Here is a 56,456-nt window from a genome sequence, read left to right as displayed (position 1 = left end):
AGTTATGTCAATTAACCATTATGAAAATTATCTTTACTTTATCGAACGGCTTGACAGGCATTTTCCAGCGCCCGCCCCTAGCCGGATGGCGCCAAGGCAGGCAAACTGGGTAACTTTCTTATCAGTGAACGAGGAGCATGCACCCCCATGGCAAGGTCTGCCCGCACTAGCGAAACAGCCACCACCCCCGCCACTGCCGCGGACGGTGTGCTTGAAGACTTGCTCGGTTACGCCCTGCGCCGTGCCCAGTTGAAGCTGTTCCAGAACCTCATAGGCCGCCTTGCGGCGCACGACCTGCGGCCGGCACAGTTCTCGGCACTGGCGGTGATCGAGCAAAACCCGGGATTGATGCAAGCAGACCTGGCCCGCTCGCTGGCGATCGAGCCTCCGCAGGTGGTGCCGCTGCTGAACAAGCTGGAGGAACGCGCCCTGGCTGTCCGTGTGCGGTGCAAGCCGGACAAGCGCTCTTATGGGATATTTCTCAGCAAGGCCGGGGAAGCCTTGCTGAAGGAGCTGAAGCAAATTGCCAGCGACAGCGACCGCGAGGCGACAGCGGCGCTGGATGATGAGGAACGCGGGCAGTTGTTGCGGTTGTTGACGAAGATCTATCAGGAGTGAAGTGCCAACCCGCATTGCAACCAAGCCGCCAACACTGAGGAGCCAGCGCATGAGCCTGATCCCCAACCTTGCAGACAAGGCCGATGTATTGATTTGCGGTGCCAGCCAGGGCATTGGCCTGGCGCTGTGCAGCGCACTGCTGGCCCGGCGTGATGTTCGCCAGGTGTGGGCGGTATCACGCCACGCCAGCACCAATGAGGCACTGCTGGCGCTGGCCAGGGCACATGGCGAACGCATGCGATTGACGGACTGCGATGCCCGCGATGAAACAGCGCTCGCAGGCCTGGCGCGTGAGGTGGGCCTTGCCTGCGAGCACCTGCACCTGGTCATCAGCACCTTGGGCATACTGCATCAGGAAGGTGCCAAAGCCGAAAAGTCGTTGGCCCAGCTGGACCTGGCGGGGTTGCAGGCCGGTTTCGCCACCAATACGTTCGCGCCGATCCTGCTGCTCAAGCATTTGCTGCCCCTGTTGCGCAAACAGCCCGCCACATTCGCCGCACTGTCGGCCAGGGTCGGTTCGATCAGCGACAATCGCCTGGGGGGCTGGTACAGCTATCGTGCGAGCAAGGCGGCGCTGAACCAGTTGCTGCACACGGCGAGCATCGAACTGAAACGCCTCAACCCTGACGCTACTGTACTGGCGCTGCATCCGGGCACCACCGACACCGCGCTGTCGCGCCCCTTTCAGGGCAACGTACCGGAGGGGAAACTGTTTGACCCGGCGTTTGCCGCGCAGTGCGTGATAGAACAGGTAGCACGGCTAGGGCCGGCGGAGAGTGGCAGTTTCTGGGGGTGGGATGGCAAGCGGATAACGTGGTGAAGGTCAGAACCCTCGGCCGGGCGCGCTGTTGCCACCCAGCCGAGGCAGTGCGTTCCATCGCGGGGGCAGCTTAGCGCGGGCCGCCGCCCTGGTGGCCGCCAAAGCCACCGCCACCACCACCGTGGCCGCCACCGTGACCACCGCCACCTCCCGGCGGCATGAACATCCAGCAACCCGACAAGGCGGATACCAGCGCCGCAACCAGGGCTGCGCGGAAAAGGTGTTTCGACTTCATTGGAACGCTCCACAAGGCTAGATCTGCTGCCCGCCGTTGACCGGTGCGGCAGCGGGCGGATTCTAGAGGTGCGGGATGATGGCACGGGGAAACTTTGCATATCTTTACAGTCACCGCGGCGACCGGGCGACGGGCCGGGCCCCCGGAGCCACCAGACGGGCGTCCTGATCAGAACACCGGGTGCTAGTAACCGGTCATCTCCAGATACCCGCGCCCACCCGAACTCCCGCTCAAGCGCACCGGCCCCTCCCAATACGGGAACCGTGTCTGCATCCACGCCTGCGGCTCCACGGCCTCGGCCTGCACATCCACCCCATGCCCCGGCACCTGCACCCGCCAGCGCACCGGTACGCGCTTACCGTTGCCCTGCCTTGCCCAGGCCAGCGCCTGCAGCTGGATCTGTGCGCCGTGCAACGCAACCACCTCACCCAGCGGCCCAACCCAGGTCCCGGCGCGATAGGCCTGCCCCTGCGCCTCACGCACCTGAAACAGCATCAGCTTGGCGCCACTGTCCAAGTGCAGCGAGAACCAGTCCCAGCCTGTCTGACCGGCTGCCAACGGTTGGCTGCTCCATTCCCGGTCCAGCCAGGCCTGGCCGCTGACCGCGATACACTGGCTGCCGCGCTGAACATCACCCTGTACCTGATAGAAAGGCTGGCTGTAATAGTACGAAGCCTGCCCCTTGCCAGACTTCTCGCTGTAGCCCTGCGCCCCATGCAGCACCAGCGGCCACTCGCTGTGGAGGTGGAGGCGGTAGCGGAAACCCTCACCATCCGCGGTCATTTGCAGGTTGTCGACAGTGTCCGCGCCCTGCAGCGACCAGCCATTGATCCACGCCCGAAAGGGCTCGGCCTGCACGCCGGCCTGGCCGATACCGCCACGCGCCAGGGTTTCAGCCGATTGATGGCCGCCCGGGCCAGTCAACGCCGCGTGCCCCATCCACAGGTTCGGGCTGTTCCAGTCGCCGGTTTCCGGACCGGGGCGCAAGGCTGAGCGAAACAGCGTCCACTGCGCGCCCCAGTCACGCCCTTGGGCGTCCTTGAGGTTGGCAGTGATGTACCACCACTCGATGCGGAAGCCATCGTGGGCGCCGTGGTCGCGAGGGAATACCAGGCGATGCTCGCGGCTCACCTGGCTGAACCCGCTCGCCTGCTGCCCAAGCCCCGCATAGCTCTGCGGTGCCGGCTGATCACACCCGCACAGTATCCCGCAGAGCAACAGCCAGGCATTAGGTTTCATCGGCAAACGGCCTCAACAGTTCGCGCGGCTGGCGACGCGCCAACTGCCACAGCGGCCAGGCACTGGCCAGCAGGCTGGTGAGCAGGCCCAGCAGGGCCAATTGCAGCAATTGCGAGGGGAACACGTAGAGCGGCAAGCGCCAGCCAAACGCCTGCACGTTCACCACCGCGACCAGGCACCAGGCCAGCAGCAGCCCCAACGGGATCGCCAGCAGCACGGTGAGGCCACTGAGCATGAGTGCCTGGCCCAGGCTCAGCCAGACCAGCCGTGCGCGCCGCACGCCCAATGCCCACAGCGGCGCCAGCTGGCTCAGCCGGGCCTGGCCAAGGGTCAGCAGGTTGATGAACAGCGCCACACCGGCGACGCCCAGGGTCAGGCTGTTGAGCGCGGCAGTGGCGGCAAACGTACGGTTGAACACATCGGTCGACCAGCGTTTCAGCCGTGCCTGCTCGACCACGCGGCTGTCGTCCAGGTTGAAGCGCCGTTGCAACTCGGCCTTGATGGCTTGCCCATCGTCAGTAAGCAGGTCCACGCTCAACCCTGCCAGGGTTGCGTCTGGCCAATGCTCACGCAGCCAGCGGGCATTGACCAGCACATGCCCTTTGGGGTTGCCGTAGTCGGCGTAGATACCCACGACAGTCAGGGCTGGCGAATGCGGTGCTGGCAACGCAAGGCTGTCGCCCAGTCGCAGTTTCAATCGCCTGGCCAGTTGCTCACTGAGCATCACCGCCTGCCCGCTGGCCAGTAGTGCCCAGGCGCGAGGCTGTTGTTCCAGCAACGGCCAGCGGGTTCGATAGACCGGGTTATCGACGATGCCCTGGGCCTGCACCGGCCAGCCTTGCAGCTGTAAATCGCCACGCCAGCCAGGCAGCACCACGCTGACCGCAGGTTGCTGCCCAAGCCACTCGGCCATCTGCAAACCCTGGTCAGTATCGCGTGGGGTCAGGTACAGGTCGGCGGACAGGCGCTGGTCAAGCCAGCCAACAAAGGTTTTGCGAAAACCCTCGGTCATGCTGCCCACGCCAACGCTGGCGGCCAATGCCAGCAACAAGGCCATCAGCGCCAGGCTCAGGGCGGGTAGCTGCTGACGGCTGTCGGCGACGAACCATTGCGCCAATGGCCGACGGCAAAGGCGCGCCAGCCCGGCCAGTACCCGGTCGAGCAACGCTGGCAACAACAGCGCCGCCGCCAACAACAGCGCAGCCAGCATGGCGAAGGCGTTTGGCAGGCTGTCGCCGAGCACGCCACAGCCCAAGGCCAGCAACAGCAACAGGCCCGCAGCTGATGCCTGACGTTTCAGCCATGGCCCCTGCGCCGCTCGCCAGGCCTGAGGCTGTGCCAGCGCCAGTAACGGTAAACGGGCCGCACGCAATACGCTGCCTACCCCTGCCAGCAATGCCCCCGTCACGCTCACCAGCAACCCCGCCAGCCACCACCCCACGGGCAGGCTCAAGGTGCCCGCGACCTGCGCGCCGTACAGGCCGCGCAAGCTGGCGGACACATCGGGCAGCAACCAGGCCGCCAAGCCGTAGCCACTGGCCACCCCGGCCAATCCGCCCAGCACGGCGAACAGCCCAAGCTCCAGCGCCAAGGCACACAGCAGGGTGTTCAAGCTGACACCGCAGGCGCGCAGGTTGCGAATCAGCCCCCGCCGCTGCTCCAGCGCCAGGCCGATCGCGGCATGGGTGATGAACAGGCCGACGACGAACGCCAACAGGCCAAGGGCAGTCAGGTTGAGGTGAAAGCTGTCGGTCAGGCGCTGCAAACCGCCGTCGTCTTGCCGGGGTTGCAGTTCAAGGTAAGGCGCGATATCGACAGGCAACGGCCCAGCGTTGCCTGCCAATAAAAGACGCGACAACTGCCGAGGTGCCTGCAGCAACGCCTGCGCGTGGCCGATATCGACCACGATCACTCCGGGCGCCAGTTCAGGTTGCAGGATCAACGGTGGCAGCGAGTGCCCTTCGCGGTCGCGTGCCACCTGCCCAGCGTTCATGTTCAACTGCCGCAAGGTGTCTGGCCCAACCCAGGCTTGCCCGGGCATGCCGATGAACGCCTGCAGGTCGAATGCCTGTGGCTGCACGCCGGCAACGCTGCTGGCCGGTGGCAGGCTCAACGGCTCGATGCCGATCAATTGCACACTGCGAGTGGGCTCACCAGGCAGGCGCAACCGCCCTTCCAGCACCGGCGTCACCGCCCAGCCCTGACTGCGCAGTTGCACGTACAGCGCCTGGTCAAAGCGCTCGCCATGACGCGGCAGCAATTGCGCCTGCAGCGGCCCTGCCAGCACCGCGCTGGCCTGAGCGTAGTTGCTGCGTGCCTGGCTGTTCAGTGCCTGCACACCGCTCCACAGCGCCGTGGCCAACCACAGGCCGGTAAAAATGCTGAAGCACTGCACACGATGCCGCCGCCAGTGGCTGAGCAGCGCCAACACCGCCAGCGACAACAGCCTCATCAGCCCTTCCCGGCTTGCACACGGCCGGCGCGCAGGTAGCAACGCTGCTGCAAGCGCGCCGCCAGCCGAGGGCTGTGAGTCACCATCAGCACACCGCTGCCGGCTTCGGCGACCAGTTGCAGCAGCAGGCTCAACACTTCATCACTGCTGGCTTCATCGAGGCTGCCGGTGGGTTCGTCGGCCAGTAACCAGGCCGGGCGCCCGGCCAATGCCCGGCCGATGGCGACACGTTGCTGCTGGCCACCTGACAGTTGCTCCGGGTAATGCGCTAGCAGCTGCGCCAGGCCCAGGCGTTGGGCCAGATAAGCGACCCAGGCGGGGTCGTGCCGGTTGGCCAGCCTGGCCTGAAATGCCAGGTTGCTCCCCACGTCCAGGCTGCTGATCAGGTTGTACTGCTGAAACACCAGGCCAATGCCCTGCCGCCGCCACTGTGCCAGCGACGCCTCCGAGCGGCTGTCGAGGGCAACCCCATCGACCATGATGCGGCCGCTGTCGGCACGGTCCAGCCCCGCTATCAGGTGCAGCAGGGTGCTTTTGCCACTGCCCGACTCGCCCATCAGGGCCAGGCTGCTGCCGCGTGGCAAGCACAGGTCGACACCTTGCAACACCGGCAGCGGGCCTAGGGGGGTGGGGAAGGATTTGTGGAGGTTTTCGATGGCCAGCATCAAGGGGCCTTGGTGGGTTGGGGATCCCTTAAGCAATAGCAGGTCAGGGCAAGCACACCTGAACGTTTATCTGATTTTGCTCATGCGCACATGATCGCCCAGGGCGCTGGCGTTCTGCGGACTGTCGTTGCCGGGCACGCAGCGAAGTGGAAGGCACAGCCGAAGCGCTACGGGGTGGATTTCACGACAATGGATCCATGGCGAGTTCGATAATCGCACAAAGCTCACAAAACATGGACAAATGATGTTGACCTTGTCTTTTCACCATGGCTCTAATGGATCCATTAAATAAAAACAAAACCCGGAGAGCCTCCCCATGTACCCCAAAAATACCTGGTACGTCGCCTGCACCCCCGACGAGATCGCCACCAAGCCTCTGGGCCGGCAGATCTGCGGCGAAAAGATCGTGTTCTTCCGCAGCCACGATAATCGCGTAGCGGCCGTGGAGGACTTTTGCCCACACCGTGGCGCGCCGTTGTCGCTGGGCTATGTCGAAGACGGCAACCTGGTCTGTGGCTACCACGGTCTGGTCATGGGTTGCGATGGCAAGACGGTGTCGATGCCGGGCCAGCGGGTACGGGGCTTTCCTTGCAACAAGACCTTCGCTGCGGTCGAGCGCTATGGCTTCATCTGGGTGTGGCCCGGCGACGCGGCGCAGGCCGACCCGGCGTTGATCCCACACCTGGAATGGGCGGTGAATGATGAGTGGGCCTACGGCGGCGGGCTGTTCCACATCGGTTGCGATTATCGCCTGATGATCGACAACCTGATGGACCTGACCCACGAAACCTATGTGCACGCGTCCAGCATTGGCCAGAAGGAAATCGACGAAGCACCGCCAGTCACCACCGTTACCGGCGACGAAGTGGTTACCGCCCGGTACATGGAGAACATCATGGCCCCGCCGTTCTGGCGCATGGCGTTGCGTGGCAACGGTCTGGCCGATGATGTGCCGGTGGACCGCTGGCAGATATGCCGCTTCACCCCACCCAGCCATGTGCTGATCGAAGTGGGCGTGGCGCATGCCGGCAAGGGTGGCTACCACGCCGACGCGCAGCACAAGGCGTCGAGCATCGTGGTCGACTTCATCACCCCGGAAAGCGACACCTCGATCTGGTACTTCTGGGGCATGGCGCGCAATTTTGCAGCACACGACCAGACCCTCACCGACAACATCCGCGAGGGCCAGGGCAAGATTTTCAGCGAAGACCTGGAGATGCTCGAACGCCAGCAACAGAACCTGCTGGCCAACCCCGAGCGCAACCTGCTGAAGCTGAACATCGACGCCGGCGGCGTGCAATCGCGCAAGGTGCTGGAGCGGATCATCGCCAAAGAGCGCGCACCGCAGCCGCAACTGATCGCCACCAGCGCCACCCCTGCCTGAGGAACTGCCAACATGATCGATGCCGTAGTGGTATCCCGAAACGATGAAGCGCAGGGCATCTGCAGTTTCGAGCTGGCGGCAGCGGACGGCAGCCAGCTACCGGCGTTCAGCGCTGGCGCACACATCGACGTGCACCTGCCCGACGGGTTGGTGCGCCAGTATTCGCTGTGCAACCCCCCTGAAGAACGCCACCGCTACCTGATTGGCGTACTCAACGACCCGGCGTCGCGTGGCGGCTCACGCAGCCTGCACGAGCGGGTGCAGGCCGGCGCGCGGCTGCGGATCAGTGCGCCGCGCAACCTGTTCCCGCTGGCCGAGGCCGCGCGGCGCAGCGTGCTGTTTGCCGGGGGCATCGGCATTACCCCGATCCTGTGCATGGCTGAACAGCTGAGCCACGGCGGCCTTGACTTCGAGCTGCATTACTGCGCCCGCTCCAGCGAGCGTGCGGCGTTTGTCGAGCGGATGCGCAGCGCGCCGTTTGCCGATCGGCTGTTCGTGCATTTTGACGAGCAGCCGGAAACCGCGCTGGACATCGCCCAGGTACTGGGCAGCCCGCACGGTGATGTGCACCTGTATGTATGCGGGCCAGCCGGGTTCATGCAGCATGTGCTGGGCAGCGCCAAGGAGCTGGGTTGGCAAGAGGCCAACCTGCACCGCGAGCACTTTGCTGCGGCGCCAGTGGATGCACGCAACGACGGTAGCTTCTCGGTGCAGGTCAGCAGTACCGGGCAGGTATTCGAGGTGGGGGCCGACCAGACCGTGGTTCAGGTGCTGGAACAGAACGGTATCGAGATCGCCATGTCGTGCGAGCAAGGTATATGCGGCACCTGCCTGACCGGCGTGTTGCAGGGTACACCAGACCATCGCGACCTGTTCCTGACCGAGCAGGAGCAGGCCTTGAACGATCAGTTCACGCCCTGCTGCTCCCGGTCGAAGACGCCGTTGCTGGTGCTGGATATCTGAGCCGGCTTACGAAGCCGGCAGGATGACCTTCATGCCCGCGTCTGGCACTGCGCCGCCGAAGGTTTCAGCGTAACGCAGGGTGGCATTGGCGTGCTCGCGCATGATCGCTTCGGCGCGGGCACCCTGGCGGTTGATCAGGGCATCGAACACCGCGTGGTGCTGCATATGGGCGAAGTTGAAGCGCCGGTATTCACGGACCAGGTCATGGCGGTCCACCGCCAGTGCAGTGACCGAAGCGAATGGCAGGTGATCGTTGCGCGCCAGCGCTACGGCGATGGCCGGGTTGTGGCTGGCTTCGATGATCACGTGGTGAAAGCGCATGTTGAGGTCGTGGTAGGCCTGCAGGTCTTCTTCGGTGACGAAGCCCTTGTCGAACAGTTCGTCGCCATCGACCAGGCACTGTTGCAGCGCCGTGCGTGCCTGTGCGGACAAACCACGTTCCGCAGCCTGGCGTGCAGCCAGGCCTTCCAGTACGCCGCGCACTTCGACCGCACCCGCGATGTCATCGGCGCTGACCGAACGCACCTGAAAGCCCCTGCCACCAAAACGCACCAGCAGGCCTTCCTGCTCGAGGGTACGAAACGCCATTCGCACGGGCATGCGCGAGACCCCGAACAGCTCGGCGGTGGGAACTTCCATCAGGCGCTCGCCGGCCGCCAGTTCGCCCGAGGCGATCATCTTGCGCAACGCGACCAACACCATTTGACCGGGCTTGCTCATCCAGGCAGTTTCCAGAAACAGGAGCGGGCATCTTAGCGCAAGCCGGGGCGTTGCTGCTGATCTGTTCGGGTTGGCCAATGGAAGTCGCATGGCTTGTAAGTTGGCGAATGCGAAGACGCCCCTCTCGGCTCAGGCTGGCGACCCATGCACTTTCAGCGCCCGGCCATGAACAAATCTTCATGATCCACCACAGCGCCCTGATCACGGGGTGCACAGCCCATGCCAGGCCACCACCACTGGGCGCTCGGCTTGAGGCTACGGGATGTGTTGCGTAGCATCCCCCGCCCGTTCGCGCGCCCGCACGGTCATCGCGAAACCCGTCGAAAAGAGCCCCTGATGCCGCAACCTATCCCTCTCAAGGACCACGAAAAGGAAAAACACCTGGTCAACCGCCGGCTTCTGGCCTGCGCCGCCCTGGTGTTCAGCCTGTGTGCCGTGCTGGTGGGCCGGCTCTATGTGCTGCAAGTGCTGCAGCACGACCAGCAGACCGCCGTGTCGGAAAACAACCGCGTGCACGTGCTACCCATCGCCCCAGAACGCGGGCTGATCTACGACCGCAACGGCGTGGTGCTGGCCGACAACAAGCCCAGCTTCGACCTGACCATGACCCGCGAGCGGGCCGGCGGCGACTCGGCCAAGGTACTCGACACCCTGACGCAGGTGCTTGGCCTGAGCGAGGACGACCGCAAGCAGTTCGACAAGGACCTGCGCCGTGGTCGCAAGCCGTTCGAGCCGGTGACCCTGATGGTGGGCCTGACTGAAGAGCAAATCGCCTTGGTGGCGGTCAACCAGTTCCGCCTGCCGGGCCTGGAGGTGGAGCCGCAGTTCATCCGCGAGTACCCGATGGCCGAGCATTTCGCCCACTCGGTGGGTTACGTGGGGCGCATCAACGAAAAAGAAGCCAAGGTCCTCGACAGCACCGAATACCGGGGCACGCAGTCAATCGGCAAGACCGGTATCGAACACTTCTACGAAAGCCAGCTGCATGGTCATGTGGGCTACGAAGAAGTCGAAACCAACGCCCAGGGCCGGGTGATGCGCGTGCTCAACCATAAGGACCCGACCCCGGGGCAGGACATTGTCCTGACCCTGGACGCCCACCTGCAGGTGGCTGCAGAGAAGGCCCTGGGCGACCGTCGCGGCTCGGTGGTGGTGCTGGACCCGGCCAATGGCGACGTCCTGGCGATGGTCAGCAACCCCAGCTTCGACCCCAACCTGTTCGTCAAGGGTATCAGCTTCAAGCAGTACGCCGCGCTGCGCGACTCCATCGACCGTCCGCTGTTCAACCGCGTACTGCGCGGCCTGTACGCGCCCGGCTCGACGGTAAAACCGGAAGTGGCCATCGCCGGGCTCGACAGTGGCGTGATCACCCCAGGTAGCCGGGTATTCGACCCGGGCTACTACGAACTGCCCAACTATGCGCACAAATACCGTAACTGGAACCGTAGCGGCGACGGCTGGGTGGACATGTACACGGCCATCATGCGCTCCAACGACACCTACTTCTACGACCTGGCGCACAAGCTGGGCATCGACCGCCTGCATGACTACATGGCCGAGTTCGGCCTGGGCCAGAAGGTGTCACTGGACATGTTCGAGGAGGCTTCCGGGCTGATGCCTTCGGCCGAGTGGAAGCGTGCCACCCGGCGCCAGGCGTGGTTCCCAGGCGAGACGCTGATCCTTGGCATTGGCCAGGGTTACATGCAAGTCACCCCCCTGCAGCTGGCACAGGCCACCAGCCTGCTGGCGAGCAAAGGCGTGTGGCACCGCCCGCACCTGGCCATGACCGTAGGTGGCGATGCGCCGATCGACCCCCACCCGATGCCCGACATCGTGCTGCACGACAAACATGCGTGGGACCAGGTCAGCCAGGGCATGCAGATGGTCATGCACGACCCGCGCGGCATTGCCCGTGCGGCGGCGGCCGGTGCGCAATACCGGATTGCCGGAAAGAGCGGCACCGCGCAGGTGGTGGCGATCAAGCAGGGCGAGCGTTATAACCGCGACAAGACGCTGGAACGCCACCGTGACAACGCCTTGTTCGTCGGCTTTGCCCCAGCGGACCACCCGAGCGTGGTGGTGGCGGTGATGATCGAAAACGGTGAGGCCGGCGGCCGAGTGGCCGGACCGGTGGTGCGTGAGGTGATGGATGCGTACCTGCTGGATGCGCAGGGGCATCTGAAGCCGGAATATGCGGGCGGGGCAGCGCCTCACAGCGTGCCGCACACTTGAAATTGCCAGGGCTGCGCAGCAGCCCCAGGCCCTCTTGTCATGGTGACTGGATCATTCGCCCAGGTAAGCCTTCTTCACCTGATCGTCATGCAGCAGGGCTTTGGCACACCCTTCCAGGCTGATGCGACCACCGTCGATCACATAGGCACGCTGGCAGGTTTGCAACGCTAGCCGGGCATTCTGCTCGACCAGCAGCAGCGTCACCCCACCCTTGACCACCTCGACGATGGTTTCGAAAATCTTCTGCACGATGATCGGTGCCAGGCCCATGGACGGTTCGTCCAGCAGCAGCAGCTTGGGCCGCCCCATCAGCGCACGGGAGATGGCCAGCATCTGCTGCTCGCCGCCCGACATAGTGCCGGCCAGCTGGAAGGCGCGCTCTTTCAGGCGCGGGAAGATGCCGTACATGTGCTCGATGTCAGCGGCAATGGCGTCCTTGCCGTCGCGTCGGCTGAAAGCGCCCATCTCGAGGTTTTCGTGCACCGTCAGCTTGGGGAAGATGCCGCGTCCTTCCGGGACCAGCGCCAACCCTTCACGGATCAGGTCGTGCCCCTTGATCGCCGCGTGCGCCTTGCCGTCGAAGGTGATGCTGCCGGCGCTGGGCTTCAGCAACCCGGCCAGGGTTTTCAAGGTGGTGGTCTTACCCGCGCCATTGGCGCCGATCAGCGCTACCATCTCGCCCTCGCCCACTGTCAGGTCGATGCCCTTGATAGCCTGGATGGCGCCATAGCTGACCTGAAGGTTGCTCACTTGCAGAATGTTCTTCATGCCACTGCCTCCGCGCCGAGATAAGCCTCGATCACTCGTGGGTCCTTGCGCACGTCGGCCGGTAGGCCGTCGGCGATCTTGCGACCAAACTCCAGCACGGTGATGTGGTCGCACAGCCCCATCACCAGCTTCACATCGTGCTCGATCAGCAACACCGTTTTGCCGTCCGCCTGCATCTTGCACATCAACTGGCGCAAGCCTTCGGTTTCCGAAGCGTTCATGCCAGCCGCCGGCTCGTCGAGGGCGATCAGCTTGGGTTCGGTAGCCAGCGCCCGGGCGATTTCCAGGCGGCGCTGGTCGCCATAGGACAGGCTTTTGGCCAGCTCGCCGGCCAGGTGCCCGATACCGACGTAGTTCAGCCAGTAGCGCGCGGCCTGACGGATCTCCCGTTCTTCACGTACACAGGCCGGCGTGCGCAAAATCGCGCCAAACACGCCGCTGCGGGTGCGCACATGGCGACCGATCATCACGTTTTCCAAGGCGGTCATGTTGTGGAACAGGCGGATGTTCTGGAAGGTGCGGGAAATGCCCGCCTCCACCACCTTGTGCGGCTTGCTGATGCGCAGTGGCTTGCCGTCGAACATCACCCGCCCCTGCTCGGCCCGATACAGCCCGGTGAGCACGTTGAACAGGGTGGTCTTGCCGGCGCCGTTGGGGCCCAGCAGACCACGGATCTCACCACGGCGGATGCTCAGGTCGATGCCGTGCAGGGCCTGCAGGCCACCGAAGAACTTACTGACCTGATGCAGTTCGAGAAGGATGTCGCTCATGCCTTGTCCGCCTCTTTTATCGGGAGTTCGAAGGATGCTTCGCTGGCTGGAGCATGCACTGCGGTGGTGAGCGCTGCAGGCGCCGCCTCCAGCTCGGGGTCGCCATCGTGCAACTCGGCACGACGGCGGTCGGACGGCCACAGGCCTTCAGGACGGAAACGCATGACCAGGATCAGCGCCAGGCCGAACACCAGCATGCGCAGCGTCGAAGCGTCCAGCACGTTGCGCAGGATGTCGCGGCTGATGAAAGTGACGTTGTCCATCACCCACGGCTGGACCCAGTTGACCAGGTCGCGGAACAGTTCGGGCATGACCGAGAGGATCAGCGCGCCCAACACCACGCCACGGATCGAGCCCATACCACCGAGTACCACCATGGCCAGGACCATGATCGACTCCATCAGGGTGAACGATTCGGGGCTGACAAAGCCCTGGTAGCTGGAGAACAGCACGCCGGACACGCCACCGAAGGTGGCACCCATGGCAAAGGCCAGCAGCTTGAGGTTGCGCTTGTTCAAGCCCATGGCCTCGGCGGCCACTTCGTCTTCGCGCAGGGCCATCCAGGCGCGACCGATGCGCGAGACCTCCAGACGCTTGGACAAGACGATGCAGAGGATGACGATGAACAGGAAAAACAGGTAGTAGCTGATCACGGGCGACACTTGCAGGCCGAACAGGCTCCAGCCTTGCTGCAACGACACCACTGGCGTTGTACCTGCCCCGGACGCATGCGCCCATGGCCCGAAGTCGACGTGCAGGGGGGCGATGTTGCTGATGCCCTGCGGGCCGTTGGTGAGGTTCACCGGCTGGTCCAGGTTGTTCATGAAGATGCGGATGATCTCGCCGAAGCCCAGGGTGACAATCGCCAGGTAATCACCGCGCAGCTTGAGCACCGGTGCACCGATCAGCACTCCGCAAATGGCCGCGGCGACCGCCGCCAGCGGGATGATGACCCACACCGGCCAGTCCAGCACACCGTCGACCAGGCCGGCCATGTGCAGGTGCGGCGAGGCAAGCAAGGCGTACAGGTAGGCGCCGATGGCGTAGAAGCCGATGTAGCCCATGTCGAGCAGGCCAGCGTAGCCGATGACGATATTCAGGCCCAGCGCCAACAGCACGTAGAGCATGGCAAAGCCCAGGATGCGTACCCAGGTCGGCCCGAGCATGGGGATGGCCTCGACCAGAAACGGCAAGGCGATGAAGCCGAGGATCAGCAGCAAGTACTGGCTCTTTAGGTTTTTCATGGCTGCCTCCTTACGCCCGGTCGGCCTGGCGTTCGCCAAGCAGGCCGTTGGGGCGGAACAACAGCACCAGGATCAGCACCGCAAAGGCAAAGATGTCTTGGTAGTTGGCACCCAGGAAACCGCCTGTTATCTGCCCGGTATAACCCGCGGCCAACGATTCGATCAGCCCCAGCAGCAAGCCACCAGCCATGGCCCCGAACAGGTTGCCGATGCCGCCGAGCACTGCCGCCGAGAAGGCCTTAAGACCCAGCAGCAGGCCCATGTAGGCGTCAGCCTGGCCGTAGTTGACCGCGCGCATTACCCCGGCGATCGCGCCCAGGCTGGCACCGATCAGGAACGTGGCGCTGATCACCCGGTTGATATTGATGCCCATCAGCCCGGCCACTTCCTGGTTCTGCGCGGTGGCACGCATGGCCTTGCCCAGGCGAGTCTTGTCCACCAGCAGCCACAGGCCAAGCATGATTACCACCGCGATCAGCATGATCGACAGCTGCACGTTGGTGATGGTGGCGCCAAAAACCTCCACCGGCTGGGTCTCGACCACTTCGGGGAAGGTCTTGTAGCCACGCCCCCAGATCATCATTGCCAGGTTCTGCAAGGCGATGGAAATGCCGATGGCAAGAATCAGCGGGGTCAGCCGCGGGGCCTTGCGCAAGGGCCGGTAGGCGTACTTTTCCATGCCCTGGGCCAGCAGCATGCACACCACCACAGCAGCCATGATCGCCAGCAGCAAGGTGATGATGCCGGGGGCAAAGCCTGCGCCGGCAAGCATCGTCAGTACCGAAATGGTCACCATGGCGCCAACCATCACCACTTCGCCATGGGCGAAATTGATCAGGCCAATGATGCCGTAGACCATGGTGTAGCCCAGCGCTACCAGGGCATAGATGCTGCCCAGCACCAGGCCGTTGAGCACCTGTTGCAACAAAATATCGAAGTTACCGTCCACGAGCTGAATCCTCGAAGCTGCATTGATGTCGTCGCGCGGCAGCACACCGCCGCGCGACCGACAGGCCTGGCAGGTAGGAAATGTCTTCTTGTTATACGGCGGGCAGGCGCCCGCTTGTTATTGGCGGTACAGCTCAGTCACGCTCGACCGACAGGGTCTTCCAGCCGCCGTCAGCGAACTGGAATACGGTTGCCGCAGGGTTTTTGAGGTTGCCCTTGTCATCGAAGGCGATGGTGCCGGTGACGCCGTCATAGCTCTGGCTCTTGAGCACCGGCAGGTACACCTTGGGGTCGTCGGAGCCGGCTTTGACCATGGCATTGATCGCAGCCCAGGTCGCGTCGTAGGCTGCTGGTGACGACTGCACCACACCCACGCCGAACTTGTCCTTGAGCTTCTGCTCGAAGGCTGCCCCTTTGGGCATCTCCAGCAGCGGCATGCCGTAGTTCCAGGCATAGGTGCCCTCGGCAGCGCTGCCGGCCATCTGCTTGAACGAGTCGTTGGGCAGGTTGCCGATGTTCATGAAGCGCGCCTTCAGGCCCAGGTTCTTCATTTGCCTGGCCATGGGCGCAGCCTGGTAGTCGAGTGCGGCGAAGAACACCGCATCGGCCTTCTGCGCCTTGGCCGTGGTGAGAATGGCGTTGAAGTCGGTGGACTTGTCGTTGGTGTACTCGCGCACGACCACGTTGCCGCCCGCCGCCTTGACCGCTTTGGTTACCTCGTCGGCCAGGCCCTGGCCATAGGCGGTACGGTCATCGAAGATGGCGATGCGCTGGGCCTTGAGCTGACTGACCAGGTAGTTGCCGGCGTAGCGGCCAAGGGTCGCATCGTCGTTCACAGTACGGAACACCGAAGGAATCCCCTGCTGGGTCAAGGTGGGGTTGGTGGCCGACGGCGAGATTTGCGGGATGCCAGCGGCCGCGTAGATCTTCGAGGCGGGGATGCTGGTACCGGAGTTGTAATGCCCGATCACTACAGCCACTTTCGAGTCCACCAAGCGCTGCGCCACCGCAGTGCCGGTGCGCGGGTCGGCAACGTCGTCTTCGGAAACCAGCTTGAAGTTGGCAACCTTGTCACCAAGTTTCAGCTGCTGCTGGTTGGCCTCCTCAATGGCAATCTGAATCCCATGTTCGACGTCCTGTCCCTGGTGCGCCGAAGGGCCTGTCAGGGGGCCGGCGAAGCCGATCCTGACGGTTTCACTGTCTGCTGCGTTTGCCGTCCCCATGGCCATCAGCAATGTTACCGCGGTCGCGAGGGCTGCACGCCCTCCCTTGTTGTTATTCATGCTCAGCTCCCAGTAGTGATTGGACGAACCTCGACATCGCTTACCGCATGCGAATTGGCCGGAACGCCATCGCACTTGTAAGATAACAGTCAGCAGGCAACTGTCAATGGGTGTATGCTGAAGCCGTGGTCAAATATTTTTACCGGCACATGTGCAGGACGGTTCAAGGGGTAAGCCCGCTCCTACAGATCAGATGTTTGATAACATATGCCTACAACATCACCGCTGGTTGGCTACGGATCCCGCCGCAAGGGGCATCAGGGCTGCGCGCAACCTGCCGGAGAACCCACCGTGATGAGCCAACCAGTTTCAGGAGCAACTTTTCTATGAATGCGTCGTTAGGCACGCGCCGCGCCAACCTGGCGGAAACCGTAATCCAGGAACTTTCCAGCCGGATCGACAACGGCACCTACGGCCCGGGCGACAAGCTGCCGTCCGAACAGGAGCTGTGCAAGGAGTTCAACGTCAGCCGCCCGGTCATTCGTGAGGCGGTGGCCTCGCTGCGCCTGGGCGGGCGCCTTATCGCTCGCCAGGGCGTGGGTGTGTTCGTGGTCGAGCAGGATGTGAAACGCATCGGTTTTGCCATCGACAGCGTGGTTGATGACGTGCGCGCCGCCGCACAAATACTTGAACTGCGCCTGGGCATCGAAGCCGAATCGGTGGCCCGTGCCGCCGAGCGCCGCAGCCCGGCCAGCATGGCGGCGATTACCGAAGCATTCGACCGCTTCAACTCACTGGACGGCGCAACGCAGGAGGAAGAAGCCAAGGCCGACTTCGAATTCCACCTGGCGATTGCGCGCGCCACCAACAACCCCCACTTCACGCAACTGCTGGAAGCGCTTGGGCCGGACATCATCCTCGACCTCAACCTCAAGCATGGCCAGGTCACTGGCAAGAACCGCCAGGCACACATCAAGAAGATCGCCCGCGAGCACGGCGCGATCCTGTCGGCGATCAGCATGGGGGATGTCGCCAGTGCGCGCACGGCGCTGCGCAAGCACCTTGAAGAGAGCCTGTCGCGGTATCAGCGGTTGCTCGACAGCAAGGCCTGAGTGATAGACCGGTCTCTTTGCGGGCGAGCCCGCGAAGAGACCGGTGCAGGTCACATCAGGGGTTCAGCAGGGCCTCACAACCCCAGGCACACATACTTGATTTCAAGGTAATCCTCGATCCCGTAGCGCGCCCCTTCCCTGCCCAGCCCTGATGCCTTCACCCCGCCAAACGGGGCCACCTCGGTCGCCACCACGCCGACGTTGACCCCGACCATGCCGTACTCCAGCGCCTCGGATACTCGCCAGATCCGCCCGACATCCCGTGCATACAGGTAGCAGGCCAGCCCGAACTCGGTATCGTTGGCATGGGCAATAACCTCCTCTTCACTGCTGAAGCGGAAGATCGGCGCCACCGGGCCGAAGATTTCCTCGCGTGCCACGCGCATGTCCGGCGTCACATCGGCGAGCAAGGTCGGCTCGAAGAAGGCCTCGCCCAGCGCATGCCTGCGCCCACCGACCACCACCCGCGCGCCCGCCTCCACCGCGTCGCCCACCAGGCGCTCGACGCCACTGGCAGCACGCCCGTCGATCATCGGCCCTACCTGGGTGCCAGGCGCATCGCCCTGCCCCACCACCAGTTCGCGCACGCGCTCGGCAAAGCGCGCGACAAAGCGCTCATAGATACCTTCCTGGATGTAGAAACGGTTGGCGCAGACGCAGGTCTGGCCGCTGTTACGGAACTTGGCGATCAACGCGCCCTCCACGGCCTTTTCCAGGTCGGCATCGTCGAACACGATGAAAGGCGCATTGCCACCGAGCTCCATGGTCACTTTTTTCACCGTCGCCGCTGACTGTTGCAACAGCTGGATACCAATCGGCGTGGAGCCGGTGAACGACAACTTGCGCACCACCGGGCTGGCCGTCAGCTCACCGCCAATCGCCGCCGAATCGCCGGTTACCACGCTGAGCACGCCGGCAGGGATACCGGCGCGCTCAGCCAGCACACAGAGTGCCAACGCGCTGAAGGGGGTTTGCGAAGCAGGCTTGAGTACCAGCGTGCAGCCTGCGGCCAAGGCAGGCGCTGCCTTGCGGGTAATCATCGCCGCAGGGAAATTCCAGGGTGTGATCGCCGCGCACACTCCGATCGGCTCCTTGGTCACGATCAGCCGGCGATCAGCGCTCGGCGAAGGAATGACATCGCCGTAGATACGCTTGCCCTCCTCGGCGTAAAACTCCACATAGGCTGCCGCAAAGGCAATCTCGCCACGGGACTCGGCCAATGGCTTGCCCTGCTCGGCCGTCATGATGCGTGCCAGGTCTTCCTGATGGGTGAGGATTTCGCGGAACCACGCCTGCAGCCGGGCGGCGCGCTCCTTGGCGGTGAGGGCACGCCAGGCCGGCAAGGCGCGTTCGGCAGCGGCGATGGCGCGGCGGGTTTCATCGGCGCCCATGCGGGGTACATGGCCGATGACCTCGCCGCTGGCGGGGTTGGTCACCGCAATGCGCTGGCCACTGTCGGCAGCCAGCCATTTTCCGTCGATATAGCAAACTTCACGCAGCAGATCACGATCGGCAAGGTTCATGTCGATTGGCTCGTTCGAAGAAAGAAAAAGGTGGGGCCGGACCGCGCCCCACCTGAGGCGAATCAGTGCTGGGCCTGCAAGGCCTTGTCGCGGATCTGGCTGAGGGTCATGCGCGGCGTCAGGGCCTCGGGATCGACCTGGATCTCGATCAGCGCCGGCTTGCCCGAGGCCTGGCAGCGCTCGAAGGCGGCGGCGAAGTCTTCGGTGCGGGTAACCGTCTCACCGTGCAGCCCGTAGGCGCGTGCAAGTGCCGCGAAGTCCGGGTTGTGCAGTTCGGTGCCGGAAACCCGCCCTGGGTAGCTGCGCTCCTGGTGCATGCGGATGGTGCCGTACATGCCGTTGTTGACGACGATGGTGATCAGCCGAGCGTCGTAGTGCACCGCTGTGGCCAGCTCCTGGCCGTTCATCAGGAAGCAGCCGTCACCAGCGAAGGCCACCACGGTGCGTTGCGGGCAGGTCAGTTTGGCGGCCACCGCTGCGGGCACTCCATAGCCCATCGAGCCGTTGGTTGGGCCCAGCAGCGTACGGAACACCTGGTGCTGGTAACCACGGTGCACCCAGCCGGTGTAGTTGCCAGCCCCGCAGGTGAGAATGCTGTCGGCTGGCAGGGTTTTGTTCAGCCAAGCAATCACTTCGCTCATCTGCACGTCGCCCGGCGAACGCGGGGTTTCGAAGTTGCCCCGGTAGCCACTGTTGAGGCTGGCGACCCAGTCGGCGAACGCGTCCGGGCGCACCGGCCCGAGGATATTGGCCTGACGCAGGAAGCTGCCCGGGCCTGCATTGATGCCCAGGGTCGGCTGGTAGACCCGGCCGATTTCCTCAGCGCTGGCATGCACGTGCACCAAGGCCTGCTTGGGTGTGGGGATGTCAACCAAGGCGTAGCCGCCGGTCGTCATCTCACCCAGCCGGGCACCGACCACGATCAGCAGGTCGGACTGCTTGACCGCCTCTACCAGCACTGGGCCGGCCGCCAGACCCAGGTCACCGGCGTAGTGCGAGTCGGTGTTGTCGAACAGATCCTGGCAACGGAATGAGGCCGCCAGCGGCAGGTTCTGGGTGTGCACGAACCGTTTCAGGTCGGCCACTGCCTCGGCCGTCCAGCCCCCGCCGCCAACCACCACCAAGGGCCGCTCGGCCTTGGCCAGCAACTGCTGCAGCTCCCCCAAGGCTTCCGGTGCCGGCGCTGCCTCGACGCGCTTGGCCGGGCGAGCATCGGCCACCTGCACCAGGTCAGTCAGCATGTCTTCCGGCAAGGCGATCACCACCGGGCCGGGGCGGCCACTGATGGCACGCTGGAAAGCCTGATTGACCAGTTCGGGGATGCGTGTGGCGTCGTCGATCTGCACCACCCACTTGGCCATCTGGCCGAACATGCGGCGGTAGTCCACCTCCTGGAAAGCCTCGCGCTCGATCTGGTCGCGAGCCACCTGGCCGATGAACAGCAGCATCGGCGTGGAGTCCTGGAACGCTGTGTGCACGCCCACCGAGGCGTTGGTCGCCCCCGGGCCACGGGTGACGAAGCAGATACCCGGCTTGCCGGTCAGCTTGCCATAGGCCTCGGCCATGTAGGCGGCGCCACCTTCCTGGCGGCAGACGATCAGGTCGATTTCATCCTGTACGTCATGCAGCGCATCGAGCACCGCCAGGTAGCTTTCGCCAGGCACGCAGAAGGCGCGCTCGACACCATTCACGCGCAAGGCATCGACCAGCACCTGGCCGCCACTGCGCTTTACTTCGGAGTTGCTCATTGTTGTTCTCCCTCAGGCGCTGCGATCAGATGACCGAATCTTCCAGGAACGGCTTGTTGTCGATTACCCGCTGGTAGCTCAGCGCGCCCAGGTCGAGCGAGCGGTAGGCACCATAGGTGATCAGCTCGGACAGCCCGCGGCCGATGGCCGGTGCCTGCTGCAGGCCGTGGCCGCTGAAGCCGTTGCAGAACAGGAAGTTGCCGACCTCGTTGTGCGGACCGACGATGGCGTTGTGGTCGAGCACGCAGAAGTCGTAGTGCCCGGCCCAGTAGTTGACGACCTTGATGCCTTCGAATGCCGGCACGCGCTCGGCGAGGATCGGCCAGACTTCTTCGTCAAACTCGGCGTGCAGCACCTCGAAGTCCTCGAAGTCCACTTCCGGGTCGTTTTTTGGATAAGTGCCGCCCAGATAGAACTTGCCCTCCGGGCGGAAGAACACCCCGGTCGGGTCGATGGTCAGCGGCACGGTACCTTCCAGCGGCGTACGGCAATCGAACACGAACAGTGAACGACGGCGTGGCTCGACCGGAATGTCCAGGCCGGCCATGCGCGCGACCTGGGTGCCGCGGGTACCGGCACAGTTGACCAACAGGCCGCAGCCAATGCGCTCGCCGCTGGCCAGTTGCACGCCAGTGATGCGATCGCCTTCACGCTGGATACCGACCACTTGGTTCTCGATGTACTCGATACCCATCGAACGCGCCTTGCGACGGAAGCCGTTGAGCATGCCCAGGCTGTCGAACCAGCCTTCGCCGCTCTGGCCGTAGCTGGCGCCTGCGAGGCTGTCGATATTCACCCAGGGGAATTTGCGCTTGAGCTGTTCGGGGTCGAGCAGATGGACATCGGCGCCGTGGGATACCTGGGTATCGTGCAGGCGGCGAAGCACTTCATAACCCTTGTCGTCACCGAGGAACAGGTAGCCGTTTTCGTGAAAGGCCAGGTCCGGGCGATCGCCTTCCACTTCCATCACATCCGGGAAGCTGCGCACGAACTCGGCGCCGAATTTGGAGATTTCGATGTTGATCGGATTGGAGAACTGCTGGCGAATCGAACTGCTCGACAGTGCGGTGGCCGATTTGTTGTAGGTCCAGTCGCGCTCGATGACCAGTACCGAACCTTTGAAGTCCGGGTTGTTGGCCAGGAAGTAGGCGGTAGCGCTGCCGTTGACTGCGCCGCCGACGATCACCACATCATAATTCTGTTGTTTAGCGGTGGAAGCCATGGAGTGAGCTCTCTTCTGATGTTGCGCTGATCACACATGCAGATGGCCCTGTTCCGGCCCTCTCGCCGGCAAGCCAGCGAGAGGGCCGGAACAGGTCATTTCGGATCTTCGAAATGCCCGGCACCGGCGAAGTTGCCGCCGTGGTAGCGTGCGGCTGGCTCGTCAGGCTTGAGCGGCGGATGCTCGGCAAGCACCTTCTCGCGATAGTCATCGGCGCTGTCTTTCGGCACGTAGCCGATGGACGAGGCCAGACGGTTGTCCCACAGGCTTTCGCGGTTGTTCGACATGCCGTACACGATCATGTGGCCAACCCGCGGCGCCAGCAGTGAGCGCTCGGTGAGCTGGGCGAAGTCGTCGAACGACAGCCAGGTGGCGAGCATGCGCCGATCCAGCGGCTCGGGGAACGACGAGCCGATGCGCAGGTTGACCGATTCGATGGCGAACTTGTCCCAGTAATAGCGGCCCAGGTCCTCGGCAAAACATTTGCTGAGGCCATAAAGACTGTCGGGGCGATGCGCGGCGGTAGCGTCAATGGTCTCGGTGCGATCGTAGAAGCCGATGGCGTGGTTGGAACTGGTGTACACCACGCGCTTGACGCCGTTGCGCCGGGCGGCTTCATAGATGTTGTAGGTGCCGACGATGTTGCCGTTGAGGATCTTGTCGAAGGTGTCCTCCACCGGCACGCCACCGGCATGCACGATGGCATCGACACCCTCGGTCAGCGGCAGCACGTCGTCGAAATTGCCCAGGTCGCAGCGCACCAGTTGTTCATGGGGCGCAGCATGGCCCAGGTCGGCGATGTCGGTCAGGCGCAGCTCGTCAGCGAATCGCGCCAGGTGCTTGCGCAGCACGCTACCCAGGCGCCCGGCGGCGCCGGTGATCAGCAGGCGTTTGAATGGCTTGCTCATGGTTTACCTCTGTGTAGATCGATTGATCAGACCAGCGCCGCAAACGCGTCGCGCAGCTGGCCCAGTGCCTGTTCCAGTTCCTGACGGGACGTGGCGAAAGACAGGCGGACATAAGGCTCCACGCCGAACGCCGAGCCTGGTACGGTCGCCACCTTGCCCACACGCAACAGGTACGCCGACAGCTCGGTATCGTTGCTGATCACGTGGCCGTCCGGGGTGCGCTTGCCGATGAAGGCGCTAACCTCGGGGAAGGCATAGAACGCACCCTGCGGCATCTGCAGCTTGAGGCCGGGGATCTGCGCCAGGCCGTCGACCATCAGGGCGCCACGCGCCTGATACTCACGGTTGGCATCACGCACGAACGTCTGCGGGCCGTTCAGTGCCGCCACTGCAGCCAACTGCGAGATGCTCGACGGGCAGGTGGTGGTCTGCGACTGGGTCTTGTTCATGGCCACGATCAGGTCTTTGGAACCTGCCGCATAGCCCAGACGGTAACCGGTCATGGCGTAGGCCTTCGACACACCATTGATCAGCAAGGTGCGCTCACGCAGTTGTGGGCACGCCGTGACGAACGACACGAAAGGCTGGTCGCCGAGCACGATGTGCTCATAGATTTCGTCCGAGATGATCAGCACCTTCGGGTGACGCTCCAGCACCTTGCCCAGTGCGGCAAACTCCTCGCGGGTGAAAATCGCCCCGCTCGGGTTGTTCGGCGAGTTGAGCATCACCCAGCGCGTACGCGGGGTGATCGCAGCCTCCAACTGCTGCGCAGTGACCTTGAAGCCCTGTTCGGCACCGCAAGGGATAACCACCGGGACACCGCCGTTGAGCATCGCCATGTCGGTGTACGAGACCCAGTAGGGTGCCGGGGTGATCACCTCGTCGCCTTCTTCCAGAGTGGCCAGGAAGGCGTTGAACAGCAATTGCTTGGCACCATTGCCCACACAGATTTCGTCCAGGCCATAGACCAGGTCGTTTTCCCGGGCGAACTTGTCGACGATAGCCTGGCGCAGCACTTCCAGGCCGTTGGGCCCGGTGTAGTGGTTGTTGCCGGCGAGCATCGCCTGATAGGCCGCCTCGATCACGTGGGCCGGCACGTTGTAGTCCGGCTCGCCCAGCGCGAGGTTGATGACCGGTTCGCCCTTGGCCAGCATCTGCTTGGCCAGCACCGACACGGCCATGCTCGGCGAGCTTTTAACCGCCTTGACGCGACTGCTTTGCACGTCCATCGCTCAACGCTCCTTGGCGGCTTCGAAGCCGTAGTCGTGACGCGCCTGCTCGGCGCTGATGTAGCCGAAGCGCAAGTCACGCTCGACTTGCTGGCGGTCGCGTAGGCGGGGGTCGCCGTAGCCACCGCCGCCGGGCAGTCGCAATACCAGCCGACGGTCTGCCGGCACGAATTGCTGACCCTTGCCGCGCAGCAGGGTGCCGTCATCCAGGCCGACGAAGCCTTCGGCGCCCTGCTGGCCACCCTCAAGGCCGCGAGCAGCATGCTGGATACGGTCGAACATGGCGCTGAAGCGGAAGCTGTAGCCCTCGGCCGCAGACACTTCGATTTCCTGGCCCAGACCGCCGCGCAGCTGGCCGGCACCGCCGGAGCCTTCACGCAGCTCCTTGCGCCACACCACCACGGGGCCAGCGTGCTCGGTAGCTTCCACCGGCATGGTGTGCACGCCACTGGGGAAGGCGGTGGCGCTGAGGCCATCCATCGCCGAACGGGCGCCCATGCCGCCACTGTTGAACATCAGCATCTCGGCGTTGCGGCCGTGCGGGTTGTTTTCGAGCGGGCGTACGCTCAAGTGCAGGTTCCACAGGGCACTGGCACCTTCGGCCGGCACCTTGCCCGGCAGACACTTGTGCAGCGCACCCAGCACCAGGTCGGGGACGAAGTGGCCGAGCACATGGCGCACCGACACTGGCGCCGGGTGCTTGGCATTGAGGATGCAACCCTCTGGTGCTGTGACTTCGAACGGCTCCAGTGACGCGCTGTTGTTAGGAATTTCAGGTGCGACGATGCACTTCAGGCCATAGCAGGCATAGGCCTTGGCGTAGCCCAGCGGCACGTTGATGCCAAACTGGCTCATGCCCGAGGTGCCGGTGAAGTCGCTTTTGATACCATCGGGACCGACCGTGATGGTGACCGCCAGGGTCACCGGCACGTCGTAGCCGTCAAGGGTCATGCTGTTGCTGTAGGTGCCATGCGGCAGCGACTTGAAGCACTCCAGCGTGGCGCGGCGGCTGTGCTCGAGGATGAAGCCGCCGATGTGCTCCAGGTCATCCAGCCTGAACTCTTCGAGCATGTCGAGCAGGCGCTTGTGGCCAGTCTCGTTGCACGCCGACAATGCGTAGAAGTCACCCACCACGCGATCGTTCTCGCGTACGTTGTTGCGCAGGATGTTGATCAGGTCACGGTTGACCTGGCCGCGCTCGAACAGCTTCATGATCGGGATGAACAGGCCTTCTTCGTACACCTCGCGAGCATCAGGACCAAAGCCGCGGCCGCCGATGTCGACCACATGCGCGGTGCTGGCGAAGTAGCCGATCAGCTTGCCCTTGTAGAAGGACGGGGAAACGATGGTGATGTCGTGCAGGTGACCGGTACCCTTCCACGGGTCGTTGGTCACGTATACATCACCTTCGAAGATGTTGTTTTCACCGATGTCGTTGATGAAGTGCACCACCGCCTCGGCCATGGTGTTGACATGGCCAGGGGTGCCAGTGACGGCCTGGGCGAGCATGTTGCCAGCCCGGTCGAAGACGCCGGCCGACAGGTCGCCGGCCTCGCGCACACTGGTGGAAAACGCCGTGCGGATCAGGGTCAGGGCCTGTTCTTCGACCACCGAGACCAGGCGGTTCCACATCACCTGCATTTGAATGTCGATCAAAGTATCGCTCATGGTTCTGGCTTCCGGATTCAGGCGTTAGCGGCGCACGACCAGCAGGCAGCCGTCTGGCTGGACCGTGGCGGTGAAGTTGGAGGTGACGAACGTCGAGGTCTCGCGCTCGACGATGATCGCCGGGCCTTCGACGCGGGCACCTACCTGCAGCTCTTCGCGCGGGTGGATGCCAGCCTCGACGAACCCACCGGCAGCCACGTCGAATACCTGGCGACGGGCAACTTCGTGAGCGCGATAGGCGGCGCCCACTTCGTCGATCTGCTGTACCGGCGGTAGCGGCGAACTGGCCTTGACCGACCAGCTGACGATTTCGATATCCGGGCCTTCGATGGGGCGGCCAAAGAAGCGGGTGTAGGCCTCTTCGAAGCGAGCCTTGAACTCCACCGTATCGGCGCCACTGAAAGCCTTGAATGGCAAGGCCACCGGAATTTCCCAACCCTGGCCGACATAGCGCATGAACGCCGTGCATTCCATTTCCGGCTCACCGACCGGCATGCCCTGGCGCAGGAAGCCCAGCGACTCGGCCTTCATTTCTTCGATCAGCGCATTGACCACTGCTGCATCGAACTCGGACAAGCGCACGAAGGCGCTGCGCACGGCTTCGTAGCCGAACGGCGCACGCAGGAAGCCAATGGCCGAGCCCACGCCCGCACCAGCCGGCACGATAAAGCGCGCCACGCCCATCTTCTCGCACAGCCGAGCGGCATGCAGCGGACCGCCGCCACCGAAGGTGATCATGGTGTAGTCGGCGATGTCCTTGCCGCTTTCCACCGCATGTACGCGGCCGGCGTTGGCCATGTTCTCGTCGACCACCTCGCACACGCCAAACGCAGCGGTATCGGCCTGCATGCCCAACGGCTGGCCGATGACCCGGGCCATGGCGTTGGCGGCGCTGTCAGCGGACAGGCGCAAGGCGCCACCGGCGAAGTTCTCGGCATCCAGGCGGCCAAGCAGCAGGTTGGCGTCGGTAATGGTGGGCTCCAGGCCGCCACGCCCGTAGCAGGCCGGGCCTGGCTCGGAAGCGGCGCTGTGCGGGCCAACGCGGATCTGGCGCATGCTGTCGATGCTGGCGATGGAGCCGCCGCCGGCGCCGATTTCGACCATTTCCACCACCGGGATGGAAATCGGCATGCCGCTGCCTTTCTTGAAGCGATAGGTGCGCGCTACCTCAAAGGTCTTTGCGGTTTTCGGCACCTGGTCTTCGATCAGGCAGATTTTTGCCGTGGTACCGCCCATGTCGAACGACAGCACGTTTTCCAGCTGGTAACGGCGGGCAATGTCAGCGGCGAATATCGCACCACCGGCCGGGCCGGATTCAACCAGCCGTACCGGGAACTCGGCGGCACTCTGCACGGAGATGATGCCGCCACCGGAATGGATCATGAACACCGGACAGTGGGCGCCCGCTTCCTTGAGGGTGACCACCAGACGGTCCAGGTAGGACTTGATCAGCGGCTTGACATAGGCGTTGGCGCATACGGTGTTGAAGCGTTCGAATTCACGCATCTGCGGCGAGACTTCGCTGGAGATGGAGATCGACAACTGCGGCAGGCGCGCTTGCAGGGCATCGCGCAACTGGCGCTCGTGGGCGCCATTGACATAGCTGTGGATGAAGCCGATGGCCACGCTCTGGTAGTTGCCTTCGGCGATGCGCTCGACCAGCGCCTCAATGTCGGCCTGCACCGGGGCGATCAGCACCTTGCCCTTGACGTCCAGGCGCTCGCGCAGGGTATAGCGGTGTTCGCGATCAATCAGCGGCGGTGCCAGGACGATGTTGATGTCGTACTGCTCAAAGCGGTTTTCAGTGCGCATTTCCAGGGTGTCCCGGAAGCCTTCAGTGGTGATGAAGGCTGTGCGGGCGCCACGGCGCTCGATCAGCGCGTTGGTGGCCAGGGTGGTGCCATGGATCAATTGATCGATGTCCGACAGCGCCAGGCCCGCCTGCTCCACCACCTGGCGTACGCCGGTGAGGATGGCCCGCTCGGGGAGCTCGTAGTCGGTCAGGATCTTGGTCGAATGCAGCACGCCGTTCACATCCAGCGCGATATCGGTGAAGGTGCCGCCTATGTCCACGCCGACCCGGCATGATGTCGCAGTCATCGTCATATCCCCTGCAATGCTCTGTAGTTGTCTCGACCGGTTAAGGCGGTCTTCATGTAAGTTATATGTTGTCTTACAGGTGGTCAAGCACCTATTTGCTGAAATCTGTTGTGTTGGCACCGACCTCTTCGCCGATGGACCCACGCTTACAGGCTCGCCGCAAACCCTGAGGGCAGCGCCCTGAGCTGCGGGGTCGGGCGCACCCGCGTAGAGGCCAGTGCCACCACCCCTCAATCTGCCGTCTTGACCATTCTCCCCCCGCCCACCGCCTGCGCTGTGGGGAACACTTCCATCCGGGACACATCCACTTGCCGCGGCATCTTCAGCGCAGCCAGCAAAAGCTCGGCAATGTCTTCCGGCTGAATCGACTCATACCCGTCATACAGTTCGCTACCTGCCGCCTGCATGCCCATGGCGGTTTTGTACAACTGAGTCTGCACCCGGCCCGGGGCAATCTCGGTCACTCGCACCCCGCTGCCCAGCAGATCACAGCGCAAGGCATCGCAGAACAGGCTCACCCCGGCCTTGGACGCCCCATACACCGCCGCTCCCGGATGCGCTGCGCGGCCGGCACTCGACCCAATGAAGAACAGATGCCCCCTACCCCGCCCGACCATGCCGGGCAACACCTGGCGCGCCAGGTGCAGCGGCGCCTTGAGGTTGATATCGAGCATGTTGTCGATCTCGGCTTCGTCCATGTCCTGGAACGCCGCACGGGTAGACAGAATGCCCGCGTTGTTGACCAGTACATCTAGTGCCTGCCCTTCCAGTGCGGCCGTCAGCGAACGGTAGTCGCGCACATCCGCCTGCAAGGTACTCACCCCGGGCTCGCCGGCAAGCTCTGCCAGCGCCTCAGGGCTGCGGCCCACGGCGATCACCTGCAAACCAGCGTCACGTAGCGCCAGCACGATGGCCCTGCCGATACCGCTGGTGGCCCCGGTTACCAGCGCGCGCTGGTAGCCCTTGGGGAATGCGACTTCAGGCATAGATGTAACCCCCGCTGACAATCACGTTTTCGCCGGTGGCGTAGCTGTTGCGGCTGCTGCCCATCATCACGATCCATTCAGCAATTTCTGCGGGTTCTGCGGCGCGGCCCAGCGGGTTGGCCGCTGCCAGTTCACCAAGGAAGCCCAGCTGCCTAGCGCGCTCGGTGGCGAAACCGGCCGGGGCCACCGAGTTGACCAGGATCTGGTCCTTGGCGCAGGCCTGGGCAAAGGATTTGGTCAGGCTCACCACCGCTGCCTTGGTCGCCGCGTAATGGGCGTTTTGCGGGTGGGCCTTGAAGGCATCGACCGAAGTGACGTTGACGATACGCCCCGTAACCGCCGGGGCCGCCACGTACTGCTGCATGTGGCGCACCGCAGCGACCATCATGTGGTAGGTGCCCTTGATGTTGACGGCGTTTTCCAGGTCCCACTCATCGTCGGTGATCTCGAAGATGTCCTGGCGCGGGTAGATTGCCGCGCTGTTGACCAAACAATGCACCCGCCCCAGGCCCTCGACAATCTGGCCAAAAGCAGCGTGGGCGGTATCCTTGCGGGCAATATCACCCACCGCGATCGCCACCTGTACACCTTGCCCGCGCAGCTCTTCTGCAGCTTGTACCAGCAATTGCTCATTCCGGTCGATCAGGCCGATCTTGTCGGCGCCACGCTTGACCATCAGCCGGGCTGTTTCCAGGCCCAGACCCGCGGCACCACCTACAATCACCACCGTTTGCTTGTCCACGAAACACCTCCACGATTGAGTCTTTACGTAAGATGCCTGTTGTCTTACATTTGGTCAAACATCAATTCGCCGACAGGTGCCGCCATGCCCGCTTACAGCCGCTCGTCCGTACCCGCCCCGCATGCCCGGGACCGCCTGCTGGATGCGGCCAGCGCGCTGTTCGCCAACCACGGCTACCAGGCCATCGGCTTGCGCGACCTGGCCAGCCACCTGGGCTTGCGGGCGGGGTCGCTGTATCACCATATCGAAAGCAAGCAGGGACTGCTGTTCGAGCTGATCGAATCGAGCCTGATCGATCTGCTGTATGAAACCCGACAATGCCTCAGAGGCGCCCGTACCAACAGTGAACGCTTACCGTGCTTCGTCCGGGCATTCGTCGCGTACAGCCAGGCCAACCCTGACAAACTGGTGCTTTTGACCCGCGAGGCAATGAACCTCAGCGAAGAGCAGTTGTTGCAGGTCGAACAGCTGAAGGCGGAGTACAGCGGGCTGCTGAGTGACATCGTTGCTGCCGAATGCGGGCTTTCGGCATCGCGGGCGCGTTCGATTGCCCACGCGGTACTGGGATTGTTGTGCGGCCAGGCGCAATGGGGAACTTTGCTGAACGCCCGGGAGCAGTTGGTGACCTTCGTCCAGGGCATTGTCGGCACCGGCAAGCCCCCACAACTGATTGTGCGTTAAGGCGCTGCTGCAGGTTGTGGGGCCGGGCTTGCCCGCGAACGGGCCGGCACATCGGTACAAGGCAACCAGGCCACCGGCATGCTTCAATACACCGCCCCCCTTCACTCCGGAACCTGAGCCCTCATGAACCGCAACGACCTGCGCCGCGTCGACATGAACCTGCTGGTGCTGTTCGAAGCCCTGATGATCGAACGCAACCTGACCCGCGTCGGCGAAAAGCTGTTCATCACCCAGTCCACCGTCAGCGCCGCCCTCGCCCGCCTGCGCGAGCTGTTCGACGACCCGCTGCTGATCCGTAGCGGCCGGGCCATGGAGCCCACGCCGAGGGCCATGCAGATCTTCGCCGAGCTGGGCCCGGCCATGGATGTGATTTCCGCGGCCATCAGCCGCGCCCGCGAGTTCGACCCGGCCAACAGCTGCAACGTGTTCCGCCTGGGCCTGTCGGACGACGCCGAGTTCGGTCTGTTCCCGGCCCTGCTGCAAGCCCTGCGCGAAGAGGCCCCGGACATCAGCGTGGTGGTCCGGCGGGCCAACTTCCTGCTGATGCCGGGCCTGCTGGCCAGTGGCGAGATCTCGGTGGGCGTGAGCTATACCACCGACCTGCCAGCCACCGCCAAACGCCGCAAGCTGCGGGATATCGGGGTACGGGTGCTGCGCGCCGACGACCGCCCGGGGCCGCTGACCCTCGACGAATACTGCGCGCGCCCGCATGTAATGGTGTCGTTTTCCGGTGACATGAGCGGCAACATCGACCTCGACCTGGCGCGCATCGGCCGTTGCCGCAAGGTAGTACTGGCCGTACCGCAGTTCGGCAGCCTGCGCGCCCTGCTGCGCAACACCGAACTGATCGCCACGGTGCCGGACTACGCCGCCTGCGCGCTGGCCGACGACGGTAGCCTGCGTGCCGACCCGGCGCCGTTCGAGATCACCGAGGCCGAACTGTCGATGGTGTGGAGCGGCGCACAGGACAACGACCCGGCCGAGCGTTGGCTGCGCGAACGCATCCTGCAATTCATGGCCACACAGTGAAGCAGCGACCTCATCGATAGCCGCAATTGACGACTCGTTACTGGCTGCTACTCAGGGGGCAAGCATGGCACTGACTGGGCCGGTGCAGGTTTCTACTTGCCCCGCTGCATCCACGCCGCCCCCAACCCACTGAGGCATATCACCGAGATGCCCACCAGGCTCAGGGTATCCGGGACCTGGCTATACACCACGAGCCCAAGCAACCCGGCGAACACGATCTGGCAATAGCTGAAAGGCGCCAGCAACGCCGGTGCAGCGTGGCGGAAGGCCTGGGTCAGCAGCAGGTGCGCGGTCATGCCAAAGCCGCCCAGCGCCAGCATCAGCAGCGCATGGTCCCAACGCGGTACCTCCCAGAAGAACGGCACCAGCGCACTCATCGCCAATGTGTTGCACAGCCCCGCATAAAAGTTACTGGTGGTCGGACTGTCATGCGCAGCGAGTATGCGCGTCAGCAACTGATAGAAGCAGAAGCCCAATGCTGAACCGAACGGGTACAGGATCGCCGGGGTGAACATTGCCCCGCCCGGGTGCACCACCACCAGGACGCCGATGAAGCCCAGCACCACTGCCACCCACTGCCCCACCGTCACCCGCTCCTTCAACAGCGGCGCCGACAGCGCGGTGACCAGCACCGGGGCAAGGAAGTTGACTGCGGTGGCCTCGGCCAACGGCAGGTATTGCAAGCCGGTGGTGAACAGCAGGCTGGTGCTCAGCAGGCTCAGAGCGCGCAAGGTTTGCAACAGCGGGCGGCGGGTACGCAGTACGTTGAGGCCGGCCTTGGGCAGGAAAATGCCGGCCATCAGCAGGGTATGCACCACATAACGCGCCCACACCACCATGACAATCGGGTACAGGCCGCCAAGGAACTTGGACAAGGCATCGTGGCTGGCGAACAGGAACGTCGCCACCACCACCAGGGCGATGCCGCGCAGGGGTTGGTTGACGCCGGACAGCGGTGTGCTGGAACTCATGGCTCTCTCGATGACGGCGCGGCCCGATGCCGCGCCCAGGAAAGGCCGCACAGGCATACGCCTGGCGGGTGCAACAGCTCGAATTCTAGAAGAGATGCAGCAAGATAAGGAAGTTGATTCACCGTTTGTCCAGCACGGGGGCAATTTGTGTTCGCTGATCGACCACTTTATGCCCCGCAAGCATGGCCCGGGAGCTGCTGATCACCGACCATCGAACATGACCCCTGCCCACCCTACAAGGAATTTACATGCAAAGGCTCACTACCCGTAACGGCCTGGACCTCCCCGCAATCGGCCTGGGCACCTGGCCGATGACTGGCAGCGAGTGCACGGCCGCCGTGCACCAAGCCCTGGACGTGGGTTACCGGCACATCGACACCGCCACCGCCTACAACAACGAGGCGGCTGTCGGCCAGGCGCTGCGCGACAGCGATGTGCCTCGCGAGCACATCCACCTCACCACCAAGGTCTGGTGGGACCGCCTTGAGCCAAAAGCCATGCGCCAGTCGCTGGAAGACAGCCTGCGCGCCCTGGGGACCGAACAGGTCGACCTGTTCCACATCCACTGGCCCGGCAAGGACTGGGACCTGGCCCGCAGTATCGACACGTTGGTGGCCTTGCGTGACGAGGGCAAAGCGCGCCATATCGGCGTGGCCAACTTCCCGCTGGGGCTGCTGCGCCAGGTGATCGAGACCCTGGGCGCGCCGTTGTCGGCTATCCAGGTGGAATACCACGTGCTGCTTGGCCAGCAACCGCTGCTCGACTACGCCCGCAGCCACGACCTGCTGCTGACCGCCTACACCCCACTGGCCCGCGGCCAGGCAGCGGCGCAGCCGGTCATTCAGGAAATCGCCCGCAAGCACGGCGTGCTGCCCAGCCAGGTGGCGCTGAAGTGGCTGCTGGACCAGGACGGCGTGGCAGCGATACCCAAGGCCAGCAGCCGGGAAAACCAGCTGGCCAACCTGGCAGCATTGAACGTGCGGCTGGATGATGAAGACCGCGCAGTCATTGCCGGGCTGCCGAAGGACCAGCGCGTGGTCAGCCCGGCGTTTGCGCCAGACTGGAATAGCTGAGTTGCGCGCAGAACGGCCCTTCAAACCCGGGTAATGATCTGCTTCAAACGCTCGCTGGCCGGCGCCGGCCGCCCGTACAGGTAGCCCTGGAAGTGCGAACAGCCCTCCGCGGCCAGCCGGCGCATCTGCTCCTCCGACTCCACGCCCTCGGCGGTGGTCTTGATCATCAGGCTGTTGGACAAATCGGTGATCGCACGGATGATCGACATCGCCTCGCGGCTGTCGCACATGTCGTGCACGAACGACTTGTCGATCTTGATCCGGTCGAACGGGAACGACCGCAGGTAGCCCAGCGACGAATAGCCGGTGCCAAAGTCGTCCAGCGAAATCGACACACCCAGGTCTTTTAGCGCGCGCAAGGTACGCACATTGTCTTCGCTGTTGCCCAGCAGCACTGATTCGGTAATCTCCAGTTCCAGCCGCTGCGGCGCCAGGCCAGAGTCGGCCAGCGCCAGGGCGACGATGTGCACCAGGTTGCCCTTCTTGAACTGCACCGCCGACAGGTTGACCGAAACGGTCTGCTCACTGTCCCAACTGGCCGCCTCCTGGCAGGCCAGGTTCAGCGCGCGGGTACCGAGTTCGTGGATCAGGCCGGTTTCTTCGGCGATGGGGATGAAGTCCATCGGCATGACCATGCCGCGGGTCGGGTGCTCCCAGCGCAACAGCGCCTCATAACCCGTGACGCTGCTGGTCTGATGGTCGACCACCGGCTGGTAGTGCAGTTGCAACTGGCCCAGGTGCAGCGCCGTGCGCAAGTCGGTTTCCACCAGACGCCGCTGGCGGGCGGCAACGTCCAGTTCGACGTCGAAGCACTCGTAGCGGTTGCGGCCGTTGCGCTTGGCTTCGTACAGCGCCATGTCGGCATAGCTCAGCAGTTGCTCGGCCTGGTCGTTGTCATCCGGGGCGATGGCAATGCCGATACTTACCCCCACGCTGAACTGGTGCCCTTCTATCTGGAACGGCGGGTAAATGGCATTGATCAGTCGCTGTGCGGTATTGCAGGCCGCCTCGCGGCTTTCCAGGCCGGTGAGCACCACGGCGAACTCGTCGCCGCCCAGCCGGGCCAGGGTGTCGTGTTCACGCAGTTCGCGGCGCAGGCGCTTGCCAAGGGCGCGCAGCAGCTTGTCGCCAAAGGCATGGCCCAACGAGTCGTTGATGTTCTTGAAATTGTCCAGGTCCAGGCACAAGGCGGCGCTCAGCTTGTCCTGCTCGCTGCCGCGCACCAAGGCCTGGCGCAGGCGTTCGTTGAACAGCGTGCGGTTGGGCAGCCCGGTGAGCGCATCGTGGTGCGCCATGTGGTGGATCTGCGCGTGGGCGGCCAATTCTTCGGTGGCGTCCTCGGCCACGAACAGCACGTAGTCGGCCTGGCCCTCGCGGTTCTGGCTGAGCAAGGTACGGCTGCGCAGGGTGCGCGGGCCACGGGCGGTATCGACGCAGGTTTCGGCGGCATGGCCCTTGGTGCTGCGGGCACCGCGCACCAGTTGCTGCTGCAGGAAGTCGGCCGCCGCCGGTGCCAGGCAGTCGCTGGGCAGCTGGCCGATCATGCTGTGCTGCGGCCCGCCGAACAGGCGCTCGGCCTGCTGGTTGGCCAACAGGATCCGCTGACTTTCCAGGTCCTGGACGATGACGCTGGCGGGGATGTTGGCAATCACCGAATCAAGAAACTGTGACAACTTGGCCATTTCCTGGCTGTACTGCTCGGCCAGCTCCTTGGCCCGCAGCAGTTCCTGTTCCTGCTGGTAGCGTTCGGAAATGTCGCGGGTGACCTTGGCAAAACCCACCAGGTGCCCGGCATCGTCGTACACGGCGTCGATCACCACATGGGCATGGAAAGCTGAACCGTCCTTGCGCAGCCGTGAGCCGATTTCCTCGAAGCGGCCGGTGTTGCGCGCCTGCTCCAGGTTGAGCGCAGGCAACCCGGCAGCACGTTCGGCATCGCTGTAGAACAGCGAATAGTGCTGGCCGACGATTTCTTCGGCCTTGTAGCCCTTGGCGCGCTGCGCACCAGGGTTCCAGTTGGCAACGATACCTTCGGGCGTGAGCAGGTAGATGGCATAGTCCACCACACTCTGGATCAACAGCCGGTACATGATGTCGGGGCTGGCAACTAGCGACATGAACTTTACCTGAGCCTTTGCAGGGCATGAAAAGAGACCGGCAAGCGAGTGCCGGGCTTGAGTGAGCATTGATGGCATTATGCCGCCCATGACAATTTTGTGAAGTGGCTCACAAAAATGTCGCCATCCCTTCATCAAGGACGAACCAAGGCGAGGAACACCTCAGTGGCGAGCGCCGGTCACCAGGAAATTGAGCAAATCAGGATCATCATCCACGGCGATGGCGTGCGTCGGGCGGGACAGGTTGGCCAGCACGGCCTTGCAGAAGGCTACCGCGGGCGGGTCTTGCGCGTAGCAACGCAGCAGCCAGTCGCCTTCGCCACCCAGCAGCTGTAATGCCACTGCCTGGCCGATGCCCCGGCGGCGGTACTTCTTCAGGATGAACAGGTCGGCCAGTTCCAGCGCATCGATGCCCGGCAGTTCGCTGCGCTCGACCAGCACGAAGCCGGCAATGAAGCCGTCCGCCAACACCAGGCAGGCGCGCCAGCCGTCATCCTGCCAATAGCGCTGCAGGTGCTCGTCGTGGATGTAGAAGCGGCCGTCCACCTCGACATCTTCCTGTTCCCAGTCGGAGGACTCATAGGCATAAAACTGGTACAGGTTGCGGATCAGCGGGGCCTGGTCCGCGGTGGTTGGCAGCAGCGCGATGGGCAGCATGGTGCGGGGCTCGGTTAAATTGCCGATTCTAGATCACCCGCCTGCGGCAGTAAAAAGCCCGGGCCCTCCCCGCACGGAAAGGCCCAGGCAAGAAACACAGCAGATGATGGCTAGAGGTCCGCGGGGCGTGGGCGTTGTGCAGACCTTAGGGTCGCGGCCTTGGGGCAGACCTCAAGCCGAAACTCAGCCCGCCTGCAACGCCCGCGGACGATGACTGCGCGCCTCGGCCTCTGGCGCCTTGGCCGCCTGCAGGTGGAAGTCGAACGCCAGCTCGGCAAAGCGCTCGCCTTGCACGCCGCGGTCATGCGCCGCCGCCGCATCCTCGACAAAGTGCAGGTCGCCGATCAGCCCGTCACGGGTGGCGTAGGCAAAGTCATCCCACAGGTACTGGTCACCGGCGAAGTTGATCTGCGTGGTCAGGTGCCGGTGCCCCGGTGCCGAGATGAAGAAGTGCACATGCGCCGGGCGCTGGCCGTGGCGGCCGAGCAGGTCGAGGCATTCCTGGGTCGGCCCCTGCGGGTCGCAGCCGTAACCCGACGGCACGATCGAACGCGCACGGTAGCGGCCCTCGGAATCGGTGATGATACGGCGGCGCAGGTTGTACTCGGACTGGCTCGAGTCGAAGTACGAATAGGTGCCTTGGGTATTGGCGTGCCACAGGTCGACAGTAGCGCCGGCCAGCGGCTTGCCTTCGGCATCGAATACCTGGCCTTGAAGGAACATCACCACGCCGGGGTCGGTGCCATCGTCCATGCGCGCTTCACCTTGCGCCAGCGGAGCGCCAGCAACATAAAGCGGGCCTTCGATGGTGCGCGGGGTGCCACCGGCCAGGCCGGCTTCGGCGTCCTTGGCGTCCTGCAACAGGTCGAGGAAGTGCTCGATGCCAAGGCCGGCAGCCAGCAAGCCGGCCTCGTTACGGCCGCCCAGGCGGTTGAGGTAGTCAATGGCGTGCCAGAACTCGTCCTCGGTGACTTCCAGGTCTTCGACCAGGCGTGCGGTGTCTTGCAGCACGCGGCGGATGATCTGCTTGAAGCGCGGGTTGCCCTCGGCATGGTCCAGGCCAGCGACCTGGTTGAAGAAGGCTTGAATGTCGGCAGTGTGGGAAATTTTCACGGTCATCGTGCTCACCTCATATTGTTCTTGTCAGGTAGACAGGTGCGGATCAGCGGTCGTCGCTGTGGATCGACGAGGGGTGCCGGCACAGGCCGTCGACCTCGATGTCCATGTACGGGAACAACGGTAACTGCATCAACGTGTCGTGCAGCGCCTCGACGCTGGGCACATCGAACACGCTGTAGTTGGCATAGTGCCCGGCAATGCGCCACAGGTGGCGCCAGGTGCCTTCGCGCTGCAGGCGTTGGGCCAGTTCCTTTTCGTCGGCCTTCAGCTGGGCGGCCTTGGCCGGGTCCATGTCGACCGGCAATTTCACGGTCATCTTCACGTGGAACAACATGGTTGATCTCCTTGCTTGCTATGCAATCAGCGACGGGCGAAGCGCGCCAGGCGCTGTTCGTCCAGGGTCAGGCCCAAGCCTGGTGTACGGGGGATGTGCAACTGGAAGTCGTGGTACTGCGGCGGCTCGTTGACGATTTCTTCGGTCAGCAGCAATGGCCCGAACAGCTCGGTGCCCCAGGTCAGCTGGCGCAGGGTCAGGAAGGCATGGGCCGAAGCCAAGGTACCGATCGAGCCTTCGAGCATGGTGCCGCCGTACAGGGCAATACCCGCGGCCTCGGCGATTTGCGCGGTGCGCAGCACGGCACGTGGGCCACCGTTCTTGGCGATTTTCAGGGCGAAGATGCTGGCGGCGCCGTCGGCGGCCAGGCTGAAGGCGTCTTCAACGCTTTCGATCGACTCATCGGCCATGATCGGTGCCGGGCTGCGCTGGTTAAGGCGCACCTGGCCACCGCGGTTGATGCGCGAAATCGGTTGCTCGATCAGGTCGATGCCGTTGTCGCCGAGCACCTGGCAGGCTCGCAATGCCTGGGACTCATCCCAGTACTGGTTGACGTCGACACGCACGCTGGCGCTGTCGCCCAGCTCGCGCTTGATCGCCACTACGTGCCTTAGGTCCTGCTCCACCGGGTTGGCGCCGATCTTCAGCTTGAACACCCGGTGCCGGCGGATTTCCAGCATGTGCTGGGCTTCGCCGATGTCGCGCGCGGTATCGCCGCTGGCCAGGGTCCAGGCCACTTCCAGGCTGTCACGCACACGGCCACCCAGGAGTTCGCTGACCGGCAGGCCCAGGCGCTTGCCCTGGGCGTCGAGCAAGGCACTTTCGATACCCGACTTGGCAAAGGTGTTGCCCTTGGCCAGCTTGTCCAGTTTGAGCATGGCGGCGTTGATGTTGTCTGCCGGCAGGCCGATCAGCGCCGGGGCCAGGTGCGCGTCGATATTGGCCTTGATGCCCTCGGGGCTTTCGTATCCATAGGCCAGGCCACCAATGGTGGTGGCCTCGCCGATACCTTCCACACCATCGCTGCAGCGGATGCGCAATACCACCAAGGTCTGCTGCTGCATGGTATGCATGGCCAGCTTGTGCGGGCGAATGGTCGGCAGGTCGACGATCACTGCCTCGATACGTTCAATCAGCGCGCTTGTCATTGTTGCCAGGTCTCGTCAGGTCGGGCAGCCAGTTGCAGGCCCGAATGGTGCATTAACTTGATTGTTCAAGGATTGCGCGAGACCCTGACCAGCGTCCAATATCAAATGAATCTCCCACCATACCCTGGAGGTCTGATGGAGCTGCGCCACCTGCGTTACTTCAAGGTTCTGGCCGAAACCCTGAACTTCACCCGCGCCGCCGAGCTGCTGCACATTGCCCAGCCACCGCTGAGCCGGCAGATCAGCCAGCTGGAAGATCAGCTCGGCACCCTGCTGGTGGTGCGCGAACGCCCGCTGCGGCTGACCGAGGCCGGCCGGTTCTTCTACGAGCAGACCTGCACCGTGCTGCAGCAGTTGCAGAACATCAGCGACAACACCCTGCGTATCGGCCAGGGCCAGCGGCAGTGGCTGGGTATCGGTTTTGCGCCGTCCACACTGTACACCGTGCTGCCGGAGCTGATCCGCGAGCTGCGCCAGGACAGTGAGCTGGAACTGGGCCTGAGCGAGATGACCACCCTGCAGCAGGTGGAAGCCTTGAAAAGCGGGCGCATCGATATTGCATTTGGGCGCATCCGCATCGACGACCCGGCCATTCACCAGCAGGTACTGTGCGAGGACCCGCTGGTGGCCGTACTGCCCAAGGGCCACCCGCTGGCAGGCCAGCCGCTGAGCCTGTCGCAGCTCGCCGGGGAAGCGTTCATCCTCTACCCGGCCAACCCCCGGCCCAGTTACGCCGACCATATATTGGCGTTGTTCGCCCACCACGGCATGAGCATCCGGGTCAGCCAATGGGCCAATGAGCTGCAGACAGCGATTGGCCTGGTGGCCGTTGGCGTGGGCATTACTCTGGTGCCGGCATCGGTGCAGCAGCAGCACCGTACCGATATCGAATATGTCGGCCTGCTGGACAGTGACGCTGTCAGCCCGATTATCCTCAGCCGGCGCAAAGGTGATGTAAGCCCGATCGTGCAGCGTTGCCTGGCGTTGATCGAGCAGCAGGCCCGATGAACAGGCTGCCCCATTGCGTTGCCTGTGTGCTCTGCCCCCGGGCAGCCGCGGTCGGGCAGTAGCAAGGCCGCCCTGCTTACGCCACAATCGGCCGCCAGGTTCAAACCGGACACCCCGCATGCTCACCACCCTCGCCATCGGCAATTACCGCTCGATCAACCACCTCGTACTGCCCTTGGGCCAGCTCAACCTGGTGACCGGCGCCAACGGCAGCGGCAAGTCCAACTTGTACAAGGCCCTGCGGCTGCTCGCCGAAACCGCCCAAGGCGGTGTGATCGAAGCCCTTGCCAGGGAAGGCGGGCTGGATTCGACCTGGTGGGCCGGGCCAGAGATGAGTGCGCGCATGAAGCGCGGTGAGGTACCGATTCAAGGGCAGCATCCGAGCGAGGCCAGGCGCCTGCGCCTGGGCTTTGCCACCGAGGACTTCGGCTTTGCCATCTCCCTCGGTTTGCCGATCCCGCTGCCTTATCCCACCGCTTTCATGCTTGACCCCGAAATCAAGACCGAGGTCATCTGGGCTGCCGGGGCCTATCGGCCTTCGTCGTCGCTGGTAGAACGCAAGAATGCCCTGGTACGGGCCCGCGAGGGCAATGCCTGGACGGTGCTCGACCAGCATGCCGACAGCTGCGAGAGCTTCTTCAGTATCGTTGGCCGGCCAAGGCAGGCCCCGGAAATTGGCGAGCTGCGGGCATTCATCAACAGCTGGCGGTTCTACGACCACTTTCGCATCGACCGTGATGCGCCCTGCCGTCAGCCACAACTGGGGACTCGCTCACCGGTGCTGCATCACGACGGGCGCAACTTGGCCTCGGCGTTGCAGACCATCGTCGAGATTGGCGAGGTTGAAGACCTGGAAGAGGCGCTCGAGGACGCGTTCCCCGGTAGCCGTCTGGAAATCAATGCGCCACCGGGTGGGCTGTTCAGTGTGCGGCTGCACCAGCATGGCCTCTTGCGGCCACTTGAAGGTGCTGAATTGTCGGATGGCACGCTGCGCTATCTGTTGCTGATGGCTGCGCTGTTGACGCCGCGGCCACCGTCGTTGATGGTGCTGAACGAACCGGAAACCAGCCTGCACGCCGACCTGCTGCCGGCCCTGGCGCGGCTGATTATCCGGGCGTCTGGCCGTAGCCAGGTCTGGGTGGTATCGCACAGTGCGCCATTGATTGCAGCGCTGTCGGCGTGTGACGGGTGCAATGTGCTGGAGCTGGAAAAGGTACAAGGGCAAACCCAGCTACGCGGGGTGGGGATGCTGGATGAACCGCTGTGGCGGTGGGTTGATTGAGCCCGGCAACAATGATAACCCGGGGTTCGTCTTGGTTATTGCGGAGCCTGTGAGATCGAGCGCCGCCCGCGCGGCGCTCGATCCCCCAGGCGCTGCAATAACCAAGACGAACATCAGGCTGAAATCGCCTGTGCCCCCGGCCAGATGACCGCCTGAGCTACGATCACATTCTTGCCATTGAACGTCAGCGCAGGCCCGCCATGGAGTTGATAGCCCAGCTCCAGGGCATCACTCACCCGATGGCAAAAAGACGCGTCATCGGGGCCGGTCAATACACGGTAAATCGGCAGGCCATCGGGTGGTTGGGTCATGTATTCGGTCCTTGCAGCAGTAGGTGTGTCTTCCAAGAATACCGTTTTCTGCCGGATCACGGCTGGAGGGTTCCATGCGGTGGTTACGACATCTCTTCATATAAAACCTGGCATGTGTAGGCTGATCATCGCCCTAGAGGGCGGTGAGAACTTCCCGAAGGCGCTGAAGGGCTGGCAAGTTACGATTTGACTCACTATAAGCCAATACGATGTTTCGGCTGTAACGGGTATCCTGACTGACGGGCATATAGTGAGCACTGAACGACCCTGTCGTGAGCCACTGAGGTACAAGTGATACTCCCTGACCATAGGAGACCAGCAAATCAATGGCTTCCAGTGAGTCGATATCGCACCCCACCCTCACATCAATGTCACGATCATCAAGGTACCGCTGAGCCAATGATCCGCCCCATGAGTTGACGTCGTAGCGTATGAAGGGCTGAGTTTCCAGGGCGGATAAAACTGCGTCTGCAGTGACCGGCGTACCGCTTAGCAGCCCAAGCGGCTCGGCGCGGAGCACATATAACCTTACAGACTTAGGTGGCTTGAACGGTGGCTCAACGAGAATGGCCGCGTCCAGCTCGCCGCCGACAAGTTTATCGTACAGGAGCTTTGAATCCCCTGGGGTAATCTTCAGCTTCACGTCAGGGGCGCATACCGAAAACTGCTCGATGGCTGACGGTATGATTCCCGTTAATGCGGTAGATATGGCGCCAAGATTAACATCCCCCCGCAAGCCATCCAGTTGCAGATCAAATTTCAATGTATTGGCTTGTAGTATGATGTCACGAATTTTTTGTGTAACGGCAATTAGCCTCTGATTGGGCCTTATGGAATGGGCATCTCGGTTGAAGAGCTCGCACTCCAGTTCTTTCTCGAGGCTTTGAATTCGCAAGCTGATGGCCGTCGATGACACATTCGACTTTTTTGCAGCGCTGGCGATTGACCCATTGTCAATGACAGATATAACGGCCTCCAGCGTTCTGATGTCCATACCGATTCCTTATGCTCAGACCAAGCGTGGGTGGGTGTACATGCGTCGCGCGTTCTGAAAAGCTTTTCTCCCCTGCTGAGGAGAGTCGCCATGTTTAATCCTTTCCATATCGCCTACCATGTTACCAGCCTGGAAGACGCCCGAAAATTCTATAAAGATTACCTGGGATGTATCGAGGGGCGAAGTACTGACACCTGGGTAGACTTTGACTTTTTCGGGCATCAGATTTCCCTGCATCTTGGTGAGCCATTCAAGACTACCCGCACAGGCAAAGTGGGCCAGCATAGGGTGCTGATGCCCCATATTGGCGTGGTACTGCCGCTTGATCGCTGGCTGGAGCTTGCTCAGCGGTTAGAGGCCAAAGACATGGTGTTTGAGATCCCCCCAGTCATTCGTTTCAGGGGGGAGCCCGGGGAGCAATGTACGATGTTCTTCCTTGACCCGAGCGGCAACCCAATCGAAATCAAAGGCTTTAAAAATCTCTCCGCCGTCTTCGCTTCTTGATTCATCCCAATAATAACAAGAGACCCATCACCATGGCTGCGAAAAGAAAGATCAGCTTGATCACCCAGATTGCAATCGGCTTGTTTTCAGGGGTTATTGTCGGGCTACTGCTCAACTACTTTCCCGATCAAAAAGGCTGGTGGGTAGCGCAGGTCCTTCAGCCCGCGGGCGATGCCTTCATCAAGCTGATGAAAATGATCATCGTCCCGCTGGTGTTCTCCTGCATGGTAGTGGGGATTGCCGGATCTGGGGGCCGCTCTCTCGGGCGAGTGGGAACAAAGGCGTTGGTTTACTTCTTCTCGGTTACCGGCGTGGCAATTGTGTTCGGATTATTAGTGGGTAATATTTTCCAGCCTGGCGTTGGCGCCGACTTTTCCAGCACAGCAACTAGCACGGTACAAGCCCCGATGCAGGGCGCATCACAGGGGTTAGGCAATGTGCTGCTGGGAATCATCCCGGATAACATCATCGCGGCGATGGCTGAAGCCAAGCTACTTTCCGTACTGTTTTTTGCAATCATTTTTGGGGTGGCGCTTTCAAAGCTGGACACGCAACACCGACTTCCCTTGGTCGGTGCGTTACAAGCCGTTGCCGATACCATGTTCAAAGTAACCCACATGGTGATGGCGTATTCTCCGATCGGCATTTTTGCCCTGATTGCAGTAACGGTATCCAGCTTTGGCATTCACGCCCTGCTGCCGCTGGCGAAGCTGATCGGCGTGACATACCTGGCGGTACTATTCTTTGCTATCGTGGTGCTGGGCTTCATTGCAAAGCTGGTCGACGAAAACATTTTTGAAATCATCAAGGCTTTCAAGGATGAATTAGTGCTGGCATTCAGTAGTGCCAGCTCCGCGACGGTCATGCCTCAACTGATGGCCAAGAGCGAAGTGAGAGGCGTACCACGCAACATCACCACGCTGGTCATACCGCTGGGATATTCGTTCAACCTTGATGGTGCCTCTTTGTTTGCAGGGTTAGGCACACTCTTTATTGCCCAGGTTTACAATATTGAGCTCGCCCTGGCAGACCAGATCATGCTTGTTTTCATCATGGTACTCACCTCCAAGGGCGCTGCTGGCGTACCGGGGTTCATGTTTGTCATCCTCACTGCCACGCTCACCGCCGCCGGGTTGCCGTTGGAGGGCGTTGCCTTGATTGCTGGGGTGTACAGGCTAATGGATATGCCGGTTACTGCACTGAATGTGCTAGGCAACGCGCTGGCCCCCTTGGTAGTGGCAAAATGGGAAAGTCGATCCCTGAACCGTGATGAACCTGTGAAGGGTGATGCTGAAGCCAGCGCACTCCCTCAAGAACAATGATTCGGTCAGTATCGCTGCGTTTTGCCAAGCTGGAGGAAGCGCAGTAGTCAGTCGATCAGGTTCACAGGACGAAATGGAAGATAGGGTAAACCCCATGCTCTTCCATTTCCTTTTTCTGCACGACCCACCTTTCTAATCCAGGGCAACCATGGAGTCAGCGGCAGGGAGGCCCTGCTCCGCTATTCGGCGCGCCCGCACAACACCCCAGGCCAGCGCGCGGGCCATCGACTCACTTGGCCGGGAAGCGCAGGCCTCCTCGTGCAAAGCCATGCCAGAACGCGCATATACCCCCAGGAACATTTGCGTACTACCGGTGCGCGAAAGCCTTACCTGGACATCGATCCGGATGCCATCGCCCAGCATTTCTTCGTGGCTACGGTGGTGGAGCGTAGGGTCGACCCACGCCCAGTACACGTTACCCCTCATTCGCATACAGCCTCCAGCAACCGAAGTTGGTAGCGTCCAAAGTCGCCGGGCTAACCCCACTTTAGGATTAACCCTATACAACTGGATCGACCACGGGTTGCGAGGATCTGCTCCATTTATTTTTTCAACACTTCATCGCCGTCCCAGCCATGTCGGAGGCACAAGGCGCACACGGGGTCAGTCGAAGGCTCCGTTCAGCACTTCATAAATCAGGCCCGTCGCCACAGCGACCAGGATCAGATCGGCACCGGCCTGCATCCACTCGTAGCCGTCATAGTGCGGCAACTGGCCGAGCAGGCGACCGTCCAGTTTCTTGGCGATACCTGGAGGGAGCGGCTTGCCACGAGCGAGATTCTTTTGGATACCGGGTGGTAGCGAGGGGCCCGGACTCCAGTAGTCACGATGGCCACTCAAGATGCCGAGGACATCACCACGGTCTATAGACGGGCCACCGTGTCGGCCACCATGATCGCCCCCCTTCTTGCCGCCACCTGACTGGCCAGGTCCTTGGGAGTGTGGAGGCTGGCCCTTCCCGTTCCCCTGCCCTTTGCCATTGCCAGGATCAGCCGATGAAACGCAGGGCGCTAATGCCATTACCATCGATGTAATGCATGCAACGAAAATCCGGGGCTTGGCCATGGCTGCTTCCTTTTGCGATGGAGGAATCTATGCAATGTAGACGACGCCAGGGGCACTCGTCCGTGACAGCTATCACGTTGCCTGCCTCCCGCTAGCACAGGCTCCACTCCCATACATCAGGTGCGGGACGTTACTTGATCACGCTCTGATACGTCTCGGCATGGGCATGGCCGTGCAGGATGGCAACTACTCAACGTTAGCGTGCCGGCGGTGATGTTATCGGTCCCAACCTCCACAGGCAGGCAGCCACATACGCGCTGCTTGGCTGAAGACGTTCAGCCTTGGCTCTTCCTGAACGGCCATCCGCTGCCGGCAAGTTCCAGTTAACCAGCGTCGCCACCCCATCACGCCCTTCGCAGGGCAACAGCTTGCTGCCACGAAGCCTGCGATAAAAAAATTGGATATCTCATTAAAGAAATCCCGCAGGCGCTGCCATGGACCATGGCAGTACAGTCCGCCTCACGCCGCAGTCCGGCGGGGTGATTGCTGCTGGGCCGTTACGCGTTCAAAGCCTTAGCGGAACCCAGCGCAATTCACACCAATACAAGAATAAAGGTGACCACGCATGCTTAAGCCTCCTGTCGATGCCCCTATCGATGTCAAAGACTGGATCGATAACCGCCCCATTGCCGCCTACCAGTGGCTGATCCTGTCGCTGTGCTTCCTGATCGTGCTGTTCGATGGCTTCGATGTCGCCGTCATGGGTTTCATCGCGCCTTCGCTGATGCAGGACTGGGGCCTGTCGCGCGCCGCCTTTGGCCCGGTGATGAGTGCCGGCATGGTCGGCCTTGCCATCGGCGCACTGACCGCCGGCCCGTACGCCGACCGATTGGGCCGCAAGAAAGTACTGCTGATCGCGGTCAGTGGTTTCAGCCTGCTGAGCCTGGCCTGCGCCTTCGCCCGCAACCCCTATGAGCTGGCTGTGTTGCGGTTGCTGACCGGCATTGCCCTGGGTGCGGCCATGCCCAACTGCACCACCCTGCTCGCCGAATACCTGCCTACCCGCAACCGCTCGTTGATGATCACCATCATGTTCACCGGCTTCAACATGGGCTCGGGCCTGGGCGGCTTTTTGTCCGCCTGGCTGATCCCTCATCACGGCTGGAAGTCGGTACTGCTGGCCGGCGGCCTGCTGCCATTGGCTTTGCTGCCCCTGCTGTGGTGGCTGCTGCCAGAGTCCGCCCGCTTCCTGGCTGCACGCCAGGCACCGGCCAGCCAGATTGCGGCAGCCTTGGCCAAACTCGGCGGCCGCTTCGCTGCCGGCACGCGCTTTATCGTCAGTGAGCCAACCACGCAGCACAAGGCACCGGCCCGGCAGCTGTTCAGCGAGCGCTACCGGTTGGGCACCCTGGCCCTGTGGCTGACCTATTTCATGGGCCTGCTGGTGATCTACCTGACCATGGGCTGGTTGCCGACCCTGCTGCGTGATGGCGGGCTGTCCATCGAGCGCGCCGCCACCATCACCGGGCTGTTCCAGATTGGCGGCGCAGTGGGCGCAATCGTGGTCGGCTGGATCATGGACCGACGCAACCCCAACCGGGTCATCGCCATCGCCTACGCCCTCGGCGGCCTGTGCATCGTCTCACTGGGCGCCCTGAGCCTGGAGTCGAGCCTGCTGGTGGTGGGCGTGGCGGCTGCCGGGTTCTGCATGAGCGGTGCGCAGACCGGCCTGAACGCCTTCGCCCCTGGCTACTACCCGACCGAGTTCCGCGCCACAGGTGTAAGCTGGATGCTCGGTATCGGGCGCTTTGGGGCCATTTTCGGCTCCCTCATCGGTGGTGCCGTGCTCAGCCTTGGGCTGGGCCTGCCGCTGCTGTTCACCCTCCTCGGCCTGCCGGCATTCGCCGCCGCCCTGGCGATCCTGGCCAACGGCCACGCCCGGCTGCGCGCGAACCCCGCAGTAACCGCGCCGTAACCTGTAACAGAGGACTTTCGCATGGCTCGTATCATTGGTGGCCTGGCCGTCTCCCACACCCCAACCATCGGCTTCGCAGTCGACCACGACAAACAGGAAGAAGCCGCCTGGGCGCCGATCTTCGAAAGCTTCGAGCCGATCCGCACGTGGCTGCAGCAGCGCCAGCCGGACGTACTCTTCTATATCTTCAACGACCACATCACCTCGTTTTTCTTTGACCATTACAGCGCCTTCACCCTGGGCGTAGACGAGCAGTATGGCGTGGCCGATGAAGGGGGTAACCCGCGGGACCTGCCGCCAGTGGGCGGCCACGCAGCGCTGTCGCGGCACATCGGCCAGAGCCTGATGGCCGATGAGTTCGACATGAGCTTTTTCCGCGACAAGCCGCTGGACCACGGCTTCTTCTCGCCCATGTCGGCGCTGCTGCCCTGCGATGAAAGCTGGCCCGTACAGATCGTGCCGCTGCAGGTCGGCGTACTGCAGCTGCCGATCCCCACGGCCCGGCGCTGCTACAAACTGGGCCAGGCATTGCGCCGCGCCATCGAGAGCTACCCCGAAGACCTCAAGGTGGCGATCGTCGCCACCGGCGGGGTGTCACACCAGGTGCACGGCGAGCGTTGCGGCTTCAACAACCCGGAGTGGGACGCGCAGTTCCTTGAACTGCTGGTGAACGACCCACAGCGCCTTACCGAGATGACACTGGCTGAGTACGCCACGCTCGGCGGCATGGAAGGCGCCGAGGTGATCACCTGGCTGATCATGCGTGGCGCGTTGTCTGCCAATGTTGAGCGCAAGCACCAAAGCTACTACCTGCCATCGATGACCGGCATTGCCACCCTGCTGCTGGAAAACCGCGACCAGGCACTGCCGGCGCCGGTCAACGAACGTCACCGCCAGCACATGCAGCATCAGCTGGCAGGGGCTGAGCAGCTTGAAGGCACCTACCCCTACACCCTGGAGCGCAGTGCCAAAGGCTACCGCCTGAACAAGTTCTTGCATCGCATGATCGAGCCGCAGTGGCGCCAGCGTTTCCTGAGCGAACCCGAAGCGCTGTACCGCGAGGCAGGCCTGAGCGAAGAGGAAAGCGACCTGCTGCGCCGCCGCGACTGGCGCGGGCTGATCCACTACGGGGTGATCTTCTTCGTGCTGGAGAAGCTAGGCGCCGTACTGGGTGTGTCCAACCTGGACATTTACGCCGCCATGCGCGGGCAGAGCATCGAAGACTTCATGAAGACCCGTAACCAGCAGGTTCGCTACTCGGTGGCCGGCAAAGCGCCAAACTGACCGATGCAACCCGCTTGATCCTGTGACGGCGCGTCCCGCGCCGCCACCCCCACCGCTCCCTGATTCAACCTGCCCAGCGCCGATGCGCCGCTGGCGGGCAGCGCTTTGCCCATCCCTGGAGAATAAAAATAATGAAATGCCGCACCCTGTACCCGCTCGTCCCTACATTCGCACTGGCAGCCAGCCTGCCACTGCAAGCCCTGGCCGAAGGCTTCGTCGACGATGCCAAGGCAAGCCTGACGTTGCGTAACTTCTACATGAACCGCGACTACACGGGCACGGCAAGCCAAGGCAAAGCCGAGGAATGGACGCAAAGTTTCATCCTTGACTTCAAGTCCGGCTACACCCCCGGCGTGGTCGGTTTCGGCGTTGACGTGCTGGGCCTTTACAGCATCAAACTTGATGGCGGCAAGGGCACCGCCGGCACGCAGTTGCTGCCTGTTCATGACGACGGGCGCCCGGCGGACGACTTTGGCCGCACGGCGCTGGCGGGCAAGATGCGGGTGTCCAAGACGGAACTCAAGGTTGGCGAGTGGTCACCTACCCTGCCCATCCTGCGCGCCGATGACGGCCGCTCGCTGCCACAAACCTTGCAGGGCGCGCAGGTCACCTCCAACGAGCTGGCCGGCCTGAGCCTGTATGGCGGCCAGTTCCGCCAGAACAGCCCGCGCAACGACGCCAGCATGCAGGACATGAGCCTGTTCACGCGCACAGCCTTCACCTCGGACCGCTTCAACTTCGCCGGCGGTGAATACCGCTTCAACCAGGAGCGCACCCTGGTCGGCGCCTGGTATGCCCAGCTGGAAGACATCTACCAGCAGCGCTACTTCCAGGTGCAGCATCAACAGCCGCTGGGTAACTGGGTACTGGGCGCCAACCTGGGCTACTTCTGGGGCAAGGACGACGGTGGCGCCAAGGCAGGCGAACTGGACAACCGCACCGCTTCGGGCCTGTTCTCGGCGAAGCTGGGTGGCAACACGTTCTACGTCGGTTTGCAGCAGGTCATGGGCGATGATGAATGGTTCCGAGTCAACGGCACCAGCGGCGGCACGCTGGCCAACGACGCCTTCGGCTCCAGCTACGAAAGCGCCCGCGAGCGCTCCTGGCAGGTGCGCCACGACTTCAACTTCGTGGTGCTTGGCATACCCGGCCTGACCCTGATGAACCGCTATATCCACGGTGACAACGTGCACAACGCCAGCACCCAGGACGGCACCGAGTGGGGCCGCGAAAGCGAGCTGGCCTATGTGGTCCAGTCCGGGCCGTTCAAGGCCCTGAACCTCAAGTGGCGAAACTCCAGCCAGCGCCGGGACTGGGGCAGTACCAACAGCTTCGATGAAAACAGGCTGATCGTCAGCTACCCCCTGAGCCTGCTTTGAGGCCCCTCCCGAGCTTACGCCTGCTCAGTGATGACCTGGCGGATACAGGTCATCAGCGCGACTGCTGCCGGTGACTGCAGGCAGCCACTGCGCTGCATGAGCCCGATGGCGCGGGCAGTGCCGGGCAGTGCCAGCGGCAGGCGTTGCAGTTCGCCGCTGGCAATCTCGTAAGCCAACTGGTGCGCAGACACCGCCGCCAGCATGTCCGAACGCACCAACAGACCACGGATAACCGCCAGATCAGCGCTTTCCACCACCGGCCACGGCGCTGTCAGGCCCGCGGCGGCGAAGCAGTTGTCGAGCAGCTGGCGGGCCGGCGAGCCCGCCCGCGGCAACACCCAGCGCGCCTGGTGCACGCCCTTGAGCGTCAGGTGTGTGTGCAACAGCGGGTGCCCTCGACGGGCCAGCAACACCATTTCCTCGTTGATGAGCGGCTCGCCCACCAGGTCGCTGGCGTAGTCGTGAGGCCGCAAGGCGCCCAGCACGAAGTCCACATCCCCTACCCGCAGCTCGGTCGCCAACAGGTCGAACGGGCTTTCGTTGGTCACCACCCGAACCTGTGGGTGCTGGGCCGTGAAGCGTAAAATGGCGTCCGGTAGAATGCGCGAGCGGCCCAATGGCAACGCGCCGACATGCACCACCCCGCGCAGGGTGCCTTGCATCGCGCTCAGGTCACTGTCCAGCAGGCGCAACTCGTTCAGCGCCCGGCGGATGGGGAACAGAATGTCCCGGCTGGCCACAGTGGGCTGCAGGCCGCGCGACGTGCGCACGAACAAGGGCTGTCCGCAGCCGCCTTCGAGCACTTTCAAGGCAGCACTGACCGCCGGCTGGCTAAGGCCGAAGTGCCGCGCCACGGTTTGCATGTGCCGTGTTTCACAGAGCTTCACGAACACCTGCAGGCGCCGCGCCTGAAACAGGTAAAGGGGCTCGCCCTGCGCGGTGCCCAGCAAACTCGGCACGCCGTCCAGTTCCGCCAGCACGCGCTGTGCACGCGGCAGCAGGCACTCGCCATAGTCAGTCAGGCGCATGCCATTGGCATGGCGCTCGAACAGGGGCACGGCAAAGCGCGCCTCCAGCTCGGCGATGGCGCGAGTGACCACGGACTGAGCACGGAACAGCACCTCCGTCGCCCGCGAAACGCTGCCCAGCTCGGCTACCCGGATGAACGCGCGGACTTGCATCAGGTTGGGCAGTTCGACATCGATCATAAGGGCTCCCGGCGCTCGGCTCGTGACTGCGGCGACTATGCCTCTACCCCGCTTGCCCGGCAATAAATAAAACGCATAGCCGCTGCAAATGAACGCATTAGTGCCCTGCACAGGCCAGTGACATCCTGCGCCCACCCCCACTGCAGGAGCCAACGAACCATGAATACCCCACAAAAATCCGCCCTGGTGGTCAGCGCACATTCGGCCGACTTTGTCTGGCGTGCCGGTGGCGCCATTGCGCTGCATGCTGAGCAAGGCTATGCCATGCACGTGGTCTGCCTGTCTTTCGGTGAGCGTGGTGAGTCTGCCAAGCTGTGGCGCAAGGGTGAAATGACTGAAGCCAAGGTCAAGGACGCACGCCGTGAAGAGGCCATGGCCGCGGCCGAAATCCTCGGTGCCAGCGTGGAGTTCTTCGACATCGGCGACTACCCGATGCGCGCCGACAAGGACACCCTGTTCCGCCTGGCCGATGTGTATCGCCGGGTACAACCGGAGTTCGTACTCAGCCACTCCCTCAAAGACCCCTACAACTACGACCACCCACTGGCCATGCACCTGGCCCAGGAAGCCCGCATCATCGCGCAGGCTGAAGGCTACAAGCCGGGCGAAAAGATCGTTGGCGCACCGCCGGTGTACGCCTTTGAGCCGCACCAGCCCGAGCAGTGCGAATGGCGCCCGGACACCTTCCTGGACATCACCCCGGTGTGGGACAAAAAGTATGCCGCCATCCAGTGCATGGCCGGCCAGGAACACCTCTGGGAGTACTACACCCGCGTAGCCCTGCAGCGCGGCGTGCAAGCCAAGCGTAACGTGGGCATCACCAGTGCACGCAACATCGTCTACGCCGAAGGCCTGCAGAGCGTGTTCCCACGCGTGACGGAGAACCTGGCATGAGCGGGCTGATCGGCAAGACCGGCATCGTCGTGCGTAATATCCCACGCGTTGAGCCACACATCATCGATGCCCTGGGCCGGCTGGGTGTCGCCACGGTGCATGAGGCCCAAGGTCGCAAGGGGCTGCTCAATACTGCCGTGCGCCCCCTCCAGCAAGGTGTGGCAGTGGCCGGCAGCGCGGTAACCGTGCTGGTGGCCCCAGGCGACAACTGGATGTTCCATGTTGCCGTGGAGCAGTGCCGCCCAGGCGACGTACTGGTGGTGGCGCCCAGCTCGCCGTGCAGCGATGGCTATTTCGGCGACCTGCTGGCGACCTCGCTCCAGGCCCGCGGCGTGCGCGGCCTGGTGATCGATGCGGGCGTGCGCGACAGCCAGACACTGCGCGACATGGGCTTTGCCGTGTGGTCCCGCGCCATCAACGCCCAAGGCACAGTGAAGGAAGTGCTGGGTTCGGTGAACCTGCCGCTGCTGTGTGCCGGGCAGCTCGTCAATGCCGGTGACATCGTGGTGGCCGATGACGACGGTGTAGTGGTGGTGCGCCATGGCGAAGCCCAGGCGGTACTCGAAGCCGCCACCCAGCGCGCCGACCTGGAGGAACGCAAACGCCTGCGCCTGGCCGCCGGCGAGCTTGGCCTGGACATCTACGAGATGCGCCCGCGCCTGGCGGCGAAGGGCCTGCGTTATGTCGACCACCTCACCGACCTGGAAGGCTGAACATGGGCCAGACCCGCATACCCTGCCTGCTGATGCGCGGCGGCACCTCCAAGGGCGCCTATTTTCTGCATGACGACCTGCCCGCCCCTGGCCCGCTGCGCGACCGGGTATTGCTGGCGGTGATGGGCTCGCCCGATGCCCGGCAGATTGACGGCATCGGCGGCGCCGACTCGCTCACCAGCAAAGTCGCCATTATGCGCGCTTCGCAGCGCGATGACGCCGACGTGGACTACCTGTTCGCTCAGGTGGTGGTGGACGAGGCGCGGGTGGACTATGGGCAAAACTGCGGCAACATTCTGGCCGGCGTAGGGCCGTTCGCAATTGAGCGCGGCCTGGTGGCCGCCAGCGGCGCGAGCACACCGGTGCGCATCTTCATGGAAAACACCGGGCAGATCGCCGTCGCCCAGGTGCCGACCGCCGAGGGCCAGGTGGAGTATGCCGGCGATACCCGTATTGATGGGGTGCCGGGCCGTGCGGCGGCGCTGGTGGTAACGTTTGCCGACGTGGCCGGCGCCAGCTGCGGAGCGCTGTTGCCCACCGGCAACAGCCGCGACTGTGTCGATGGCCTGGAAGTCACCTGCATCGACAACGGCATGCCCGTGGTGCTGCTGCGTGCAGAAGACCTTGGCGTGACCGGTTACGAGCCGTGCGAAACGCTGGAGGCCGACAGCGCCCTGAAAACACGCCTGGAAGCCATCCGCCTGCAACTGGGCCCACGCATGAACCTGGGTGATGTCAGCCAGCGCAATGTGCCAAAAATGTGCCTGCTGTCAGCACCGCGCAACGGCGGCACGGTCAATACGCGCTCGTTCATCCCGCACCGCTGCCATGCGTCCATCGGGGTGTTTGGTGCGGTGAGTGTTGCTACGGCCTGTTTGATTGAAGGGTCGGTTGCACAGGGCCTTGCCAGCACGTCCGGCGGTGATCGTCAGCGTTTGGCGGTGGAGCATCCGAGTGGGGAATTTACGGTGGAAATCAGCCTGGAACATGGCGTGATCAAGGGGTGCGGGTTGGTGAGGACGGCGCGTTTGCTGTTTGACGGGGTTGTGTGCATCGGTCGGGATATCTGGGGTGGGCCGCAGAAGTGACTCATCAATGGTTGCTTGGGGTTTCAAAAATGAATGGACACCGCAAGTGCACTGACCAGCAAACAGAGGCTCGCGACAGCCGTTAAATGCACGCGCATCGGCAGATACCACCCAGGCATGGCTTGCGCCAGTTTGCGATCCTGCCAAAGATGGCCGACAAAACCAAAGGTCAACACCAGACACCCCACTGGCACAGGCAGCAACGTGCCAACCCAACCGATCAGGGCCGGTATAACGCTCCACACCAGTCGCTCTTGACGCTGCTTCGCGGGCAACCCCTGCAACGTCATGGCGAACCCCCAGTGCAGGGCACCGACGAAGCTCAATATCACCGCGCCATAGCCAACCAGCATCATCGAGAAAAACGCTCGATATTCAGCCGAAAAGAGGATGAGCGCCGTCAAACCAATAAACGGCAGCAGGCCGCCGTAACCCAGGACAGCGAAGCGGCTTGGAGATAAAGCGGTAGCAACGGAACTCATCTGGGCGCCCCTTCGCAACGGTTCAGGACCGGATGTCAGTTGTGTCGTCCAATGAGGTTAAGGAATTCGTGCCGCGTAGAGGGGTCGTCGCGAAATTCACCTAACATCACGGATGTCATCATCACCGAGTTCTGCTTCTCTACCCCGCGCATCATCATGCACATATGCTTGGCTTCGATCACGACCGCTACTCCTGCAGCATCCGTGACCTCCTGCACGGCATACGCAATTTGCCGCGTGAGGTTTTCCTGTATCTGTAAACGACGGGCGAACATATCCACCACGCGTGCAACCTTGGAAAGCCCTAGCACACGCCCTGTTGGCAGGTACGCGACATGCGCCTTGCCAATAAACGGCAACATGTGGTGTTCGCACAATGAGTAGAGTTCAATGTCACGCACCACAATCATTTCATCGTTTGCACTCTCGAACAAAGCGCCGTTCACGACCTCGTGGAGATTCTGGGCATACCCGTTGCACAGGTACTGCATGGCTTTGGCCGCACGCTGGGGTGTGTCCAGAAGCCCTTCGCGCTGCGGGTTTTCACCAATACCGACCAGGATTTCATGATAGTGCTCGGCTAACGAATGTGACATTTGGACTCCTCACCGCTACAGCGGTGCCCGCCATCGGGATGTGGTAGCCAGGCCAAGTGTGGCCTCAATCGACAGAACAGCCTGTAAAGAACCGAAAACAGGGGACGTATCTCCCGAGCGCACAATGGGCAAGCGCCGTCGAAGCACAGGGTGAAGGGCCATTCGAAATACATGTACAAGACCTCAATCTTGTATAGGTTTTTGTATAAGTTAGCTGAAACCAGGAAATTCGCAATGGGGGCTAGGGGGTGTTCGCAGGTGGATTTGTGGTGGCGGTGAGATCGAGCGCCGCCCGCGCGGCGCATCGCGAGCTACGCTCGCTCCTACGCTTGTTTCGGGCCAGTATCCCTGTGGCAGACGCGCGCGACCGCCTTGTTTGTACGGCGCGATATCGAGTCATGCGCCCAGGCGTTCGCGCGCAAATCCCGCAGAAATAATTGGCCCGAAACGAACGTAGATACTCTGTTGGCGGTCAAGCTTTTTTGAGGTGCTCAGCGCTGAACAGCTTGGCCGTATCAAAGGGCTCATCGCCACGCATGCATGCCCAGGCACCTGTCAGGTATTTACGCATGACGGCGGCGATAGCCTGCATTTTCTTCTTCCCTCTGCTGAGCAACGATTCGTAAAAGCCCTTCGCGTAGGGGTCATAGCGGATCGCCGTCAACGCTGGCATATACATCGCTGCTCGCAGGTAGGCATTTCCACTTTTTCCGAGTCGACCAGGCTTATCAATGCTTGTACCTGACTGCGTCTGTCGAACGTCGAGACCGGCATGGCGGCTTACCTGCGAAGACTTGAGCATTTCAGGTAATGTCGTGAGCTCAGCCAAAATGGCTAATACAGACACCTCTCCCATGCCAGGAGCGGCAATTAGTTGTTGGTACTGCCGACTAAGCATTTGGCATTGAGCAATCAAGTCATGGCCAGCCTTACGAAATCGCTCAATACGCTTGTCCAATGAGGCTATCGCCTCTTCTTCGTCTTCGATCAGCATGGCGATGGTCGTGTTGGTCGCCCGCAACGCATGCAACTCATTTTTCGCCCTTGTTCGGTGGCCAACCAGACGATTGATATGCCGCCCGATAGCCCGGAGCTCAAGCTGGGCAGGGCTTGGAGGGGTCCATAAGCGTGGTGTCATTCGCTCGGCATACTCGGAAAGCAGCTGGGCATCAATCGCATCAGTTTTGCTGTTCACCAGCATTAGCTTGGCGAAATTGTGAAAGCTCTTGGGGTTGATTACCGAGACAGGGAGGTCAGCGGCGTGCAGGTCGATGGCCAAATCCAGGTAATAGATACCGGTCGCTTCCATCACGATGGCTTTGGGCTTGAGCGATTGGAGCTTCTTAACCGCAGCTTTACGTCCGGCTGGTGTCTGGGCGATCTCCCACTGACCAGCAGGGCGCCCATCTTTGCGCACCCCGGCGATTGAAGTGCGCGAACCGATATCCAGGCCAACGAAGACACTCATCCTTCCCACTCCCCAGCAACATAGGTAACAATGGCCTCCGGTTCCCCGACCTCGAACTTCATGCCGCTGCAACCTTGTAATGCGAAGTCCGACTTGTCGGCTTCTCGATACTCTTCGTGGTGGGCAATGAGGCGGGGGACCTCTCTACGTACAAGGTCAGGGCAATCCCTGCCTTCAGGAGCGATCGGTCTCCCCGGAAGTGCTTCTTGAACCTGACGAGAATAACCTCTCTGGCCAGGTCAGACACAACATACAAGGAGCGAGCGCAGCTCGCGATGCGCCGCGCGGGCGGCGC

52 protein-coding genes are annotated in these 56,456 nt (G+C 62.8%); 19 read left to right on the top strand and 33 right to left on the bottom strand.

The genetic code is table 11. From position 1 onward, the window contains the following. The first annotated feature begins 147 nt into the window (after nt 1-147). On the top strand, nt 148-618 hold the full coding sequence (locus E8E68_RS18260; RefSeq protein WP_280343501.1) for a MarR family transcriptional regulator: 471 nt from the start codon (nt 148-150) through the stop codon (nt 616-618). Nucleotides 619-667: 49 nt separating this feature from the next. Further along, nucleotides 668-1,438 (top strand): SDR family NAD(P)-dependent oxidoreductase, encoded by a 771-nt coding sequence (locus E8E68_RS18255; RefSeq protein WP_266030048.1) that lies wholly within the window; start codon nt 668-670, stop codon nt 1,436-1,438. Between the two features lie 70 nt (nt 1,439-1,508). Here the strand turns inward: E8E68_RS18255 and E8E68_RS18250 are convergent, their stop codons facing one another. The 4 genes from E8E68_RS18250 to E8E68_RS18235 all read right to left on the bottom strand — a co-directional run bounded on the left by E8E68_RS18250 (nt 1,509) and on the right by E8E68_RS18235 (nt 6,029). Then, a complete protein-coding gene (locus E8E68_RS18250) occupies nt 1,509-1,673 on the bottom strand; it encodes a hypothetical protein (protein ID WP_266030047.1) in 165 nt (54 codons plus the stop codon). A gap of 183 nt (nt 1,674-1,856) precedes the next feature. Next, the gene (locus E8E68_RS18245; protein ID WP_280343495.1) at nt 1,857-2,912 is read right to left on the bottom strand and encodes a lipocalin-like domain-containing protein; all 1,056 of its coding nucleotides are present in this window, start codon (nt 2,910-2,912) and stop codon (nt 1,857-1,859) included. After that, nucleotides 2,902-5,364, bottom strand: a complete 2,463-nt coding sequence (locus E8E68_RS18240) for an ABC transporter permease (protein WP_280343492.1) — start codon at nt 5,362-5,364, stop codon at nt 2,902-2,904. The genes E8E68_RS18245 and E8E68_RS18240 overlap by 11 nt, the downstream gene beginning before the upstream one ends. Next, on the bottom strand, nt 5,364-6,029 hold the full coding sequence (locus E8E68_RS18235; protein WP_280343489.1) for an ABC transporter ATP-binding protein: 666 nt from the start codon (nt 6,027-6,029) through the stop codon (nt 5,364-5,366). The genes E8E68_RS18240 and E8E68_RS18235 overlap by 1 nt, the downstream gene beginning before the upstream one ends. A 316-nt stretch (nt 6,030-6,345) precedes the next feature. Between E8E68_RS18235 and E8E68_RS18230 the strand changes: the two genes are divergently transcribed. Beyond that, on the top strand, nt 6,346-7,413 hold the full coding sequence (locus E8E68_RS18230; protein WP_266030042.1) for an aromatic ring-hydroxylating dioxygenase subunit alpha: 1,068 nt from the start codon (nt 6,346-6,348) through the stop codon (nt 7,411-7,413). 12 nt (nt 7,414-7,425) lie between these two features. Beyond that, a complete protein-coding gene (locus E8E68_RS18225) occupies nt 7,426-8,376 on the top strand; it encodes a PDR/VanB family oxidoreductase (RefSeq protein WP_266030040.1) in 951 nt (316 codons plus the stop codon). 6 nt (nt 8,377-8,382) lie between these two features. Here the strand turns inward: E8E68_RS18225 and E8E68_RS18220 are convergent, their stop codons facing one another. Next, nucleotides 8,383-9,096, bottom strand: coding sequence for a GntR family transcriptional regulator (locus tag E8E68_RS18220; protein ID WP_110744225.1), 714 nt, complete (start codon nt 9,094-9,096; stop codon nt 8,383-8,385). Between the two features lie 336 nt (nt 9,097-9,432). Between E8E68_RS18220 and mrdA the strand changes: the two genes are divergently transcribed. Next, on the top strand, nt 9,433-11,328 hold the full coding sequence (gene mrdA, locus E8E68_RS18215) for a penicillin-binding protein 2 (RefSeq protein WP_266030038.1): 1,896 nt from the start codon (nt 9,433-9,435) through the stop codon (nt 11,326-11,328). Nucleotides 11,329-11,379: 51 nt separating this feature from the next. Here mrdA and E8E68_RS18210 read toward each other — a convergent pair whose 3' ends face one another. The 5 genes from E8E68_RS18210 to E8E68_RS18190 form a co-directional block, all read right to left on the bottom strand. Beyond that, nucleotides 11,380-12,096: an ABC transporter ATP-binding protein gene (locus E8E68_RS18210; RefSeq protein WP_346648644.1), complete on the bottom strand. Its 717-nt coding sequence runs from the start codon at nt 12,094-12,096 to the stop codon at nt 11,380-11,382. Then, nucleotides 12,093-12,866 (bottom strand): ABC transporter ATP-binding protein, encoded by a 774-nt coding sequence (locus E8E68_RS18205; RefSeq protein ID WP_105948506.1) that lies wholly within the window; start codon nt 12,864-12,866, stop codon nt 12,093-12,095. The genes E8E68_RS18210 and E8E68_RS18205 overlap by 4 nt, the downstream gene beginning before the upstream one ends. After that, on the bottom strand, nt 12,863-14,110 hold the full coding sequence (locus tag E8E68_RS18200; protein ID WP_110744228.1) for an ABC transporter ATP-binding protein: 1,248 nt from the start codon (nt 14,108-14,110) through the stop codon (nt 12,863-12,865). Before E8E68_RS18200 ends, E8E68_RS18205 begins: the two co-directional genes overlap by 4 nt. A gap of 10 nt (nt 14,111-14,120) precedes the next feature. Further along, the gene (locus E8E68_RS18195) at nt 14,121-15,059 is read right to left on the bottom strand and encodes a branched-chain amino acid ABC transporter permease (RefSeq protein ID WP_280343477.1); all 939 of its coding nucleotides are present in this window, start codon (nt 15,057-15,059) and stop codon (nt 14,121-14,123) included. Between the two features lie 133 nt (nt 15,060-15,192). Next, entirely contained in the window at nt 15,193-16,341 is a 1,149-nt protein-coding gene (locus tag E8E68_RS18190) for a branched-chain amino acid ABC transporter substrate-binding protein (protein WP_266030030.1), read from the bottom strand. A gap of 326 nt (nt 16,342-16,667) precedes the next feature. Between E8E68_RS18190 and E8E68_RS18185 the strand changes: the two genes are divergently transcribed. After that, a complete protein-coding gene (locus tag E8E68_RS18185) occupies nt 16,668-17,393 on the top strand; it encodes a FadR/GntR family transcriptional regulator (RefSeq protein ID WP_110744229.1) in 726 nt (241 codons plus the stop codon). A gap of 74 nt (nt 17,394-17,467) precedes the next feature. Here E8E68_RS18185 and E8E68_RS18180 read toward each other — a convergent pair whose 3' ends face one another. From E8E68_RS18180 to E8E68_RS18140, 9 genes are all read right to left on the bottom strand, one after another. Further along, on the bottom strand, nt 17,468-18,916 hold the full coding sequence (locus tag E8E68_RS18180) for an NAD-dependent succinate-semialdehyde dehydrogenase (RefSeq protein ID WP_110744230.1): 1,449 nt from the start codon (nt 18,914-18,916) through the stop codon (nt 17,468-17,470). Nucleotides 18,917-18,978: 62 nt separating this feature from the next. Beyond that, nucleotides 18,979-20,664 carry a thiamine pyrophosphate-binding protein gene (locus tag E8E68_RS18175; protein WP_280343469.1) on the bottom strand — a complete coding sequence of 562 codons (1,686 nt, stop codon included), beginning with the start codon at nt 20,662-20,664 and terminating at the stop codon, nt 18,979-18,981. Between the two features lie 25 nt (nt 20,665-20,689). Then, complete coding sequence (locus E8E68_RS18170; RefSeq protein WP_266030024.1) at nt 20,690-21,886, bottom strand: FAD-dependent oxidoreductase; 1,197 nt, start codon at nt 21,884-21,886, stop codon at nt 20,690-20,692. 95 nt (nt 21,887-21,981) lie between these two features. Further along, on the bottom strand, nt 21,982-22,794 hold the full coding sequence (locus E8E68_RS18165) for an NAD(P)-dependent oxidoreductase (RefSeq protein ID WP_280343464.1): 813 nt from the start codon (nt 22,792-22,794) through the stop codon (nt 21,982-21,984). Between the two features lie 26 nt (nt 22,795-22,820). After that, nucleotides 22,821-24,023 (bottom strand): pyridoxal phosphate-dependent aminotransferase, encoded by a 1,203-nt coding sequence (locus E8E68_RS18160; protein ID WP_280343461.1) that lies wholly within the window; start codon nt 24,021-24,023, stop codon nt 22,821-22,823. A gap of 3 nt (nt 24,024-24,026) precedes the next feature. Beyond that, a complete protein-coding gene (locus tag E8E68_RS18155; protein ID WP_280343458.1) occupies nt 24,027-25,691 on the bottom strand; it encodes a hydantoinase B/oxoprolinase family protein in 1,665 nt (554 codons plus the stop codon). A gap of 24 nt (nt 25,692-25,715) precedes the next feature. Continuing rightward, entirely contained in the window at nt 25,716-27,791 is a 2,076-nt protein-coding gene (locus E8E68_RS18150) for a hydantoinase/oxoprolinase family protein (protein WP_280343455.1), read from the bottom strand. A 230-nt stretch (nt 27,792-28,021) separates the two neighbouring features. Further along, nucleotides 28,022-28,777, bottom strand: a complete 756-nt coding sequence (locus tag E8E68_RS18145; protein WP_266030014.1) for an SDR family oxidoreductase — start codon at nt 28,775-28,777, stop codon at nt 28,022-28,024. Beyond that, on the bottom strand, nt 28,770-29,519 hold the full coding sequence (locus E8E68_RS18140; RefSeq protein ID WP_266030012.1) for an SDR family oxidoreductase: 750 nt from the start codon (nt 29,517-29,519) through the stop codon (nt 28,770-28,772). The genes E8E68_RS18145 and E8E68_RS18140 overlap by 8 nt, the downstream gene beginning before the upstream one ends. Nucleotides 29,520-29,603: 84 nt before the next feature. On the opposite strand from E8E68_RS18140, the gene E8E68_RS18135 reads away from it, so the two are divergent. Continuing rightward, complete coding sequence (locus E8E68_RS18135; RefSeq protein ID WP_266030010.1) at nt 29,604-30,200, top strand: TetR/AcrR family transcriptional regulator; 597 nt, start codon at nt 29,604-29,606, stop codon at nt 30,198-30,200. A 123-nt stretch (nt 30,201-30,323) separates the two neighbouring features. Further along, on the top strand, nt 30,324-31,229 hold the full coding sequence (locus E8E68_RS18130) for a LysR family transcriptional regulator (RefSeq protein WP_266030008.1): 906 nt from the start codon (nt 30,324-30,326) through the stop codon (nt 31,227-31,229). Between the two features lie 92 nt (nt 31,230-31,321). Here E8E68_RS18130 and E8E68_RS18125 read toward each other — a convergent pair whose 3' ends face one another. Next, nucleotides 31,322-32,200: a DMT family transporter gene (locus E8E68_RS18125; RefSeq protein ID WP_266030007.1), complete on the bottom strand. Its 879-nt coding sequence runs from the start codon at nt 32,198-32,200 to the stop codon at nt 31,322-31,324. Between the two features lie 248 nt (nt 32,201-32,448). On the opposite strand from E8E68_RS18125, the gene E8E68_RS18120 reads away from it, so the two are divergent. After that, on the top strand, nt 32,449-33,273 hold the full coding sequence (locus E8E68_RS18120) for an aldo/keto reductase (RefSeq protein WP_280343448.1): 825 nt from the start codon (nt 32,449-32,451) through the stop codon (nt 33,271-33,273). Nucleotides 33,274-33,293: 20 nt separating this feature from the next. Here E8E68_RS18120 and E8E68_RS18115 read toward each other — a convergent pair whose 3' ends face one another. From E8E68_RS18115 to E8E68_RS18095, 5 genes are all read right to left on the bottom strand, one after another. Beyond that, nucleotides 33,294-35,390, bottom strand: a complete 2,097-nt coding sequence (locus tag E8E68_RS18115) for an EAL domain-containing protein (RefSeq protein WP_266030002.1) — start codon at nt 35,388-35,390, stop codon at nt 33,294-33,296. Nucleotides 35,391-35,552: 162 nt separating this feature from the next. Beyond that, the gene (locus E8E68_RS18110) at nt 35,553-36,047 is read right to left on the bottom strand and encodes a GNAT family N-acetyltransferase (protein WP_280343445.1); all 495 of its coding nucleotides are present in this window, start codon (nt 36,045-36,047) and stop codon (nt 35,553-35,555) included. A gap of 183 nt (nt 36,048-36,230) precedes the next feature. Beyond that, on the bottom strand, nt 36,231-37,166 hold the full coding sequence (catA, locus tag E8E68_RS18105; RefSeq protein WP_266030000.1) for a catechol 1,2-dioxygenase: 936 nt from the start codon (nt 37,164-37,166) through the stop codon (nt 36,231-36,233). 43 nt (nt 37,167-37,209) lie between these two features. Continuing rightward, nucleotides 37,210-37,500: a muconolactone Delta-isomerase gene (catC, locus tag E8E68_RS18100; protein ID WP_003256111.1), complete on the bottom strand. Its 291-nt coding sequence runs from the start codon at nt 37,498-37,500 to the stop codon at nt 37,210-37,212. A 26-nt stretch (nt 37,501-37,526) separates the two neighbouring features. Beyond that, on the bottom strand, nt 37,527-38,648 hold the full coding sequence (locus E8E68_RS18095) for a muconate cycloisomerase family protein (RefSeq protein WP_280343437.1): 1,122 nt from the start codon (nt 38,646-38,648) through the stop codon (nt 37,527-37,529). Nucleotides 38,649-38,783: 135 nt separating this feature from the next. Between E8E68_RS18095 and catR the strand changes: the two genes are divergently transcribed. Next, on the top strand, nt 38,784-39,656 hold the full coding sequence (gene catR / locus E8E68_RS18090) for an HTH-type transcriptional regulator CatR (protein WP_280343434.1): 873 nt from the start codon (nt 38,784-38,786) through the stop codon (nt 39,654-39,656). Nucleotides 39,657-39,774: 118 nt separating this feature from the next. Further along, on the top strand, nt 39,775-40,938 hold the full coding sequence (locus E8E68_RS18085) for an AAA family ATPase (RefSeq protein ID WP_110744248.1): 1,164 nt from the start codon (nt 39,775-39,777) through the stop codon (nt 40,936-40,938). Between the two features lie 113 nt (nt 40,939-41,051). On the opposite strand, the gene E8E68_RS18080 is transcribed toward E8E68_RS18085, so the two are convergent. Both E8E68_RS18080 and E8E68_RS18075 read right to left on the bottom strand, forming a co-directional pair. Further along, nucleotides 41,052-41,249 (bottom strand): DUF1737 domain-containing protein, encoded by a 198-nt coding sequence (locus E8E68_RS18080; protein WP_266030236.1) that lies wholly within the window; start codon nt 41,247-41,249, stop codon nt 41,052-41,054. Between the two features lie 133 nt (nt 41,250-41,382). Continuing rightward, nucleotides 41,383-42,243 (bottom strand): LysR family transcriptional regulator, encoded by an 861-nt coding sequence (locus tag E8E68_RS18075; protein ID WP_280343429.1) that lies wholly within the window; start codon nt 42,241-42,243, stop codon nt 41,383-41,385. 90 nt (nt 42,244-42,333) lie between these two features. Between E8E68_RS18075 and E8E68_RS18070 the strand changes: the two genes are divergently transcribed. Then, nucleotides 42,334-42,747 carry a VOC family protein gene (locus E8E68_RS18070; RefSeq protein ID WP_110744251.1) on the top strand — a complete coding sequence of 138 codons (414 nt, stop codon included), beginning with the start codon at nt 42,334-42,336 and terminating at the stop codon, nt 42,745-42,747. A gap of 32 nt (nt 42,748-42,779) precedes the next feature. Next, nucleotides 42,780-44,069, top strand: a complete 1,290-nt coding sequence (locus tag E8E68_RS18065; RefSeq protein ID WP_280343424.1) for a cation:dicarboxylase symporter family transporter — start codon at nt 42,780-42,782, stop codon at nt 44,067-44,069. 132 nt (nt 44,070-44,201) lie between these two features. Here the strand turns inward: E8E68_RS18065 and E8E68_RS18060 are convergent, their stop codons facing one another. Together E8E68_RS18060 and E8E68_RS18055 are read right to left on the bottom strand one after the other, a co-directional pair. Continuing rightward, complete coding sequence (locus E8E68_RS18060; protein ID WP_266029994.1) at nt 44,202-44,501, bottom strand: hypothetical protein; 300 nt, start codon at nt 44,499-44,501, stop codon at nt 44,202-44,204. 171 nt (nt 44,502-44,672) lie between these two features. Further along, nucleotides 44,673-45,134: an anti-virulence regulator CigR family protein gene (locus E8E68_RS18055; protein ID WP_280343420.1), complete on the bottom strand. Its 462-nt coding sequence runs from the start codon at nt 45,132-45,134 to the stop codon at nt 44,673-44,675. 565 nt (nt 45,135-45,699) lie between these two features. Between E8E68_RS18055 and E8E68_RS18050 the strand changes: the two genes are divergently transcribed. From E8E68_RS18050 to E8E68_RS18040, 3 genes are all read left to right on the top strand, one after another. Next, nucleotides 45,700-47,049, top strand: coding sequence for an aromatic acid/H+ symport family MFS transporter (locus E8E68_RS18050; protein ID WP_280343417.1), 1,350 nt, complete (start codon nt 45,700-45,702; stop codon nt 47,047-47,049). A 21-nt stretch (nt 47,050-47,070) separates the two neighbouring features. Then, nucleotides 47,071-48,333, top strand: coding sequence for a gallate dioxygenase (locus tag E8E68_RS18045; protein WP_108079154.1), 1,263 nt, complete (start codon nt 47,071-47,073; stop codon nt 48,331-48,333). Nucleotides 48,334-48,464: 131 nt separating this feature from the next. After that, nucleotides 48,465-49,712, top strand: a complete 1,248-nt coding sequence (locus E8E68_RS18040) for an OprD family porin (protein WP_266029990.1) — start codon at nt 48,465-48,467, stop codon at nt 49,710-49,712. 14 nt (nt 49,713-49,726) lie between these two features. Here E8E68_RS18040 and E8E68_RS18035 read toward each other — a convergent pair whose 3' ends face one another. Next, on the bottom strand, nt 49,727-50,920 hold the full coding sequence (locus E8E68_RS18035) for a LysR family transcriptional regulator (protein WP_280343413.1): 1,194 nt from the start codon (nt 50,918-50,920) through the stop codon (nt 49,727-49,729). A gap of 117 nt (nt 50,921-51,037) precedes the next feature. Here E8E68_RS18035 and galB point away from each other — a divergent pair, with 117 nt between their 5' ends. Genes galB through E8E68_RS18020 form a run of 3 tightly spaced genes read left to right on the top strand, consistent with a single transcriptional unit; the run spans nt 51,038 to nt 53,615 of the window. Next, nucleotides 51,038-51,814 (top strand): 4-oxalmesaconate hydratase, encoded by a 777-nt coding sequence (gene galB, locus E8E68_RS18030; RefSeq protein WP_110159605.1) that lies wholly within the window; start codon nt 51,038-51,040, stop codon nt 51,812-51,814. Then, entirely contained in the window at nt 51,811-52,527 is a 717-nt protein-coding gene (locus E8E68_RS18025; RefSeq protein ID WP_266029987.1) for a 4-carboxy-4-hydroxy-2-oxoadipate aldolase/oxaloacetate decarboxylase, read from the top strand. Before galB ends, E8E68_RS18025 begins: the two co-directional genes overlap by 4 nt. 2 nt (nt 52,528-52,529) lie before the next feature. Further along, nucleotides 52,530-53,615, top strand: coding sequence for a 4-oxalomesaconate tautomerase (locus E8E68_RS18020; protein ID WP_280343404.1), 1,086 nt, complete (start codon nt 52,530-52,532; stop codon nt 53,613-53,615). Between the two features lie 23 nt (nt 53,616-53,638). Here E8E68_RS18020 and E8E68_RS18015 read toward each other — a convergent pair whose 3' ends face one another. The 3 genes from E8E68_RS18015 to E8E68_RS18005 all read right to left on the bottom strand — a co-directional run bounded on the left by E8E68_RS18015 (nt 53,639) and on the right by E8E68_RS18005 (nt 56,161). After that, the gene (locus E8E68_RS18015) at nt 53,639-54,097 is read right to left on the bottom strand and encodes a DUF3429 domain-containing protein (protein WP_266029985.1); all 459 of its coding nucleotides are present in this window, start codon (nt 54,095-54,097) and stop codon (nt 53,639-53,641) included. Nucleotides 54,098-54,132: 35 nt separating this feature from the next. Further along, nucleotides 54,133-54,693 (bottom strand): GTP cyclohydrolase I FolE, encoded by a 561-nt coding sequence (gene folE / locus E8E68_RS18010; RefSeq protein ID WP_280343401.1) that lies wholly within the window; start codon nt 54,691-54,693, stop codon nt 54,133-54,135. A 472-nt stretch (nt 54,694-55,165) separates the two neighbouring features. Then, nucleotides 55,166-56,161, bottom strand: coding sequence for an IS110 family transposase (locus tag E8E68_RS18005; protein ID WP_280343398.1), 996 nt, complete (start codon nt 56,159-56,161; stop codon nt 55,166-55,168). Nucleotides 56,162-56,456: the final 295 nt, after the last annotated feature.

Origin of the sequence: Pseudomonas sp. BN607 (genome assembly GCF_029871175.1) — a bacterium.
Lineage (GTDB): Bacteria > Pseudomonadota > Gammaproteobacteria > Pseudomonadales > Pseudomonadaceae > Aquipseudomonas.
Note: the sequence above shows the minus strand (reverse complement) of the source record. Positions and strands in the feature narration are given on the sequence as shown.

Bases quoted from the DNA above. Each gene is read 5' to 3' on its own strand.
- E8E68_RS18260 (WP_280343501.1), top strand. From the start codon at position 148: ATGGCAAGGTCTGCCCGCACTAGCGAAACAGCCACCACCCCCGCCACT.
- E8E68_RS18255 (WP_266030048.1), top strand. From the start codon at position 668: ATGAGCCTGATCCCCAACCTTGCAGACAAGGCCGATGTATTGATTTGC.
- E8E68_RS18250 (WP_266030047.1), bottom strand. From the start codon at position 1,673: ATGAAGTCGAAACACCTTTTCCGCGCAGCCCTGGTTGCGGCGCTGGTA.
- E8E68_RS18245 (WP_280343495.1), bottom strand. From the start codon at position 2,912: ATGAAACCTAATGCCTGGCTGTTGCTCTGCGGGATACTGTGCGGGTGT.
- E8E68_RS18240 (WP_280343492.1), bottom strand. From the start codon at position 5,364: ATGAGGCTGTTGTCGCTGGCGGTGTTGGCGCTGCTCAGCCACTGGCGG.
- E8E68_RS18235 (WP_280343489.1), bottom strand. From the start codon at position 6,029: ATGCTGGCCATCGAAAACCTCCACAAATCCTTCCCCACCCCCCTAGGC.
- E8E68_RS18230 (WP_266030042.1), top strand. From the start codon at position 6,346: ATGTACCCCAAAAATACCTGGTACGTCGCCTGCACCCCCGACGAGATC.
- E8E68_RS18225 (WP_266030040.1), top strand. From the start codon at position 7,426: ATGATCGATGCCGTAGTGGTATCCCGAAACGATGAAGCGCAGGGCATC.
- E8E68_RS18220 (WP_110744225.1), bottom strand. From the start codon at position 9,096: ATGAGCAAGCCCGGTCAAATGGTGTTGGTCGCGTTGCGCAAGATGATC.
- mrdA (WP_266030038.1), top strand. From the start codon at position 9,433: ATGCCGCAACCTATCCCTCTCAAGGACCACGAAAAGGAAAAACACCTG.
- E8E68_RS18210 (WP_346648644.1), bottom strand. From the start codon at position 12,096: ATGAAGAACATTCTGCAAGTGAGCAACCTTCAGGTCAGCTATGGCGCC.
- E8E68_RS18205 (WP_105948506.1), bottom strand. From the start codon at position 12,866: ATGAGCGACATCCTTCTCGAACTGCATCAGGTCAGTAAGTTCTTCGGT.
- E8E68_RS18200 (WP_110744228.1), bottom strand. From the start codon at position 14,110: ATGAAAAACCTAAAGAGCCAGTACTTGCTGCTGATCCTCGGCTTCATC.
- E8E68_RS18190 (WP_266030030.1), bottom strand. From the start codon at position 16,341: ATGAATAACAACAAGGGAGGGCGTGCAGCCCTCGCGACCGCGGTAACA.
- E8E68_RS18185 (WP_110744229.1), top strand. From the start codon at position 16,668: ATGAATGCGTCGTTAGGCACGCGCCGCGCCAACCTGGCGGAAACCGTA.
- E8E68_RS18180 (WP_110744230.1), bottom strand. From the start codon at position 18,916: ATGAACCTTGCCGATCGTGATCTGCTGCGTGAAGTTTGCTATATCGAC.
- E8E68_RS18175 (WP_280343469.1), bottom strand. From the start codon at position 20,664: ATGAGCAACTCCGAAGTAAAGCGCAGTGGCGGCCAGGTGCTGGTCGAT.
- E8E68_RS18170 (WP_266030024.1), bottom strand. From the start codon at position 21,886: ATGGCTTCCACCGCTAAACAACAGAATTATGATGTGGTGATCGTCGGC.
- E8E68_RS18165 (WP_280343464.1), bottom strand. From the start codon at position 22,794: ATGAGCAAGCCATTCAAACGCCTGCTGATCACCGGCGCCGCCGGGCGC.
- E8E68_RS18160 (WP_280343461.1), bottom strand. From the start codon at position 24,023: ATGGACGTGCAAAGCAGTCGCGTCAAGGCGGTTAAAAGCTCGCCGAGC.
- E8E68_RS18155 (WP_280343458.1), bottom strand. From the start codon at position 25,691: ATGAGCGATACTTTGATCGACATTCAAATGCAGGTGATGTGGAACCGC.
- E8E68_RS18150 (WP_280343455.1), bottom strand. From the start codon at position 27,791: ATGACTGCGACATCATGCCGGGTCGGCGTGGACATAGGCGGCACCTTC.
- E8E68_RS18145 (WP_266030014.1), bottom strand. From the start codon at position 28,777: ATGCCTGAAGTCGCATTCCCCAAGGGCTACCAGCGCGCGCTGGTAACC.
- E8E68_RS18135 (WP_266030010.1), top strand. From the start codon at position 29,604: ATGCCCGCTTACAGCCGCTCGTCCGTACCCGCCCCGCATGCCCGGGAC.
- E8E68_RS18130 (WP_266030008.1), top strand. From the start codon at position 30,324: ATGAACCGCAACGACCTGCGCCGCGTCGACATGAACCTGCTGGTGCTG.
- E8E68_RS18125 (WP_266030007.1), bottom strand. From the start codon at position 32,200: ATGAGTTCCAGCACACCGCTGTCCGGCGTCAACCAACCCCTGCGCGGC.
- E8E68_RS18120 (WP_280343448.1), top strand. From the start codon at position 32,449: ATGCAAAGGCTCACTACCCGTAACGGCCTGGACCTCCCCGCAATCGGC.
- E8E68_RS18115 (WP_266030002.1), bottom strand. From the start codon at position 35,390: ATGTCGCTAGTTGCCAGCCCCGACATCATGTACCGGCTGTTGATCCAG.
- E8E68_RS18110 (WP_280343445.1), bottom strand. From the start codon at position 36,047: ATGCTGCCCATCGCGCTGCTGCCAACCACCGCGGACCAGGCCCCGCTG.
- catA (WP_266030000.1), bottom strand. From the start codon at position 37,166: ATGACCGTGAAAATTTCCCACACTGCCGACATTCAAGCCTTCTTCAAC.
- catC (WP_003256111.1), bottom strand. From the start codon at position 37,500: ATGTTGTTCCACGTGAAGATGACCGTGAAATTGCCGGTCGACATGGAC.
- E8E68_RS18095 (WP_280343437.1), bottom strand. From the start codon at position 38,648: ATGACAAGCGCGCTGATTGAACGTATCGAGGCAGTGATCGTCGACCTG.
- catR (WP_280343434.1), top strand. From the start codon at position 38,784: ATGGAGCTGCGCCACCTGCGTTACTTCAAGGTTCTGGCCGAAACCCTG.
- E8E68_RS18085 (WP_110744248.1), top strand. From the start codon at position 39,775: ATGCTCACCACCCTCGCCATCGGCAATTACCGCTCGATCAACCACCTC.
- E8E68_RS18080 (WP_266030236.1), bottom strand. From the start codon at position 41,249: ATGACCCAACCACCCGATGGCCTGCCGATTTACCGTGTATTGACCGGC.
- E8E68_RS18075 (WP_280343429.1), bottom strand. From the start codon at position 42,243: ATGGACATCAGAACGCTGGAGGCCGTTATATCTGTCATTGACAATGGG.
- E8E68_RS18070 (WP_110744251.1), top strand. From the start codon at position 42,334: ATGTTTAATCCTTTCCATATCGCCTACCATGTTACCAGCCTGGAAGAC.
- E8E68_RS18065 (WP_280343424.1), top strand. From the start codon at position 42,780: ATGGCTGCGAAAAGAAAGATCAGCTTGATCACCCAGATTGCAATCGGC.
- E8E68_RS18060 (WP_266029994.1), bottom strand. From the start codon at position 44,501: ATGCGAATGAGGGGTAACGTGTACTGGGCGTGGGTCGACCCTACGCTC.
- E8E68_RS18055 (WP_280343420.1), bottom strand. From the start codon at position 45,134: ATGGCCAAGCCCCGGATTTTCGTTGCATGCATTACATCGATGGTAATG.
- E8E68_RS18050 (WP_280343417.1), top strand. From the start codon at position 45,700: ATGCTTAAGCCTCCTGTCGATGCCCCTATCGATGTCAAAGACTGGATC.
- E8E68_RS18045 (WP_108079154.1), top strand. From the start codon at position 47,071: ATGGCTCGTATCATTGGTGGCCTGGCCGTCTCCCACACCCCAACCATC.
- E8E68_RS18040 (WP_266029990.1), top strand. From the start codon at position 48,465: ATGAAATGCCGCACCCTGTACCCGCTCGTCCCTACATTCGCACTGGCA.
- E8E68_RS18035 (WP_280343413.1), bottom strand. From the start codon at position 50,920: ATGATCGATGTCGAACTGCCCAACCTGATGCAAGTCCGCGCGTTCATC.
- E8E68_RS18025 (WP_266029987.1), top strand. From the start codon at position 51,811: ATGAGCGGGCTGATCGGCAAGACCGGCATCGTCGTGCGTAATATCCCA.
- E8E68_RS18020 (WP_280343404.1), top strand. From the start codon at position 52,530: ATGGGCCAGACCCGCATACCCTGCCTGCTGATGCGCGGCGGCACCTCC.
- E8E68_RS18015 (WP_266029985.1), bottom strand. From the start codon at position 54,097: ATGAGTTCCGTTGCTACCGCTTTATCTCCAAGCCGCTTCGCTGTCCTG.
- folE (WP_280343401.1), bottom strand. From the start codon at position 54,693: ATGTCACATTCGTTAGCCGAGCACTATCATGAAATCCTGGTCGGTATT.
- E8E68_RS18005 (WP_280343398.1), bottom strand. From the start codon at position 56,161: ATGAGTGTCTTCGTTGGCCTGGATATCGGTTCGCGCACTTCAATCGCC.